The organism is Cupriavidus cauae, from assembly GCF_008632125.1.
GTDB classification, from domain to species: Bacteria; Pseudomonadota; Gammaproteobacteria; order Burkholderiales; family Burkholderiaceae; genus Cupriavidus; species Cupriavidus cauae.
Genome location: NZ_VWRN01000019.1, coordinates 115,343 through 163,605, shown reverse-complemented (window position 1 = coordinate 163,605; position 48,263 = coordinate 115,343). Strand labels below are relative to the sequence as shown.

Sequence of the window (48,263 nt, the reverse complement as noted above, 5' to 3'; positions counted from 1 at the left end):
GACCGCCCCGCGCAGGAGGCGCTGCTGCGCGACGCGCTGCGCTGCCTGGCGCCCGGGGGCCGGTTGCTGATGCGCGTCGGCGACGCCAGCGCGGGCTGGCGGGCCCGCTACAGCCGCGCGGTCGATCGCGTGGTGCAGTGGCTGCGCGCCGGCCGCACCAGCCCGCTGACCTGCCGGCCCGCCGACGAATGGCGCGCGCTGCTGCGCGGCATGGGCATGACGCTGCGCGAGGTGCCACTGCCGCGCGATGCGCATGGCGCCAATGTGCTGATGGTCGGCACGCTCGATGCGGTGGATGCGGTGGATACGGTGGATGCGGTGGATGCAGTCGAGGCGGTCGGTGCCGTCGGTGCGGCCGATGCGCTCGATGCTTCGGGCGCGCCCAAGGGGCAGGCCGGGCGGGCCATGCAGGCCGCGCAGGCCGAGCCCGGCACCGCGTCCCGAGAGGCGGCGGCACGCTCCTCGGGCACGACCTCCGCCGCGGCCTCCACCACCGCCTCCACCGGCGAGCTGGAGCCGCTTTGATACAATCGCGCCGCCCATCGGTGCCCGCCACCGACCGCAACGCCGGCAACCCCGGCCGCCCCCGCAATATCGGCGACGCGCCGCAACGCGCCGCAACGCATCCCGATCGTCCGCTGTCCCCGTCCGTGTCCGCCCTGCAGTTCTCCCATTTCACCGTCACCAGTTGCCTGGGCCATGGCCTGGCCGCGACCTCCGCGGCCTTGCGCGCCCAGCGCAGCGGACTCGCGCCCTGCCGCTTCGGCGACGTGCGGCTGCGCACCCATGTCGGCGAGGTCGCCGGCGTCGACGACGCCCCGCTGCCGGCCGAATTCGCCAGCTTCGACTGCCGCAACAACCGGCTGGCGCGGCTGGCGCTCGAACAGGACGGCTTCGCCGAGCGCGTGCGCGAGGCCATCGCGCGATATGGCGCCCACCGTATCGGCGTGTTTCTCGGCACCAGCACCGGCGGCATCCTCGAGACCGAGCAGGCCTACCGGCGTCGCGATCCCGCGACCGGCGCGCTGCCGCCCGACTTCGACTACGCGCACCGGCACAGCCCGTTCTCGCTGCCGGCCTTCGTGCGCGCGTACCTGGGCCTGACCGGTCCGGCTGCGGCGATCTCGTCGGCCTGCTCGTCGGGCGCCAAGGTGTTCGCCTCGGCGCGCCGGATGATCGGGGCCGGGCTGATCGACGCGGCGCTGGTGGGCGGCGTCGATTCGCTGTGCCACACCACGCTGTACGGCTTTCACTCGCTGGAGCTGGTGTCGGCCGAGCCCTGCCGGCCCTACGATGCGCGGCGCAACGGCATCTCGATCGGCGAAGGCGGCGCGTTCGGGCTGCTGGAACGGTTGCCCGAATCTTTGCCCGAATCTTTGCCCGAATCCCTGCCCGAATCACTGCCCGAATCACTGCCAGGCTCCGGCGCGGCGGCGCTGCCCGACGACGCGGTGCTGCTGTGCGGCGTCGGCGAATCCAGCGATGCGCATCACATGTCGAGCCCGCATCCGGACGGACTGGGCGCACGGCTGGCGATGGAGCAGGCGCTGGCCGACGCCGGACTGACGCCGGCCGACATCGACTACATCAATCTGCATGGCACCGCGACGCCGAGCAACGACGCCGCCGAGGGCAAGGCCGTGCTCGCGCTGTTCGGCACGACGCCCTGCAGCTCGACCAAGGGCGCGACCGGCCATACGCTGGGCGCGGCCGGCGCGATCGAGGCGGTGATCAGCGCGCTGGCGCTGCGCGAGGGCTGGCTGCCGGCCGGCATTGCCGATACCGAGCTCGATCCCGCGCTGCCGGTGGGCTATCTGCTGCGCACCGGGACGGCCGATGCCGGCCATCGCCTCCGCTACGCGCTGAGCAATGCCTTCGGCTTCGGCGGCTCCAATTGCAGCCTGCTGTTTGGCCGCGCCGACGCGCATTTGCAAGGCGCACGGTCATGACGGCGCCGGTGTTCGTCGAAGGGATCGGCCTGCTCGGTCCGGGACTCACGGACTGGCAGCAAGGGGCGGCAGTGCTGCGCGCGGAGACTCCCTATTTGCACGCCGCCACCGCGTTGCCCGCGCCGGAAGGGCTGCCGTCGGCCGAGCGCCGGCGCACCGGCCCCGCGGTCAAGCTCGCGCTCGCAGTGGGCCGGCAGGCGATCGCCGCCAGCGGACGCGATGCCGCCACGCTGGCAACCGTGTTCAGCGCCTCGGGCGCGGACGGCCACAACTATCACGCGATCTGCGAATCGCTGGCCGGCGACGATCCCATGATCTCGCCGACCCGCTTCCACAACTCGGTGCACAACGCACCGGCCGGCTACTGGAGCATCGCGACCGGCGCGATGGCGCCGTCCAACGCGATGTGCGCGCACGACGGCAGCTTTGCCGCGGGCCTGCTCGATGCCTACAGCCAGGTGCTGGCGACCGGCTCGCCCTGCGTGCTGATCGCCTACGACACCGACTATCCCGAGCCGCTGCGCAGTGCGCGGCCGATTCCCGATGCGTTCGGCCTCGCGCTGGTGCTGACGGCCGAGCCGGGTGCGGCGACGCTGGCGAGCCTGCGGCCATCGCTGGTGCTCGAAGGCGAAGCGCCGACACCGACGCCGATGGCCGATGCCGCGCTGGAAGCGCTGCGCGCCGCCATCCCGGCCGCGCGCGCCCTGCCCTTGCTGCAAGCGCTGGCACGCGGCGACGACACCACGGCGGTGCTCGATTATCTGGACCCGCTGCGGCTGCGCGTCGAGGTCGCGCCATGGCGGTGAACGACGCCCACGACCCGAACGACGCCAACGACGCCCGGGACGTCGACGCGTCGTCGGCCGCCATGCCGCCCGGCACGCCGGTCCGGCGCGACTGGATCGCCGCGCATATCCCCCATCGCGGCGCGATGTGCCTGCTCGACGAGGTGATCGACTGGGATGCGCAGCGCATCCGCTGCGAGGCACGCAACCACACGTCGCCCGAGCATCCGTTGCGTGCCGAAGGAAGGCTGGCCGCGCTGTGCGGCATCGAATATGCGGCGCAGGCGATGGCCGTGCATGGCGCGCTGCTGCGCACCGGCGCCGCGGCCGCGCCGAGCCTTGGCTATCTGGCCAGCGTGCGCAAGGTCGCGATCCTCGTCGAGCGGCTCGATACCGTAGCGGGGGCGCTGACGATCGAGGCAGAACGCATCGGCGGCGACGATCGACAGGTGCTCTACGAATTCTCGCTGCGTGGCGGCGGCGCCGTACTGCTGACGGGCCGCGCGGCGGTGGTGCTGGACGCCACGCCGGCCGCTTAGGTCCGGCACGGCACGGTACGTCCGCCTGGGTCCGGCGCGGTACGGTACGGCCGATCGAGCAGGGGTACGGTGCGGCCCGCGCCGGCCCGGTCCCCCGCGCGGCGGTCCGGCCCCGGCTTGGGTGGCGTTGCTTCGGCGGTCCGGGCCGGCTTGCGCGGCGTTGCTGCGCGGCGGTCCGGGCCCGGCTCGCGTGGCGTTGCTGCGCGGCAGTCCGGGCCCGGCTCGCGTGGCGTTGCTGCGCGGCAGTCCGGGCCCGGCTCGCGTGGCGTTGCTGCGCGCGGGCGATCAGCCCTCGATCTTCGGTGCCGGCAGCACCTCGCCGCTGACCTCGCCGAAGCCGATGCGATAGCCATCGCCCTGGCACCAGCCGCGCATCACCACTTCATCGCCGTCCTGCAGGAAGCCGCGCTCCACGCCGCCGGCGAGCTTCAGCGGCTCGTTGCCGTTGCGGGTCAGTTCCAGCAGGCTGCCGTACGAATCCGGCGTGGTGCCGCTGATCGTGCCCGAACCCATCAGATCGCCGACGCGCACATTGCAGCCCGACACCGTGTGGTGGGCCAGCTGCTGCGCCATCGTCCAGTACATCGCACGGAAGTTGGTGCGGCTGATCGGCTCGGCGCGCTCGGCGTCCTGCGGCCGCAGCGCGACCTCGAGTTCGATGTCGTAGGCGTTGCGCGCCGACTGGCGCAGATACGGCAGCGGCTCGGGCGATTGCTCGGGGTTGTCGCGGCGGAACGGCTCCAGCGCTTCCATCGTGACGACCCACGGCGAGATCGAGGTGCCGAAGGTCTTGGCATTGAACGGCCCCAGCGGCACGTATTCCCACTGCTGGATGTCGCGCGCGCTCCAGTCGTTGAGCAGCACCATGCCGAACAGATAATCGTCGGCCTGGTCGACGCGCACCGGCACGCCCAGGGCCGAGTCCTTGCCGACGATGAAGCCCATCTCCAGTTCGTAGTCGAGCTTGCGGCAGGCGCCGAAGATCGGCCGCGCCTCGTTCGGCAGCTTGATCTGGCCGTTCGGGCGGCGGATCGGCGTGCCGCTCACCACCACCGAACTGGCGCGGCCGTTGTAGCCGATCGGGATTTCCAGCCAGTTCGGCAGCAGCGCGTTGTCCGGGTCGCGGAACATGCGGCCGACGTTGGTCGCGTGCTCCTTCGACGAATAGAAATCGGTGTAGCCGGGAATCTCGACCGGCAGATGCAGGCGGGCTCCGGCCATCGGCACCAGCGCGCGCTCGCGCAGCGCGGCGTCGTCGCGCAGCGTCGGCGTGTCGGCCGCCAGCAGCTCGGCGAGGCGCTGGCGCGTCTCGCGCCAGACAGGGCGGCCCAGCGCGATGAAGCGGTTCAGCACCGGCGCGGCGAAGGTGCCGCGGGTCGCGGCCGGCAGCAGGCCGGCTTCGTCCAGCACCGACAGGTCGACGATGCGGTCGCCGATGGCGACGCCGACGCGCGGGGCCTGCGAGCCGTGCGAGAACACGCCGTAGGGCAGGTTCTGCAGCGGGAAATGGGTGGCGGCGTCGTTGGCCGATTCGATCCAGCTGCGGGAGGATTGGGCTTGGGTCATGGATGCAATGCGTTGGACGGGTTCTGTGTTCTGAGGTCGCTGCGTTCGCTGTGTTCGCTGCGTTCGCTGCGTTCGCTGCGTTCGCTGCGTTCGATACCGGCGATACGTGCGATAGGTGGTGCGATGCCGGGCCGCGCGATCGTCAGCGCTGATTCGGGTTGAAATGCTTTTTCAGCCCTTGCCAGCAGTGCTGGTAGTCGGACTGCAGCGCGGCCGATTCGGCGGCGTAGCGCGTGGGCCGGATCACCGTCGGCGTTTCGAACATGAAGGCCATCGTGTCGGAGATGCGGTGCGGCCTGGTGGTGTCCGCCTCGGTGGCGCGCGCGAAGGTCTCCGCATCGGGGCCGTGGCCGCTCATGCAGTTGTGCAGGCTCGCGCCGCCCGGGGCAAACCCTTCGGCCTTGGCGTCGTAGACGCCTTCGATCAGGCCCATGAACTCGCTGGCGATATTGCGGTGGAACCAGGGCGGGCGGAACGAGTGCTCCATCGCCAGCCAACGCGGGCCGAAGATCACGAAGTCGATGTTGTCGACGCCCTCGGTATCGGACGGGCTGTGCAGCACCAGGAAGATCGACGGGTCCGGATGGTCGAAGCTGATCGAGCCGATCGTGTTGAAGCGGCGCAGATCGTATTTGTACGGTGCGTAGTTGCCATGCCAGGCCACCACGTCCAGCGGCGAATGATCGATCTTCGCGCGCCACAGATTGCCCTGGAACTTGGCCACCAGCTCGAAATCGCCCTCGACGTCCTCGTACCAGGCCACCGGGGTCTGGAAGTCGCGCGGATTGGCCAGGCCGTTCGAACCGATCACGCCAAGGTCGGGCAGCTTCAGCAGCGCGCCATAGTTTTCGCAGATATAGCCGCGCGCCTCGCCGTCGAGCAGCTCGACACGGAAGCGCACACCGCGCGGCACCACCACGATCTCCTGCGGCTCGACCTCGAGCACGCCCAGTTCGGTGGCCAGGCGCAGCCGGCCCTGCTGCGGCACGATCAGCATCTCGCCGTCGGCGTTGTAGAAGAACCGGCCCTGCATCGAGCGGTTGGCCAGGTACAGGTGGATGCCGCAGCCGACCATCGCCTCCGGGCCGCCGTTGCCGCCCATCGTGACGATGCCGTCGATGAAGTCAGTGGGCGCATCGGGCATCGGCAGCGGGCTCCAGCGCATCTGGTTCGGCGACGGCGCGACGTCGTCGAAGCGGCTGACGATGCGCGATTGCTCGATCCTGACGAAGGACTCGTGCATCGCCGCCGGGCGGATGCGGTACAGCCACGAGCGGCGGTTGTGCGCGCGCGGCGCGGTGAAGGCGGTGCCCGACAGCTGCTCGGCGTACAGGCCGTACGGCGCGCGCTGCGGCGAATTCTGTCCGACCGGCAGCGCGCCCGGCAGGGCCTCGGTGGCGAACTCGTTGGCGAAGCCGGACTGGTAGCGCAGCGCGCCGGCGTCGGTATCTTGGCGTAGTGCTTGGGTCATGGTGGTCCTGACAGAGGTTCTGAAAAAGTTCTCGGAAAGGTTCTCGGAGAAGGATGGGCTGGGGTGATCGGCTTACGCCGGCACCGGAATCGGCACGGCGGCGTCCGCTTGCGGGTCGGGGACCGCGGGCGGCACGGCGGCGCGCGCGAGCGCCATCGCCTGGCGCAGCACCGCGGTGTCGCCGATGTGGTTGGCCAGCAGCAGGATCAGCTGCGCGTCGGCGGCCTGGCTTTGCGCATCGCTCAGATCGCGATGCATCTCCAGCAGCGACTCGTAGACGTCGTCCGGCTGCGCGAGATTGGGTTCGGTGACGAGTTGCGCGGCCGGCGGCTGCGGCTCGGCCGGCGCCGCACGCCATTGCACGTCGAGCATGCCGAGCGCGCGGCGCAGCGCGGTCAGCAGCGCGTCGTGCTCGGCCTGGCGCCAGCGTGCGCAGACGTGCTGGTCGGGGCGCAGCAGATAGCAGGTGCCGGGCTGGCCGTCGTAACGGCGCGCGGCCAGTCCGTCGATGTCTTCGAGGATTACCGCGCCGCGCGGCAAAGTCGGCGTTGGCGTCGGCGTTGACGTTGGCGTCGGCGTCGGCGTCGGCGTTGACGTCGGCGTGGCCATGAGCGTTGGCGAGGACGTTGGAGAGCACGTTGGCGTGGGCTGCGTCGATGGCGTCGATGGCGTCGGCGGCATCACGCAGACCACCTTGACCGGCACCGGCGCGGCGCTCAGTTGTTCCAGCGCCGCGCACGCCGCCGGCAACAGGCCCCGAGCGTCGGCGAACACCAGCGCGGTGAAGTCGCTGCCGAGATGCGGCAGCAGCCAGCCCTCGCCCCGCGCCTCGTTTCCCTGCCTTGCCGTGCCCTGCCCTTCCTCGCCCATGACGCGCACCGGCGCATCGGCGCAGACCGCACCGGGCACCATCGCGCCGCCGAACGCCGCCGTATCGGGCGTGTTCAGCGGCGACGGCGTCAGCACGGTCGGCGTCGACAGCCGGCCGCTGTTGACCAGCTGGCGCGCGAACGGATGCTGGCGCGCGAGCCGCAGCACCGCATCGCGAAACACGCGGCTGGTGGCGCTCTTGGGCGTGATGAAATCGGTCGAGCGCGTCGAATGCAGGATGTTCTCGTCGGCAGCGTATTCGCGCTCGCTGGCATAGGTGTCGAGCAGCGCGTCCGGCGCCAGCCCGGCCAGCACCAGCCGCAGCTTCCACGCCAGGTTTTCCGCGTCCTGCACGCCGCTGTTGGCGCCGCGCGCGCCGAACGGCGAGACGCGATGCGCCGCGTCGCCGGCGAACAGCACGCGGCCGTGGCGGAAGCGCTCCATGCGCTGGCACGAGAAGGTGTAGACGCTGACCCATTCGAGCTCGAACTGCGCGTCTGGCCCGAGCAGCGCGCGCAGGCGCGGCAGCACGCGTTCGGGCTGGCGTTCCTGTTCGGGATCGGCATCCCAGCCCAGCTGGAAATCGATGCGCCAGATATTGTCGGGCTGCCGGTGCAGCAGCACCGACTGGTTGCGGTTGAACGGCGGATCGAACCAGAACCAGCGTTCGGCCGGGAAGCCGGCGGCCATCCGCACGTCGGCGATCAGGAAACGGTCGCGGAAGGTCCGGCCCTGGCTTTGCAGCCCCATCAGCTGGCGCACGGGACTGCGCGCGCCGTCGGCCACCACCACGTAGCGCGCCGCCATCGTGTAGTCGCCCTCGGGCGTCGATACCGTCAGCACGACCCGATCGGCCTCCTGCCGCAGGCCGCTGACGCGATGGCGCCAGCGCAGTTCGAGACCGGGCAGTTCGCCCGCGCGATCGACCAGGTAGCCCTCGACGTAGTACTGCTGAAGATTGATGAAGGCGGGACGATGGTGGCCGCTCTCGGGCAGCAGATCGAAGCTGTAGACCTGCTCCTGGTCGAAGAACACGCGGCCGACGTGCCAGCGCACGCCCTTGTCGACCAGCCGCTCGCCGCAGCCGAGGCGATCGAAGATCTCCAGCGTGCGCTTGGCGAAGCAGATCGCGCGCGAACCGCTGGCCAGCGTGCAATCGTCATCGAGCAGCACTACCGGCACCTGCTGCTGGGCCAGGTCGATGGCGGTGGCGAGGCCGACGGGACCGGCGCCGATCACGACCACGGGCCGCAGCGGCGCTTGCACATCCGCTTGCACCCCGGGTTGCACGCCGGGTTGCATATCCCCTTGCACGCCCCCTTGCAAGCCCCCTTCCACGTCAGCCTGCACGCCCGCCTGCTGTTCCGCGCAGCGACGGTAAGCAAAGGTGCGGGCCGCGTAGTGGGCCGGATCCGTGCCTCGGTCCTTTGCCGGATCGTTCTCGCTTGCCTGAGCTGGGGTTTCCATGTCGTCTCCATCCCGCCGCCGCGCCCGCTGTCCCGCGAACTGCGGCGGCCAGCATGCCGCCGGCGTTCAGTCCTGCAGCGCGGCCCACATTTCCTTGTCGCGCTCCGCGGTCCAGATGCGCGGATGCTTGATGCCGCTGGCCTCGTCATAGGCGCGCGCCACGTCGAACGGCAGGCAGTGCTCGTAGATGAAGACGTGGCCGAACTTCGGGTCCATCGCCGCGCGCGTATGCGCCATCGCGCCCTTCAGGTCGAGCTTCTGCGCCACCGCCTCGCGGCCGCGCTGCAGCAGCGTGCTGACGAAATCGCGCGTGTAGGCGAGGCCCTTGTCGACCTGCTCCGGCGTGGTCAGCGCGGGACCGCGTCCCGGCACCAGCGCCTGCGGCTGCAGCGCGCGCAGCGCGTCCAGCGTGGCCGGCCACTCCTCGAGCTGCGCGTCGCCGCAATAGCAGGCCGCGTCGTACTCGACCAGGTCGCCGGAGAACAGGATCTTCTGCGACGGAATCCACACCACGGTATCGCCCTTCGTGTGGCCGGGGCCGAGATGCAGGATCTTGACCTCCAGATTGCCGAGGAACAGCGTCAGCTCGCGCTCGAACACCAGGTTCGGCCACGTCAGGCCCGGCACGGTCTCGACGCCGGCGAACAGCCGCGGAAAACGCTCGATCTCGGACTTCATGTCCGCCTCGCCGCGCTCGACGATCATCTCGTAGGTGCCGCGGCTGGCGATCACGTTCTGCGCGCCTTCGCTGAAATAGGCCGACGCGCCCAGCACGCGCACCGCGTGGTAGTGCGACAGCACCACGTGCTTGATCGGCTTGTCGGTCACGGTCCGGATGCGCGCGATCAGATCCTGCGCCATCGCGGGCGTGGCGGTGGTGTCCACGATCAGCACGCTGTCGTCGCCGATCACCACGCCCGAATTCGGATCGCCCTCGGCGGTATAGGCGTAGGCGTTGTCGGACAGCCTGGTGAAGGTGACCTGCTTCGCTTCGAGGTCGGCTTGCGACGCAAAGGCTTTGGACATGGGGCTTGTCTCCGTTCTGCTTGGTGCTGTCTGGGGCTGTGGTTCGGCGCCTGCCGGCGCGCATTTCCCAGCATAGGCCGCATGGCGCGGCATCACGCGCGGCCAGCCGATGAATTACGTATTGTGAAACGAATTTACCGAATCGTAATCAGCGATACGAAAGGTGTCAATCCGGATTCGGCCGAAAAGCCGGCAGCGAAGTAGAGGAAGGCGACGGGAAAAGACGTGAAGGGCCCGCGGCGGCACGGCGATGTGCGCACGGCGGCTTTTGCCGGAGAACCGGAAGCGCGGGAGAAACGGCGGAGAAGGGAACGCGGAAGTGCTACCGGACGAACGCGCCCGGACGAAGGCCCCCGGACGAAGGCGCCTGGACGAACGCGCCCGGTCACGCCGGATGCGGTGGGAGGCCGCGCGGCGCTAAAACCAGCGGCCGGACGAACGCCGGCCGCAAGGGGAAGATGACAGGATCAGACCGGCTTCTGGCCTTCGCCCTGCGGGGTGCCCATGCCACCCGCGCCGGACGTGCCGCCGCCCGAGGAGGCGGATGAAGCCGAGGACGCCGATGCACCGCCCGCCGGACCGGCCATCGAGGCCGCGGTCACGCCGCCGTTGCGGCTGGCGATGAAGGCGTTGACGTCCTGCGCCAGATGCTGGGGGGCAAGCACCACCTCCAGACCGAGCGCCTCGCAGGCGGCCAGGAAGGTAGACATACGCGGATCGGCCTGGCCCGACTCCGCGCGCAGATACGCCTCCCGGGAGATCCCGGCCTTGCGGGCGACGTCCTCCTGCTTGAGCTTGCGCGCTCGGCGCAATGCCCGCAGTTGCCGGAACGGTTCGCTAGCGCCTCGTGGCACGGCTGTACTGTTCATATCGGTCTCCAGTCACCAAAAAAGAAAGTGCGCGGACGTGCATTCGAGTATAGAGCACACGTCGCGTTCCGTATGTAATCAGGGAAACACTTTTACAGAATTCACGGTTTGTGCCGGTTGGCTTTCCTCCAGCCCTGCCGTCGCGATATCGGGCCCTTTGAAGTGCCCGTGCTTCCACAATAGCGAATAGGGCTCGTTAGCGCCAAGTTCGGTTTGACAGACCGACCGGTCGTGCTATTCTTCCGAGCATGCAAAAAGGCCATCTGACGCGCAGCGCGATCATCGCTCAGGCATTCGATACCGCGACCCGGATCGGATTCGAGCAGCTGTCGCTCGCGGAACTGGCCGCCAGCACGGACATGTCCAAGAGCGGCCTGTACGCGCACTTCAAGTCGAAGGAGGCCTTGCAGCAGGCAGTGCTGGAACTGGCGATCGAGCGCTTCACGGCGATGGTGGTGCAGCCCGCGCTGCGCCAGCCGCGCGGCATACCGCGCCTGCGCGCGCTGTTCGAAGGGCAGCTCGAATGGATCGGCAGCACCGACTCCGGCGGCCGCTGCCTGTTCATGGCGCTGGGCCAGGAGTATCGCGACCGGCCCGGCGTGATCCGCGACATGCTGGTCCGCGCGCTGAAGGACTGGAACGGCATCGTGGTCCGCGTCGCGTCGGACGCCATTCAGGACGGCAGCCTGGGCGCGGACGAGGAACCGCGCCAGATTGCCTTCGAGATGGCCGGCATCGTGATGGCCTTCCAGCAATCGCTGAAGATGCTCGGACGCGCGGATGCGCAGGCGATGGCGCGCCGCGCCTTCCATTCGCTGGTCACGAGAGGCAAACGCGCGGCGGCATAGGCCGCACAAGGACCGCACAGGGCCGCACAGGACGCCCGCAAGCCGGACAGGCCGCACGCGCCGAACGTTTGCGCTGGTCCCCCGAGGCAACGTTTTTCCTCGGCAATGTTTTCGCCGATAAATAGCACGACCGGTCGGTCTTATCGAGGCCCGAGAGCAGCACGAGGGGGCCGCGCAGCGAGGTCGACGGGTTGGGGATGGAACCGCAAACGGAGTGAATATCGTGACACAGGCCCTGTCTCCCCTTCGCCCCGGCCAGGCCGCACCGGGCCAGATCGCCGCGCGGCTGGCGCAGGCCGGCCTGGCATGGCGGCGCCTGCGCTGGCAGACCGCGTCGGCGCTGTTTCCCGAGCAGACCGCGCGCGCCTTCGAACGGGCCTGGTTCGGCGTGCCGGACGCGAACGTCGATGCCGCCGGGCAGGCCTTCCTCGCCGGGGCGCGCGCCGATTGGGCGCTGGTCACTGGCGGCGGCGCGACGCGCCGCGTGCGCGTCTACCGCTGGCACGGCGAAGGCCCGGCGGTGCTGCTGGCGCACGGCTGGGGCGGCAATGCCGCGCACTGGCAGGCGCTGGTGCCCGCGCTGCTCGCCGCCGGCCATCGCGTGGTCGCCTTCGACGCGCTGTCGCACGGCGCCTCCGATGCGGGTGCGCTGGGCCCCGGTCAAAGCTCGCTGATCGAGATGTCGCGCGCGCTGCTGGCGGCCGCCTGGCACGCCGGGCCGATCCATGCGGTGGTCGCGCACTCGCTGGGCTCGGCCGCGGCGGCGCTGGCACTGCGCGAAGGGCTGCCCGCCGCTGCCGCGGTGCTGATCGGCGCGCCCGCCGACATGCGCCACGCCTCGGCCACGCTGGCCTGGCAGCTCGGCGTCGCGCCCGCGGTACTGGCGCGCGTGCAGCGCAACAGCGAACAGTGGCTCGGCATGCCATGGGGTGCGTTCAACGTGCCCGATATCGGCCGCTGCCGCCCGGTGCCGCCGACGCTGGTCGTCCACGATCGCCACGACAAGGAGGTGCGCTGGGAAGACGGCGCCGCGATCGCCGGTTCGTGGCCCGGCGCCACGCTGCTGACCACCGAGGGCCTGGGCCATCGGCGCATCCTGCGCGATGCGGGCGTGATCGATCAGGTCGTCGCCTTCCTCGCGCAGCGCCTGTCGTCCCGCGGCGCGCCCGCTGCCGCGATACCGCCGCAGCATGCCGAGCGGACGGTACGCTCGGCGGTGCGAACCGAAGACCTTGGCGTGGCCCGCTGATTCCGACCCTTACGGGCCGCCTCTGCGCCATGCCGTTGCGCGTGCGTCGCAGGACCCGCGCCGCGCCAGCCTCGAACTCGAACTCGAACCTTGGGTCGATGGAGTCCGTCGTGTCGATCCCTCAGCCGGCCCGCGCCAGGATTTGCCCGCCCCCATAGCTCGACTGCTCCGGCGGTGTGCCACCCAGCGTCACCCGGATCGCGCAGTACTTGAACTCCGGGATCTTGCCGAACGGATCGAGCGCCGAATTGGTCAGCTTGTTGATCGCCGCCTCGTAATAGCAGAACGGCACGAACACCGCGCCGCGCGGCGTGCCCTCGTCGGCGCGCGCATACAGCGCAACCTCGCCGCGGCGCGACGCCAGCGTGATGACGTCGCCGGGCTTGCCGCCCCACTGCGCCAGATCGAGCGGATGGACCAGCGCGGTCGGGTCGGGCTCGAGCGCATCGAGCACCCCCGCCCTGCGCGTCATGCTGCCGGTGTGCCAGTGTTCGAGCTGGCGCCCGGTGATCAGCACGAAGGGATAGTCCTGGTCCGGCCGTTCGGCCGCGGGCACGATATCGGCCGGCACGAAGCGCGCGCGGCCCGTCGGCGTGGGGAAGTCGTCGGTGAAGATCACCGGCTCGCCGGCATCGCCTTCGGCGCGGCACGGGTAGGTGACCGCGTGTTCGCGTTGCAGCCGCTCCCAGGTGATGCCTGCGATGCTCGGCATCGCCAGCCGCATTTCGTCGAAAACCTCGGCCACGTCGCCGTAGCGCCAGTCCAGGCCCAACTGCGCGGCCATCTGCTGGATGATCCACAGGTCCTGGCGCGCCTGTCCCGGCGGGTCGATGGCCTGCCGGCCGAGCTGCACGATGCGGTCGGTATTGGTGAAGGTGCCGGTCTTCTCGGGGAAGGCCGAGGCCGGCAGCACCACGTCGGCGAGATAGGCGGTCTCGGTCAGGAAGATGTCCTGCACCACCAGATGATCCAGCGCGGCCAGCGCCTCGCGCGCATGCTGCGCGTCGGGATCCGACATCGCCGGGTTCTCGCCCATGATGTACATGCCGCGCACCTCGCCGCGTTCGATGGCCTGCATCACCTCGACCACCGTCAAACCCGGCTGGCGATCGAGCGGCGTGCCCCATAGCGCCTCGAATCGCGACGCGGCCTCGGCATCGTCGACGCGCCGGTAGTCCGGATACATCATCGGAATAAGCCCGGCGTCCGAGGCGCCCTGCACATTGTTCTGGCCGCGCAGCGGATGCAGGCCGGTGCCGGGCCGGCCGATCTGGCCGGTCATCAGCGCCAGCGCGATCAGGCAGCGCGCATTGTCGGTGCCATGCACGTGCTGCGACACGCCCATGCCCCACAGGATCATCGCGCTGCCCGCTGTCGCGTAGAGCCGCGCGACATGGCGGATCGTCTCGGCGTCGATGCCGCAGATCGGCGCCATCGCCTCGGGGCTGTAGGCGGCCACATTGCGCTCGAGTTCCTCGTAGCCGATCGTGCGGCTCTCGATGAAGTCGCGATCGACCAGCCCTTCGGTGACGATCACATGCATCATCGCGTTGAGCAGCGCGACGTCGGTATCCGGCTGGAATTGCAGGAAGCGATAGGCGAAGCGCGCCAAGTCCGAGCGCCGCGGATCGGCGACGATCAGCTTGGTGCCGTTGCGCACCGCGTTCTTGATCCAGGTGGCCGCGACCGGATGATTGACGGTCGGATTCGCGCCGATCAGGATCACGACCTCGGCCTTGCCGACATCGATCACCGGGTTGGACACCGCGCCCGAGCCGATCCCCTCGAGCAATGCCGCCACCGACGAGGCGTGGCACAGCCGCGTGCAATGGTCGACGTTGTTGCTGCCAAAGCCGGTCCGCACCAGCTTCTGGAACAGATAGGCCTCCTCGTTGCTGCCCTTGGCCGAGCCGAAACCGGCCAGCGCGCGCTTGCCGTGGGTATCGCGAATGCGCGCGAGGCCGCCGCCGGCAAGCGCCAGCGCTTCCTCCCACGTCGCCTCGCGGAACACCTCCATCACGCGCTCGGGGTCCATCACCGCATCGCCGCGCTTGGGCACGCCCTCTCGGCGCACCAGCGGCACCGTCAGCCGGTGCGGGTGCGCGGCGTAGTCGAAGCCGTAGCGGCCCTTGACGCAGAGCCGCGCGTGATTGGCCGGGCCATCGCGCCCTTCCACGTACTGGATGCGGTTGTCCTTGACGTGATAGGTCAGCTGGCAGCCGACACCGCAATATGGGCAGACCGATTGCACCTGCTTGTCAGGCACCGCCAGCGCGGCGGCGCGCGCCGGCATCAGCGCGCCGGTCGGGCAGGCCTGCACGCATTCGCCGCAGGCGACGCAGGTCGACGTGCCCATCGGATCGTCCATGTCGAACACGATCTTCGCGTCGGCGCCGCGCAGCGCGATGCCGATCACGTCGTTGGCCTGCTCGTCGCGGCAGGCGCGCAGGCAGCGCGTGCACTGGATGCAGGCATCGAGATTGACCGCGATGGCCGGATGCGACAGATCGGGCGCCACGGGTGCGCGCGGCGCAAAGCGCGGCTTGCCGATCTCGAGGCGCGCGGACCACTGGTCCAGTTCGCTGTCGCGCGTGTACGCGGTCTCGGGCATGTCGGACTGCAGCAGCTCGAGCACCATGCTCTGCGCCTTGCGCGCGCGCGGCGAATCGGTCTGCACCTTCATGCCGTTCGCCGGCTGGCGGCAGCACGACGGCGCCAGCACGCGCTCGCCATCGATCTCCACCATGCAGGCGCGGCAGTTGCCGGCCGGCTCCAGGCCGTCCTTGTAGCACAGGTGCGGAATCTCGACGCCCTCGCGCCTGGCCACCTGCAGCAGCGTTTCGCCGGGCGCGGCCACCACCTCGCGGCCGTTCAGCTGGAAGGCGACCGAAGCGGGATCGGAGGCCTGGACGAGGGCGCGTTCGGCGCGGGTCAATGCATTCATGGCGGTCTCTTGGATCTGTCGGATCTGTCGTACGGCGGCTTCTTCGGGCTGCTTGCGGCTTGTTGCGGCTGCTCGCGCTCAGGCCAGCTCGTGCGGGAAATAGCGGATCACGCAGTCGATCGGATTGGGCGCGGCCTGCCCCAGCCCGCAGATCGACGCATCGCGCATCACCGCGGACAGGTCGGCCAGCGCCTCCCGGTCCCACTGCGGCTGCGCGATCAGCTGCACGGCCTTGGCCGTGCCGACGCGGCAGGGCGTGCATTGGCCGCAGGACTCGTGTGCGAAGAAATGCATCAGGTTGCGCGCCACGTCGACCGCGCGATCGTGGTCCGACAGCACCACCACTGCCGCCGAGCCGATGAAGCAGCCATGCGGCTGCAGCGTGTCGAAGTCCAGCGGGATATCGCCCATCGACGCGGGCAGGATGCCGCCCGACGCGCCGCCCGGCAGGTAGCCGTAGAAACGGTGGCCATCGAGCATGCCGCCGCAATACTCGTCGATCAGCTCCGTGATGGTGATGCCGGCCGGTGCCAGATGCACGCCCGGCTTGTTGACGCGGCCCGACACCGAGAACGAGCGCAGTCCCTTGCGTCCATGCCGGCCCTGCCCGGCGAACCACTCAGGTCCTCGTTCCAGGATGTCGCGCACCCAGTACAGCGTCTCGAAGTTGTGCTCCAGCGTCGGCCGGCCGAACAGGCCGACCTGCGCCACATAGGGCGGGCGCAGCCGCGGCCAGCCGCGCTTGCCTTCGATCGATTCGATCATCGCGGACTCTTCGCCGCAGATATAGGCGCCGGCGCCCCGCCGCAACTCGATCGGCGGCAGGTCCGCGCATGGCGGGTCCTCGCGCAGCCGCCGCAGTTCCTCGGTCAGCAGCGCGCGGCAGCCGGCGTACTCGTCGCGCAGGTAGATATAGATCGCATCGACCTGCACGACCCGGGCGGCGATCAGCATGCCTTCGAGGAAGCGATGCGGATCGCGCTCCAGATAGAAGCGGTCCTTGAAGGTGCCGGGCTCGCCTTCGTCGATATTGACGGCCATCAGGCGCGGGCCGTCCTCGGCCCGCACGATGCGCCATTTGCGTCCCGCCGGGAAACCGGCACCACCGAGGCCGCGCAGTCCCGCATGCTCCATCGTGGCGATGGCGTCGTCGGCGGACAGCGCGCCGTCGGCCACCGCGCGCAGGGTGCGGTAGCCGCCCTGCTCGCGATACGCCTGGTAGTCGACGTACGGCTCGGGCTCGTGGCGCACCGCGCCCGCGGCCACGCGTTCGACGATCGCCTCCGCGCTGGCCACGTCGACCGGATTCTGTCCGACCAGCGCCGCCGGCGCGCGCTCGCAGCGGCCGATGCAGGGCGCGGCGACCACGCGCACGTCGGTGCCGAGCAGCGCAGGCAGTTTGTCGAGCAGCGATTGCGCGCCGGCCATCTCGCAGGCGATGCCCTCGCAAACGCGCACGGTCAGCGCAGGCGGCGGCGCGATCGCGCCATCGGCATCCTCGCGCACGACGTCGAAGTGGTGATAGAAGGTCGCGACCTCGTAGACCTCCGCCTGCGCCATCTTCATCTCGGCGGCCAATGCCGCCAGATGCGGCGCGGCGAGCTGCCCATAGCGATCGTTGATCGCGTGCAGGTGTTCGATCAGCAGATCGCGCCGGCGCGGCGCCTCGCCGAGCAGCGCGCGCACCTCGGCGAGCGCGGCGGGGTCGACTTGCCGCCCCTTGGGCTGGCGGCGCTTGCGCTGCCGGCCGATGCTGTCGACCGGAATGGGGATCACGACCTGATTCATGGTCATCTCTGTTCGTTGTCCTGGATGCCTGTGGGAAGCGGCGTTGGGGGGCGCCGCCGGGTCGATGATAGCGCCATCGGCCGCGGGCCCTGCCGCCGCTGCTGATTCCCGCGCCCACCGGCATCACGGTGGGCGCGCCCGCCCTTGCTGCAGACCCCGCTACGTCAGATCGTCCGGCACCGGCTGCAAGCCCATCGGGTGAACGGCGCTGGCATGCACATGCTTGCGGATATGGGCCTCGCGCATCGGCTTGAGCACGAACACCGCCAGCAAGGCCGAGAACGCCGCCATGCCGGAGGCCAGCATGAAGACCGCATGCCAGTCGCCGGTGGCCGCCGTGATCACGCTGCTGAACGGCACCAGCAAGGCGGCCGTGCCCTTGGCCGTGTACAGCAGGCCGGCATTGGTGGCGGCGAACTTCGGCCCGAAGGTGTCGCCGCAGGTGGCCGGGAACAGGCTGTAGATCTCGCCCCAGGCGAAGAACACGACGCCGGTCAGCACCACGAAGGCGACCGGATGATGGCCATACTTCGACAGCAGCAGGATGCCGACGGCTTCGACCGCGAAGGCGATGAACATGGTGTTCTCGCGGCCGATATTGTCGGAGACCCAGCCGAAGAACGGACGCGTGAGACCGTTCAGCACGCGGTCGATCGTCAGCGCGAAGGTCAGCGCCGGCAGCGTCAGCCCGAGGATCGACACCGGCGTGTTGTCGAGACCGAAGTCCTTGGCGATCGGGCCCAGCTGCGCGGTTGCCATCAGCCCGCCGGCGGCCATCATCACGAACATCGCATACATGATCCAGAAGATCGGCGAGGCCAGCACCTGGCGCGGCGAGGCGTTGTAGGTGGCCGCCGCCTTCAGCGTGCTCTTGACCTCGTCGAGGATCTTCGCCGACGGCGGATACAGCGCCATGCCGAGGAAGAACACCACCAGGCCCTGCCCCAGGCCGAACCACAGGAACGCCGCCTCGTAGCCGCTGTTCTTGATCACGTAGGCGATCGGCACCACGGTCAGCGCAGAGCCGGCGCCAAACCCCGCCGCGGTAATGCCCGCCGCCAGCCCGCGCCGGTTCGGGAACCACTTCAGCGCGTTGCCTACACAAGTGCCGTAGACCGCGCCGGCGCCGACGCCGCCGACCGCCGCGGCGAAATACAGCATCGGCAGCGACTCGGCCATCGAGTTCAGCACCCAGGCCACGCCGCACAGCAGCCCGCCGCCGACCACCACCGGCCGCGGCCCGTATTTGTCGACCAGATAGCCCTCGATCGGCACCAGCCAGGTCTCGGTGACCACGAAGATCGTGAACGCAACCTGGATCGCGGTGCGTCCCCATTGGTGCTTCTCGTCGATCGGATTGACGAACAGCGTCCATCCGTACTGCATGTTGGCGATCATCGCCATGCAGATGACGCCGAAGGCCAATTGGACCCACGGCGAGGCAAAGGGCGAGCGCTGCGCTTCCTGGGGTTGTTGCATGGTGTCTCCTTGCGGAATGGGGTCTTGATCGACCCTCTGCGATGAAACCGCCCGACTTGCCGACACGTCGGGGGCGCCGTCAGTGCTATACGGTATGTGATATATCAATTAGGTCAAGGCGATTTACCGGGCGGCTCGCCCACGGCATGCGGGGGCCATTGAGAAGTTCATTGCATCAACGCGACACACCGGGACAGGCATTGCTGCATGGCGCGCATCAACACCACGGCTGCGCATATCGGCAAGCCTCGGCATATCAGTGAGTTAGCGCGCCTTCGCGCATCAATGCGGCGCGCGGAAAAGGCAGAGACCTTGCACAACGTCCCGGGCGGGATGGGCGCGCGGTTCTTCATCGCCAGTTCGGCGCTACGGGTAAATCCCTATGCTGGAACGGTGGTCTTGCAGAGGACAGGCGATGGCACGCAGGCCGCGAAAGGCGGACGACCCGGTGTAAAGGAGGAGAAGGAGGGGGAAAGAAAGACAAGAGGAAGGTCGTGAGGAAGCTGGCCGCGGGGGCCGGCGCCCCCCGCCTGCCGAAGGTCACGGCAAGCGGCGGCGCGGCCAGCGAACCGCCTCAGGCATGGGTCAACACGAACTGGCCGGCGGCCTTGTGCGAGTCCTCGCTGGCGCCATCATCGCGCGGGGCGCTACCGAGGCCGGCGAAGCGGCCGTGCGCCTGGGCGCGCAGCAGCGTCGGCGCGGGCAGGCAGGTGGCGAGCAGCACGGTGGCGGACACGCCGAGGGAGAACAGGCCAAGCGACAGCAGGGTCAACAGGGTGGTTTGCATCAGGACACTCCGATAAGACATCAATCAAGGAATGTCCAGTATATGGTGCAACGCACCAGAAGTAAATATTCTGTATGTGATATATCAAACAGCGCCCCTAGTCTGTCGCTCCTGTGCCACAGGCCGCGGTCAGCCGGTCTTCAGCGCCACATCGGGGCCCTCCTGCTCGGTGATGACGCGCCAGATGGCGGCGGCGTTCGGCTTCAGCGACCGCCCCTTGCGGCGCACCAGCACAACCTGCATGGCGGCATGCGGCCGCAGCGGCAGCAGCACCACGCCGGGCGGGACGCCGGCGGCGCGGGCGCGCGATGGGACGACGCCAAGCCCTTGCCGCCGCGCCACCATGCCCAGCACCGCGCAGAAATGGCCCAGGGGCCGATAGACCCGCGGCCGCACGTGATAGGCGGCCATGGCGCGTTCGATGGCGGCCAGCATGCCCGACTGGCGGTCGAGCCCGAACAGCTGCGCATCGTTCAGGTCGCCCCAGCCCAGCGCCTCGCGCGAGGCCAGCGGATGGCCGGTCGGCAGCACAGCATGGAAGGTCTCCTCGTACAGCGGCTCGAACTGCAGTTCGGCGCAAGGCTCCGGGTCGCTGACCACCGCGAAATCGACCTCGCCGCCGCGCACCGCATGCAGCGCCGCCTCGGGGGCGACATCGCGCAGCACGATATCGATGTCGGGCCACGCGCTCTGGCAGGCCTGCAGCCACGCGGGCGCCAGCATGGATGACAGCATCGGCCCTACCGCCAGCTGCACGCGCCCATGCGCCGGCCGCGCGCTGGAGTGCGTTTCGTGCAAGGTCTGTTCGACCTCGTCGATCAGATGGCAGATGCGTTCGGACAGCAGCGTGCCGGCCTCGGTCAGCTCGACCTGGCGCGTGGTGCGGTCGAACAGGCGCAGGTCGATTTCCTCTTCCAGCTCGCGCACGCTGCGGCTGACGGCGGATTGCGTCAGTCCGAGTTCGGCGGCGGCACGGGTGAAACTGCGATGCCGCGCGACGGCGGCGAAGGCCTTCAACTGCGGAAGCGAGACATTCATCGTGGTCTCCTCGTGCACCGCATGCCTCGTGGGCTTGCGGCCGCTGCCGGTGCCGCCGGCGAGGGGCCGGCGGGGCAGCGCTGTGCTTTTTATGTGCCACGGTCGTTCGGCGGGACTGCGGTACGGCAGGCTGCGCGAGCGCCGATGGGTCCTTCGATGCTAGTGCAAACGACTATCCACGACGCCTTAACTTTTTTATTAAGATCATTGACGACCATCTATGGATGGACGGCGCTGCCGGCACCATACCGCGCGCCACAGACACACGCCCATCCCGCGGCGGGCGCACGCCACGCCCACCGCGTGCACCGGTGCAGCGGTGCCGCGATGCCGCGATGCCGCGATGCCGCGATGCACTGCAGCGAAAACAATCCCGATCACGCGCCGCAGCAAGCGCCGCAGCGCGCGCAACGCCGACCGAACGAGGCCGCCATGAAAAACGCCACGCTGCGCCAGCTCAAGGTCTTCGAAACGGTGGCACGCCACCTGAGCTTTTCGCGCGCGGCCGAGGAATTGCACCTGACCCAGCCCGCCGTCTCCACGCAGGTCCGCCAGCTCGAGAACCACGTGGGCCTGCCGCTGTTCGAGCAGCTCGGCAAGAAGATCTACCTGACCCCCGCGGGCACCGAGATGCTGCACTACAGCCGCAGCATCATCCAGCAGTTCCGCGAGGCCGAGGACGCGATGGCGCAACTGAGCGGCATCGCGGGCGGCCGGCTCAATATCGCGGTAATCAGCGCGGGCGATTACTTCTTCCCCCGCGTGATCGCCGAATTCATGCGGCGCCATCCCGGCGTGACGCTGAACCTCGCGGTGCACAACCGCGAGGAGCTGCTGCACCAGCTCGCCGGCAACCTGACCGACCTGGCGGTGATGGTGCGGCCGCCGGCGGGCATGGACACCGTCAACGATTCGTTCGCGCCCCACCCCTATGTCATCGTCGCCGCGCCGGATCATCCGCTGGTCGGCAAGCGCAACGTGCCGCTGTCCGCGCTGGCGGACGAGGCCTTCATCTGCCGCGAGAAGGGCTCGGACACCTGGAACTCGATGCAGGAAGGCTTCGCGGCGCGGCTGCAGAACCTGCGCATCACGATGGAGATCAAGAGTACCGAGACCATCAAGCAGGCCGTGATCGCCAATATGGGCATCGCCTTCCTGTCCGCCCACACGGTCGCGCTGGAACTGCGCACCGGCCATCTCGCGGTACTCGACGTGGAAGGCTTTCCGGTGATGCTGAACTGGTACGTGGTCCATCGCAAGAACAAGCGGCTGCCGCCGGTCGCGCTCGCGTTCAAGCATTTCCTGCTGAGCGAAGGCGCGGCGCAGATCGATCGCATCACCGCCGTCGACGGCCTGATTCGGGGCAAGGGCGCCGTCCGCTCCTGATCCTGCCCCGGGCTCCCGCCAGGCCCGGTCCGGCCCTGCCCTTGCGCTTGCATCGTCCGACCCATAAACGATGGCTTATGGTTTTGCCGATCAACTTCAATTGTTGTTAATCGTTCGCGGCCCCTATGCTGCCTGCATGTCCCACCGCACCGGCAAAGGAGAGCGACCATGGAACAAGCGCAGATCGAACGGCAGAACGAGATTCCCGCCGCGGCCCCGGTACAACAGCAGCACCAGCAGCAGCCGTCGGTGCAGCAGCAGCTAGCCGCCTACAACTCGGCCTTCGTCGAGCTGGGGCTGCGCTTCCGCTGGGATGAGGCGATGTATGGCTGGCTGTGCGGCGTGGTCGAGTGCGAGCGCACCCGTATCGCGCACTACATCGAGACCTACCACGCGCATCTGCTGACGGCGTACGACGCGCCGTTCCTGAGCCAGCTGATCCTGGAGAAGAAGAACGCGTATCTGGAAGCGATGAGCCGGCGCGCGAGCTGAGCGCCGTCACGTCGTCCCCGCGCAGGCGGGAACCCAGCGTCTTCGAAAGCCACTGGGTCCCCGCCTGAACGGGGACGACATGCTTGCTTCTCCCCTACTTCGCCCCCGACGAGCGCGCGCCGCGCACACCTGCCCGCGCGCCGATTGCGATCCCCGCTGCCGCCGCCGCGGCCAGCGCCAATCCCGCCAGCACCACCCACGGACCATGGCCGCCGGACAGCCAGGCGGCCGACATGGCCACGCCCAGGCCGCCGAGACAGCCGGCGTGCAGCGCGAACACGCCGGCGTGGCGGTAGCCGATCAGGCCGGCCAGCATCGACGCACCGGCGAGCAGATAAGCCAGTTCTTCCGGGTCCGTCATGGCAGGCCTCCATCGCGAGCGAGGCCGGCGGCGCGTTGCCGCGCGGGCTAGCCGCCGACCGGATTGATCAGCGCACCGATGCCTTCGATGCGCACTTCGACGACCGCGCCCGCCTTCATCGAGCCCACGCCGACCGAGGTGCCGCAGGCGAGCACGTCGCCCGGCATCAGCGTCATGTCGCGCGACAGCCGGCTGACCACCTGCTCGGGCGTGAAGATCATGTCGTCGAGCGGATAGCGCTGGCGCTCGGCCCCATCGAGCCGCGTGACCACGCTGGCATCGCGCCAGTCGAAACCCGTGACGATGGCCGGGCCCAGGCAGCCGAAGGTGTCGAAGCCCTTGGCACGGCACCACTGCGGGAAATTCGGGTCTTCGGCGATCAGGTCGGCCGCGGTGACGTCGTTGACGACCGTATAGCCGAAGATGTGCGCCGACGCGTCGGCCACCGGCACATCGCGGCAGACACGCCCGATCACGATGCCGAGCTCGCCCTCGAACACGATCTTGCCGCCGTAGCCGGCCGGCCGCGCGATGGTGTCGCCGGGGCCCGCCAGCGAGGTGCCGGGCTTGATCAGGAACAGCGGATGCGCGGGCTCGGGCTTGCCCAGCTTCTGGGCCAGCGCGCGGAAGTTGTTCCACAGCGCGACGATCTTGGACGGCTCGCAGGGCGCAAGCAGCCGCACCTCGTTGCGTGGGAACGAAACGCCGGTCGGGTTCGGCGAGGCGTAGCCCGGGCCGTCGTATTCGAATACCCGCTCGCCATCGAGCCGGCCCATCCGTGGCCGGCCATCGCCGGCGTCGAAGCGAATCCAGGTTTGCATGGGGTCTCCCGTGGCGGCGGTCAGTGTTCAGTGCCGGGCGGTGTCCGGGGGCGCCGGCTCTCTACCGGCGCCCGCCCCCGGCCCCTCCCCCCCGCAGCGCGGGAGAGGGGTCGGAGAGGGCCAGCGGCGCCTCCCAACGCCGCCGCCCTCTCCCTTCTACGCGCTCAGATCTTGCCCGCGCCGCGCGCCCACTTGTACTTCGCGCCGAGCACCGCGACCGGAATCTCGGTCGAGTACGCGTAGGCCGGCACCCCATGCTGGTACAGGTACTCGGCCGCTTCCTCGACCTGCACGTCGCCGGCCAGCGAGGCCACGATCGGCTTCTCGATGCCCTTTGCCGCCATCTCCTCCTTGACCTCGACCACCAGCTTGGCGAACACCATCGGCGGCGTGATGATCGTGTGCCAGTAGCCGAGGATGATCGCGTGGATGCGCGGATCCTCCAGGCCCAGCTTGATCGTGTTCCGATAGGTGGTCGGCGGCTCGCCGCCGGTGATGTCGACCGGATTGCCGGCCGCGCCGAACGGCGGGATGAACTTGCGGAAGGCCGCGTCCAGATCCTCCGGCATCGTCATCAGCGACAGCCCGTTGTCGACGCAGGCATCGGACAGCAGCACGCCCGAGCCGCCCGCGCCGGTGATGATCACCACGTTCTCGCCCTTCGGCGTCGGCAGCTTCGGAATGCCGCGCGCGAACTCGAGCAGGTCGCGCAGCGAGCGGGCGCGAATCACGCCGCATTGCTTGAAGACGTCCTCGTAGATGCGGTCGTCGCCGGCCAGCGCACCGGTATGCGAGCTGGCGGCACGCGCGCCCAGGCTGGTGCGGCCGGCCTTGAGCACCACCACCGGCTTGACCTTCGACACGCGCCGCGCCGCCTCGGCGAACGCGCGCCCGTCCTTCAGGTCCTCGCAATGCTGCGCGATGATCTCGGTCTCGTCGTCCTGCTCGAAGAAGGTCAGCAGATCGTCTTCGTCGATGTCGGACTTGTTGCCCAGGCCAACGATGGCCGATACGCCCATCCTGGCCGAGCGCGAGAAGCCGATGATGGCCATGCCGATGCCGCCCGACTGCGAGGACAGCGCGGCCTTGCCCTTGACGTCATAAGGCGTGCAAAACGTCGCGCACAGATTCTTCGGCGTGTAGTAGAAGCCGTAGATGTTCGGCCCCATCAGCCGGATGTTGTGCTTGCGCGCGATCGCGACGATCTCCTCCTGCCCTTCGACGTTGCCGGTCTCGGCAAACCCCGACGGAATCAGCACGGCGCCAGGAATGCCCTTCCTGCCGACCTCCTCCAGCGCCTGCGCCACCAGCTTTGCGGGGATCGCGAACACCGCCACGTCGATCTCGCCGGGCACGTCGAGCACGCTCTTGTACGCGGTCATGCCCATGATCTCTTCGGCCTTCGGGTGGATCGGATAGATCTTGCCCTGGTAGCCGCCATTGATCAGGTTCTTCATCACCGAGTTGCCGATCTTGCCGTCCTCGGACGAGGCGCCGATCACCGCGACCGTGTCGGGCCGCATGATGCGGTTCATCTGCGCGACGATCTGCTCCTGCGTCGGGCGATAGCGCTGCGGCTGCGGCGCATGGTCCAGCACGATGCGCACGTCGGCCGCGATCGCGCCGTTGGGGCTGGCGAACACCGGGTTCAGGTCCAGCTCGGCGATTTCGGGGAAGTCGGTCACCAGCTGCGACACGCGCTGGATCATGTTGGCCAGCGCCGCGCGATCGACCGGCTCGGCGCCGCGCACGCCCTTGAGCACCTGCGCGGCGGCAATGCCGTCGAGCATGCCGAGCGCATCCTGCTCGCTCGCCGGCGCCATGCGGAAGGTGATGTCCTTGAGCACTTCGACCAGCACGCCGCCGAGGCCGAAGGCCACCAGCTTGCCGAACGACGGATCGGTGACCGCGCCGATGATGACCTCCTGGCCGCCGCCGATCATCTTCTGCACCTGCACGCCGACGATGTCCGCCTTGGCGTTGTAGCGCTTCGCGTTGTCCAGGATGGTCTGGTAGCCCTGCTCGACCTTCCGCGCGTCGTCCAGGCCGACCAGCACGCCGCCGGCCTCGGTCTTGTGCAGGATGTCGGGCGAGACGATCTTCATCACCACCGGAAAGCCGATGCGGCCGGCCAGCTCGACCGCCTCGGCCGCGGACTTCGCCAGCCCTTCGCCCGGCACGGCAATGCCATAGGCATCGCAGACCAGCTTGCCTTCGGGCGCGGTCAGCGCGGTGCGTCCCTGTTCCTTGGCGGTGGCGAGAATATTGCGCACCGCGTCCTTGTCATACGCCATGTCAGACCTCCATCGGGTCATGGTTGCAGCGGAGTTTGCGAACGAAGGGCGGCGCCGGGCCGCCCGGGGCAAGGCGGCGTCAGACCGCGCCGGCCGCGCGCAGCGCCTCGATCTGCGCGGGCGTGCGGCCCAGCCATTCGAGGATCTCGGTGGTGTGCTCGCCCAGCAGCGGCGAGCGATCGACCTGGACCGGCGATTCCGACAGGTTGATCGGGCAGCCGAGCTGCACGTAGCGGCCGCGCTGCGGATGATCGACCTCGACCAGATAGCCGCGCTCGTACAGCGAGCGGTCCTCGATCAGGTCCTTCATCGACAGGATCGGGCCGCACGGCACATCGACCTCGTTGAGCGCTTCCATGACCTCGAACTTGGTGCGCGTGCGCGTCCATTTCTCGATGATCGAGAAGCATTCGGGCAGGCATTTGAGGCGCGCCTCGGGCGTGGCGAATTGCGGATGCGAGATCAGGTCCTCGCGCCCGCACAGCCGCATCAGCGGTTCCCAGCCCTGCGGTTGCACGATCACGTAGACGTAGTCGTTGGCCCCGCCCGGCGCGCAGCGCAGCGCCGCGCCCGGCTGCCCGCCGCCCGAGGCGTTGCCCGCGCGCGGCACGTAGTCGCCGAATTCCTTGTTCGGGTATTCGCGCAGCGCGCCGGCCGCCAGGCGCTGCTGGTCGCGCAGCTTGACGCGGCACAGGTTCAGCACGGCGTCCTGCATCGCCACCTCGACGCGCTGGCCCTTGCCGGTGTGCTCGCGCTGCAGCAGCGCGGCCAGGATGCCGATCACGCAATGCACGCCGGTGCCCGAATCGCCGATCTGCGCCCCGGTCACGGTCGGCGGCCCTTCCTCGAAGCCGGTGGTCGAGGCGGAGCCGCCCATGCACTGCGCGACGTTCTCGTAGGCCTTGCAGTCGGCGTACGGCCCGGGACCGAAGCCCTTGATGGAGGCGTAGATCAGCCGCGGATTGAGCGCGCGCAGCCGATCCCAGTCGAAGCCCGCGCGATCGAGCACGCCCGGGCCGAAGTTCTCGACCAGCACGTCGCAGCGCTCGACCAGGTCCTCCAGCAGCGCCTTGCCTTCCGGCGTCTTCATGTTCAGCGTCAGGCTGCGCTTGTTGGAGTTCAGCATCGTGAAATAGAGGCTGTCCGCGTTGGGCACATCGCGCAGCTGGCTGCGCGTGATGTCGCCCCGGCCGGGCAGTTCGACCTTGATCACGTCCGCTCCCAGCCACGCCATCAGCTGCGTGGCCGACGGCCCCGCCTGCACGTGCGTCATGTCCAGGATGCGTACTCCTTCCAATGCCTTGCTCATGGCGTCGTCTCCTCGCCTCTATGGTGTGATCGTGGGTTGCACGGGAGCCGGCCGGCGCGGTCGGTGCACGGGGGCGTGCCACGGCGTGCTGGCGCGCGCGAGGGCGTGCACCGCCCGCCGGATGCGCGGACCTTGCAGGGCCTGCGCATCCGGTGCCGCGCGCCGCGAGCGCGCCGCCGGTCGGCCGGCAGCCGGCTACTTGTACATGGTCTGGTTCTTGGTGCCCGGGGCGTATTCGCGCGGATCGACCCAGATATTGATCACCGCGGACTTGCCGGTGCGCGCGATCGATTCCCGCCCGCGCTGCAGCGCGCCGGCGATCTGCGCGGGGTCGCGCACCTCCTCGCCGTAGCCGCCCAGCATCTGCGCGAACTGGCTGAACGGCACGTCGGACAGCAGGTTGCCGACGTTGCCGCGCGACTCGCCGTACTTGGCCAGCTGCCCGTAGCGGATCTGGTTCATCGCCGAGTTGTTGCCGATCACCGCCAGATACGGCACGCCGAAGCGGTTGGCGCTCTCCATGTCGAAGGCCGTCATGCCGAAGGAGCCGTCGCCGTAGTAGCACAGCACCTCCTTGCCCGGATTGGCCAGGCCCGCCGCGATGGCAAAGCCGGTGCCGACGCCGAGCGAGCCGAGCGCGCCCGGGTCCATCCACTGGCCCGGATTGCGCGGCCGCACCGCCTGCGCGGAGATCGTCACCACGTCGCCGCCGTCGCCGATATAGATGGTGTCCTCGCCGAGGAAGGCGTTCAGCTCATGGGCGACGCGATACGGATGGATCGGCGTGCTGTCGGACAGGAACAGCGGCATCAGCTTCTGCGTGGCCACGCCTTCGGCCTCGGTCAGGTCCGCCATCCACTTGCGGCGCGCCTGGCGCTTGTCCTGCTTGATGCGGCCGCTGGCGGCCTGCAGCACCGCGCCGAGGATCGCGCCGGGATCGCCGACCAGCCCCAGGTCGATCTCGCGATTCTTGCCGACGGTGCGGTAGTCCATGTCGATCTGCACCAGCGTCAGCTCCTTGCTGATGCGCTTGCCGTAGCCCATGCGGAAGTCGAACGGCGTGCCGACGATCACCAGCACGTCGGCGTTGGCGAAGGCCTGCGAGCGGGTACGGTCGAAGTGATGCGGATCGCCCGGCGGCAGCAGCCCGCGGCTCGCGCCATTGAAATAGCCCGGGATATCGAGCCCGCGCAGCAGCGCGATCGCTTCCTCGTGGCCGCGCGCGGTCCAGACCTGCTGGCCATACAGGATGGCGGGACGTTCGGCATTGACCAGGATGTCGGCGAGCTTCTCGATGTCGCGCGGATCGCCGATCGACCTGGTCGAGGCGCGATAGTGGCCGGGGCGCGGCACCACCGCGCGGGCGACGTCGACCTCGCGGTCCAGCACGTCGCGCGGAATCTCCAGATAGGCGGGTCCGGGCGCGCCGTTGAAGCATTCGCGCGCGGCCATCGAGATCATGTCTGCGACGCGCTCGGTGCTCGGCACGGTGGCGGCGAACTTGGTGATCGGCGCCATCATGTCGACGTGCGGCAGGTCCTGCAGCGAGCCCATCTTGTGCTGGGTCAGCGCGCCCTGCCCGCCGATATGCAGCACCGGGCTTTCGGAGCGGAAGGCGGTGGCGATGCCGGTGACGGCGTTGGTGCAGCCCGGACCGGCGGTGGTCACCACGCAGCCGAGCTTGCCGGTCTGGCGCGCATAGCCGTCCGCCGCATGCGCGGCGACCTGTTCGTGACGCACGTCGATGATGCGGATCCCCTCGTCGACGCAGCCATCGTAGATGTCGATGATATGGCCGCCGCAGAGCGTGAAGATGGTATCGACCCCTTCGTTCTTCAGCGCCCGCGCGACCAGATGGCCGCCCGACACGATGCCGGCATCCCGGCTCTTCTGCTTCAGGGTGTCATCGGCCGTCGTCGATTCCGGCCGCAGCGATACGACTGCAGACATGTGTTGGTCTCCTCGTTGGACTCCGGGCGGGCCGTTTGCATGGGCACGCACCGCTTCACCTTCTTCTTTCGGCAGGGCTGCCGGCTTGCGACGCGAATCGATCGTTTCGGGCGATCTTGATGACATACCGTATGTGATATATCAACGGTCGGCAAGGAGAAAATGTGGGAGAGGCGCCGAATTTCGACGACGCATCGCAGCAAAACAGTCGTTTTCATGCCGATAAATTCGGCCAACTCCTATAAACGCTTGCGCTTAGTGGCGGCGCGCATCAATTCCGACGCGATCGTGATCGTGTACCGCTGCCGGCCAATAATTCGCCTTGTTGCGCATTGATATATTACATACCATATCCACGCAGGCTTCCGGCGCAATGCCGCCCCCTCCTGTCAGCCACCACAACGACGTATCCAAACCAGTGAGGAGACAGTGAACATTCACGAATATCAGGCCAAGGAGCTGCTGCGGCGCTACGACGTCGCCGTGCCGCGGGGCGCGGTTGCGTTCACGCCGGACGAGGCAGCCAACGCGGCGCGCACGCTCGGGGGCCCGCTCTGGGTCGTCAAATCGCAGATCCATGCCGGCGGCCGCGGCGCCGGACGCTTCCAGAACGATCCCGGCGGCAAGGGCGGGGTGCGCGTGGCGCGTTCGCTCGAGGCGGTGCGCGAGGAAGCCGGCAAGATGCTCGGCGCGGTGCTGGTCACGAAGCAGACCGGCGCGGCCGGCCGCGAGGTGCGGCGCCTCTATGTCGAGGAAGGCTGCGACATCGCGCGCGAGCTCTATTTCGGCATGCTGATCGACCGCGCAACCTCGCGCATCACGCTGATGGCATCGACCGAAGGCGGCATGGACATCGAGGAGGTGGCCGCGCACACGCCGGAGAAGATCCTGAAGCTGGCGATCGATCCGGCCACCGGCATCCAGCCCTTCCACGCGCGGCGCCTGGCCTTCGGGCTCGGCCTGCGCGGCAAGCAGATCGGCGAGGCCACGCGGCTGTTCCTGGCGGCCTATCGCGCCTTCACCGAGCTGGACGCCTCGATCGTCGAGATCAATCCGCTGGTGGTCACGCACAGCGGCCACGTGATGGCGCTGGACGCCAAGTGCAACTTCGACGACAACGCGCTGTTCCGCCATCCCGATATCGAGGCGATGCGCGACGAGGCCGAGGAAGACCCGGCCGAGACCGAGGCCGCGCGCCATGCGCTGAACTACGTCAAGCTCGACGGCAATATCGGCTGCATGGTCAATGGCGCCGGCCTGGCGATGGCGACGATGGACATCATCCAGCTGCATGGCGGCAAGCCGGCCAACTTCCTCGACGTCGGCGGCGGCGCGACGCGCGAGCGCGTGGCGACGGCGTTCCGTCTGATCCTGGCCGACCGCAATGTCGAAGGGATTCTCGTCAATATCTTCGGCGGCATCATGCGCTGCGACGTGATCGCCGAGGGCGTGGTCGCGGCCGCGCGCGAGGTCGACCTGACCGTGCCGCTGGTGGTGCGGCTCGAAGGCACCAACGTCGAACTGGGCAAGGCCATCCTGCGGGATTCGGGATTGCCGATCGTCTCGGCGGACGACCTCGCCGACGCCGCGACCAAGGTCGTCGCGGCCACGAGGAACACCAAGCGGGGAGGACATTGAGATGGCCGTGCTGATCGACAACAACACCAGGGTGCTGTGCCAGGGCCTGACCGGCGCGCAGGGCAGCTTCCATACCGAACAGGCGCTGGCCTACGGCACCAGGATGGTCGGCGGCGTGACGCCCGGCAAAGGCGGCGAGACCCACCTCGGCCTGCCGGTGTTCGACACCGTGGCCGAGGCGGCCGAGCGCACCGGCGCGCAGGCCTCCGTGATCTACGTGCCGCCGCCCTTCGCGGCCGACGCGATCCTCGAAGCGGTCGACGCCGGCCTCGAGCTGGTGGTCTGCATCACCGAGGGCATCCCGGTGCTGGACATGGTGCGCGTCAAGCGCGCGCTGGCTGGCTCGCGCACGCGCCTGGTCGGTCCGAACTGTCCGGGCGTGATCACGCCGGGGCAATGCAAGATCGGCATCATGCCCGGCCATATCCATCGGCCCGGCAGGATCGGCGTGGTGTCGCGCTCCGGCACGCTGACCTATGAAGCGGTGGCGCAGACCAGCGCGGCCGGTCTGGGGCAGTCGACCTGCATCGGCATCGGCGGCGATCCGGTCAACGGCACCAACTTCATCGATTGCCTGCGGCTGTTCCTCGAGGACGACGACACCGAGGGCATCATCATGATCGGCGAGATCGGCGGTTCGGCGGAGGAGGAAGCCGCGCAGTTCCTGCGCGACAGCGGCAGCGACAAGCCGGTGGTCGGCTTTATCGCCGGCACCACCGCGCCGCCGGGCCGGCGCATGGGCCATGCCGGCGCCATCATCTCGGGCGGCAGCGGTACCGCCGATGCCAAGATCGAGGCGATGCGCGCGGCCGGCATCCACGTATCGCGCTCGCCGGCCGAACTGGGGCAGACGATGGCGAAAGCGCTGGGGGTGTAGCACCGTAGCCTGTCGCGCCGCCGCCGTTGCGCGATGCCGCGGCGGCGGCGGCCGTGCTACAGGCCCACCACGCTGCTGGCGATGATGCCCAGCTGCACCTCGGCCGCACCGCCGAAGATCGTGAAGGCGCGGCTGTTCAGGTATTCCGGCAGCAAGGTGCCGACAATCCTGTCGGCTTCCCCGCCATCGGCCGGGTCTGCCCCATCGTCGCGCCAGCGCTGCCCTTCCAGACCCAGCATTTCCACGCCCAGCTCGCCGATCTGCTGCTTGAGCCGGCTCGCGCGCAGCTTCAGCATCGACGACACCGGGCCGGGACTCTGCCCCGGCAGCAACTGGCCCAGGGTCTTCAGCTCCAGCATCTCGAAGGCATCCAGATCGGCGCAGACCTCGCCGAAGCGCGCATGCAGCAGTTCGCGCTGCGCGCTGTCGTGGCGCAGGCCGGCTGCCTGCAGGACCGCCATCGCATCGCCGACCCGCATCAATTGCGAGCGCAGCCGCGGGCTGAAGATGCCGGCGCCACGCTCGAACTCGAGCAGGTAGCGCGCGCAGGCCCAGCCGGCATTCTCCTCGCCGATGCGATTGGCCTGGGGCACGCGCACCTCGTCGAAGAACACCTCGTTGACGTCGTGATCGCCGCCGATCGTCGCGATCGGCCGCACGGTAATGCCGGGCGAATCCATATCGATCAGCAGGAAGCTGATGCCGTCCTGCCGCCGCCCCTCGTTGCTGGTACGGACCAGCGCGAACATGCGGTTGGCGTGATGCGCGTGCGTGGTCCACAGCTTGGCACCACTGACCACGTAGTCGTCGCCATCGCGCACCGCGCGCGTGCGCAGCGCCGCGAGGTCGGAGCCGGCACCGGGCTCGGAGAAGCCCTGGCACCAGTAGTCGTCGCCCGACAGGATGCGCGGCAGGTAGCGCTGCTTCTGCGCCTCGGTGCCGAAACGCAGGATCACCGGCCCAAGCAGCCGCACGCCCATCGGATGGACCAGCGGCGCGCCGGCCAGCGCGCACTCGGTCTCGAAGAGGAAGCGCTGTACCGGGCTCCAGCCGGTGCCGCCCCATTCCTTCGGCCACAGCGGCACCAGCCAGCCGCGCTCGCGCAGCATCGCCTGCCAGGGGCCGGAGATTTCGGGCTCGGGATACATCGCGGTGGTCAGCCGCTGGCCGCGGCGCAGCGCGGGCGTCAGCCTGTCGCTCAGGAAAGCCCGCACCTCGTCGCGAAACGCCGCGAGTTCGGGGGTCAGTTGGAGATCCATGAAGCGGGAGCCTCGGCAGAAGTTCGATCGGAGGACGGCAGGGTCCGGCTGTCGCGCCATGCGCCCGAGGCCAGCATCGCGCGGCCATATTGCGCGGCATGCCAGGATGGACTGCCGCCCTGCTGCTGGAAACGCGTCAGCTTGCGGAACAGCCCGGCGATCGGCAGTTCCTCGGAGACGCCCATGCCGCCATGCAGCTGCACGGACTGCTGCGAGACGTAGCGGGCCGCGCGTCCGACCTTGGACTTCGCCATCGCGGCCAGCGCGATCGCCGCGCCCGCGTGCGCGAGGCCGGCGTCGACGCGCAGCGCCGCCAGCTCGCAGGCGGCGACGGCCTCTTCGCAGCAGACCGCCATTTCGGCCAGCCTGTGCTGCACGGCCTGGAAGCTCGCGATCGGACGGCCGAATTGCTCCCGCTGGCGGGTATAGGCGACCGTGCGCGCGAGGGCGGCCTGCATCGCGCCGCAGGCTTCCCAGCACAGCGCGATCGACGCCTCTGCCAGCAGGCGGTGCAGCACCGGGGTCGCATCGCTTTCGTGCGCGGTACCCAGCATCGCGTCGGCATCGACATGGACGCCGTCGAGCCACACGTCCGCGGCGGCGGCGCCGTCGACGGTATGGCAGCGGTGCAGGCGCAAACCTTGCGCCTGCGTATCGCGCATCGGCAGCAGGAACACGGCATGCGTGGCGCCGCACGTGTCCGGCTTCGGGTCGGCGTTCCGGTCGGTGTTCGGGTCCGGCTTCGGGTCCGGCTTCGGGTCGGGCTTCGGGTCGCCGTTCGAAAGCGGCATCGCCCCCCTCCCCTCGCCGTCGATCCGCGCACTGACCAGCAGCGCGTCCGCGCCGCCGCCATCCGGCACCATCAGCTTGGCGCCATGCAGCCGCCAACCCGTCCCATCGCGCCGCGCCACCGTGGCACGCGGTGCCCACGGGTCATGGCACTGCGCTTCGTCGTGGGCCAGCGCCAGCCGGCGGCTGCCGTCGACGACGCCCGGCAGCCAGCGATCGCGCTGCGCCGGCGTGCCTAGCGCCGCGAGCAGGCGCGCCGCCAGCAGGATGCCGCCGTGGTACGGCACGTTGATGCCATGCCGGCCGAAGGCGCGCATCAGCAGCCCCGTTTCGAGCGCGCCACCATCGAAGCCGCCGGCTTCGGCGGGCAGCGGCAGTGCCAGCCAGCCCATCTCGGCGAAGGCCCGCCACATCGGCGTCCATCGCGAGTCGGGCCTGGCGTCGTACCACGGTCCCGCGGCATCGGGCTGCCGCGACAGGAAGTTCAGCGCGCTCTCCTCGATCAGCCGCTGTTGTTCGTTCAGCGTCAACTGCATCGGCTCAGTCCGCCTGCGCGCCGGAGGCCTTGGCGACCTTGGCCCACTTCTGCGCGTCCTGCTTGATGAACGTCGCGAACTCCTCCGGCGTATTGCCGATGATGTCCAGGCCCAGCGCGCGGAACTGCTCGCGCAGCGCCGGATCTTTCAGCGCCTGCTGCGTGGCGGCGTGGACCCGCTTGACGACTTCGGGCGGCGCACCGGCCGGGGCCAGCAGGCCCAGCCACGGCATCGCCTCGTAGCCTGGCAGGCCCGACTCCGCTACCGTCGGCAGATCCGGCAGGGTCGCCGAGCGCTTCGCCGTGGTCACCGCCAGCGCGCGCACGCTGCCGCTCTTGATATGCGGGGCGGACGACGCGTACGCGTCGAACATCACCTGCACGTTGCCGCCGACCAGGTCGTTCAGCGCCGGCGCGCTGCCCTTGTAGGGAATGTGCGCCATCTGGACGCCCGCCATCGTCTTGAACAGCTCGGCCTCCAGATGAGTCGACGTGCCGGAACCCGCGGAGCTGTAGCTGACCGACTTGCCGCTGGTTTTCAGATAGTCGATCAGCTCCTTGACGTTGGTTACCGGCAGCCTGGCATTGACCTCGAGCACGTGCACCACCGAGGCCACCAGCGTGATCGGCGTGAAGTCCTTGACCGGGTCGTAGCCGACCGTCTTGAACACCGCCGGGGCGATGCCCAGCGAGGAGGCGGCCATCAGCAGCGTATAGCCGTCGGGGGCCTGCCTGGCGACGTAGTCCGATGCGATCACCGTGCCGGCACCGGGCTTGTTCTCGATCACCACGGGCTGGCCGAGATGCGGGCGCAGCCGTTCGCCGAGCGCGCGCGTCATGATGTCGGCCGCGCCGCCGGGCGTGAACGGCACGATGATGCGCACCGGCTTGGTGGGGTAGGCGCCGGCGTCGGCGGCACGGGCGCCGGGCGCTACCGCAAGGGTCAGCGGCAGGGCGAGTGCCAGCGCGGCGATCCAGGGTCGGGTCATGGTCAGTCTCCTCTCGATTGTTGTTGTATTGCGCTTCGTGGTTTCGGCGCGTTATCCGCGCGGCCCGCGGTGTCTCAGCGGCCCACGTGGTGCCCACGTGGTGCCCGCGTGGTGCCCGCGTGATGCCTGGGGTGCGTGCGTGGTGCCGCGCGCTACCCGCGGTGCGTGGCCCTGCCTTACTCGCGCTTCGGCACGATCAGGGCATCGAGCATCGCCACGCCCTGCCCGCGCTCGCGCACCAGCAGCGGATTGATCTCGACCTCGTCGGCCGCCTCGCCCAGCGCCAGCACCGCGTCCGAGAACGCGGCGATCGCCGCGCAGGCCGCCGGCACGTCGCACAGCGGCCGCCCGCGGAAGCCGTCGAGCAGCGGAAAGGCCCGCAGCTCGCGCAGCATCTGCTCGGCGGTGCGCCGATCGACCGGCAGCAGCCGATGGCTGACGTCCCGATACAGCTCGGTCAGCACGCCACCGAAGCCAACCGTCAGCGTCGGGCCGAACACCGGGTCGCGCACCGCGCCGACGATCAGCTCGACGCCACCGCTCAACATCGGCTGCACCAGCACGCCGTCGATGCGGGCCTGCGGGGCGTGCTGTCGGACGCCGGCCAGCATTTCGTCGCAGGCCCTGCGCACCGCGTCGGCATCGCCAAGGTTCAATCGCACGCCGCCAACCTCGGTCTTGTGCGGCAGGTCGGCGCTGAGCACCTTCAGCACCACCGGAAATCCCAGCGCTACCGCCGCGGCGGCCGCCTCGTCGGCGTGCCGCACCACCTGGCCGGCGATATCGCCGACGCCGTGCGCGGCCAGATAGCGGCGCGCCGCAAGTTCATCGCAGGGCAAGGCGGGCGGCGCCACCGGCGGCGTGCCCCCTTCCCGTACCGCCCGCCCTTGCCGATGCCGCAGCGCGCGCCACGGCCGCTGCTTGCGGCGCTCGTGCCATTGCAGCAGCGGCGGCAGCGTCTGCATCGCCATGCCGATATCGGTCATCACCGGCACGCCTTGCGCGCGCAGATCGTCGCGGCGCGTCGCGCGGCCGGTGTCGATCGCCAGCAGCAGGCGTGGATGGGCGGCGGCCGTGTCGATCAGATCGTCGGCCATGCGGTCGAGCAGATAGCCGGGCGCATAGACGATCACGGCATCGATCGCGTCGCTGGTCGCCAGCGCGGCCAGCGCGGTGCGGACGAAGCCGGGATCGTTGACGACGTTGCCGGTCACATCGACCGGATTCGACACCATGCCATAGTCCGGAATGCCGGCACGCAACGTCTGCTGCAGCGCCTCGGGCAAGGTCGGCACCTCCAGCCCCGCGCCGATGCACTTGTCGGCCAGGATCGCGCCGACCGCGCCGGAGATGCTGACGATCGCGACGCGGCGGCCGGCGCTGCGGCCCCGGTAGCGCGCCAGTTCCGCCAGATGCGCCATCTGCGCGAAGTCCTGGCACTCGATCACGTTCAGCTGCGCGAAGGCGGCGCGATAGATCTGCTGGTTGCCGGCCAGCGCCGACGTATGCGAACGCACCGCCTCGCGCCCCTTGTCGGTCTCGCCGGCCTTGAACACGATCACCGGCTTGTCGGCCTCCGCGCAGGCGATCGCCGCGTCGATGAAGCGTGCGCCGTCGCGCAGTTCCTCGATATAGCCGAGCACCACGTCGGTATCCGGGTCCTGCGCGAGGAACTGCAGATATTCGGCGAAATCGAGGCAGGCCTCGTTGCCGGTATTGATGAACTGGCTGAACGGCACGCCGAGCTCGCGCGCAATCGCAAACACGGCGGCGCAGACATTGCCGCTCTGCGTCAGCAGGCTGACCGTGCCCCGTTCGTGCTGCGGCGGTGCCGTGCGGAAGACCGAGGCAAACGCGGTATAGGCGTGCGTATTCAGATTGGCGAAACCCATGCAGTTGGGGCCGGCGACCACCATGCCGGTGGTTCGCACGAAGGCCTCCATCTCGCCCTGCAGCGCGGCGCCGCTCTCGCCGGCCTCGGCAAAGCCGGCCGCATAGACGATGGCGGCGCGGATGCCGCGCGCGTGGCAGCGCGCGAGCATCGGCGTGACCTGCTCCGCGCCGATCGCCAGCACCGCCAGGTCGATGCCGTCGGGCAGTGCCTCGATCGACGGATGGCAACGCAGCCCGAACACCCTCTCGTACTTCGGATTGACCGGATGAATGTCGCCCCGGTAACCGAAGCGGGTCAGCAGATCGATCGGCATGCCACCGATGCGGCCGGCGTCGTCGCTGGCGCCGATGATGGCGATCGATTGCGGATCGAGCAGCGGATCGAGCCTATGCGCCATGGTTGCCGCTCCGCGCTTCGCGGGCCGGGCCCGACTGGATCGCCTTGGCCAACCCGGCGTCGCGCGCCCGCAGAAAGCCTTCGCTCAGGTGCGACAGCTGGTGCGTATCGAAGTGGGCCGACAGCGCGGAGCGCAGCCCCTGCGCATCCAGCGTCCGGTTCAGCGACCGCTTGATCAGCCGCAGGCCGAACGGCGGCGCCTGCGCAATGCGCCCGGCCAGCGCCATCGCCTCGTCGTCCAGCGCGGCGTCCGGCACCACGCGATTGACCATGCCGATGCGCAGCGCCTCCGCGGCATCGATGCGGCCGCCCGCATACAGCATCTCCTTGGCCTTGCGCAGGCCCATCACCCATGGATGGATCAGCACCTCGGTGGCCGCGGCACCCAGCGTATGGCCCACCGGATCGGAAAAATAGGCCGACTCGCCCGCCACGATCAGGTCGCACATATTGGCGATCATGAAGCCGCCGGAGACGCAGGCGCCCTGCACCTGCGCGACGGTCGGCTTGGGGAAATCCCAGATGCGCAGGCAGTAGTCGAAATAGCGCCGGCTCTCGTAGGCCCAGCGTTCCTCCACCGTGAAGTCGGCGCGCTTTGCCTGCGCTTCCTTCAGGTCGTGGCCGGCCGAGAAATGGGCGCCGCGGCCGCCGATCACTACCACGCGCACGCTGTCGTCGTGCTCGGCCGCCTGCAGCGCGGCGTCCAGTTCGTCCAGCATTTGCTGGCTTTGGGCATTGCGCGCGCTCTCGCGCGACAACCACAGGCGCCGTACCGCGCCTGTCTGCTCGATCTCGATGGTGGCATCGCCCATCCCGGTCTCCTCGTCTTGTGTGGTTTGGTCTTGTCGTCAGGCGAGGGCCAGTGTAGAAAGCAGGGTTTCTACAATACAAACTTATCCGCACCAAATGACCACTATATGGACAATGCGATGAGCAAGGCAATCAAGGGGGTGAGGCAGACCGAGGAGACCAGGGAACCAGGCGCCAGGACCGCCGGCGCGCAGACGCTGCGGCGCGGCCTGCAGCTGCTGCGGCTGATGGCGGATCGTCAGGAGGAAGGACTAACGCTGGCCGAACTGGTGGAGGCGACGGGACTGGAGCGGCCGACCGCCTACCGCCTGCTGTGCTGCCTGGAGGAGGAACGCTTCGCCGAACGCCATCCGGCCAGCAAGCGCTATCGGCTCGGCCTAGACGCGCTGCAATTGGGCGCCGCCGTCCACGACAAGGCGCCGGTGGTCGATCTGGTTTTGCCGGCGATGAAGCGGCTGGCGCGGCTGTCCGGCGATACCGTGTTCCTGGTGGTGCAGCAGGGCGACTTCACCGTCTGCCTGCATCGCGAGGAAGGGCCCTTTCCGGTGCGCATCTTCACCACGGTGCCGCAGCAGCGGCGGCTGCTCGGCATCGGCGCCGGCGGCCTGGCCTTGATGGCGAAGATGCGCGACGACGCAATCCGCGAGGTGTTCAAGCGGCGCGCCGCGCTCTACGCCGAACACGGCATGACGCTGGCCAAGTTGAACAGCGCGGTCGAGCGTGCGAGGAAGAAGGGCTTTGCCGAGATCGTCGACAGCATCACGGTCGGCGTGTCGGGCGTGGGCTGCGCCTTCTCGCTGCCCTATGGCGCCGAGGCGGCAATCAGCCTGGGCGCGATCAGCAGCCGCATGCATCCCGGGCGGAGGGTGGAACTGGGCCGGCTGCTGCGCGAAGAACTCGGGCAGGCGTTCGGCAACGAGCCGGCCTGAGCGGCCGGCGCCGGCATCGCCGTCGCTAGCCGATGCGGCCGAGCACCGTCGGCAAACCCGATGCCAGCATCATCACGCCCGACACCGTCAGCAGCGTCAGCACGATCGCGCGGAAACGCGCCTCGTCGATGCGGTGATAGACCTTTGCGCCGATCAGCGTGGGAATCAGCATCGCGGGCGCGACCACCGCGAACCGGGGCAGCATCTCGACGGTGACGTTGCCCGCGATCAGGTAGACCGCCATCGTCACGGCCAGGATGGTCAGGTTGAAGTTCTGGATGATGGCGCGCTGCCGGTCCTTCTGATAGCCGCGCAAGGTGCACCACAGCGTCGGCACGGTGCCGCTGAACCCGCCGATCGCGCTCATCACGCCGCCGATCAGGCCGGCGCCGGCATCGCCGCTGCGGCCGCCCCAGCGCAGCGGCGGCAGCCGCCGCGCCATCAGCATGGCCGGGCACCATAGCACCAGGAAGGCGCCGATCGCGGTCTTGAACGAGGCCATGTCGAGATACGGCAGCAGCAGCATGCCGAGCGGAATGCCGGCCAGCCCGCCGGCAATGAAAGGCGCCAGCGCCGCGACATCGAAACCGCGCCGCACGCGCACCGCGGCGATCAATTGCCCGGTCAGCGAGCCGAACACCGTCAGCACCGCGGCCATGCGCGGTTCCAGCGTCCATGCCCACAGCGACATCGCGACCATGCCGAAGGCAAAGCCCGACAGCCCCTGCACGAATCCCGCCAGGGCGGCGCCAAGGGCGATGATCAGATATTCCATCGGGCGGTCGGGAAGGCAGTCGGGAGGGCGGCGGGCAAGGCGGCGGGCAAGGCGATCAAGGACAGGATGACGGGCAAGCCCGAAGCCCCGCGATATTACCGGGGAATGCCGCCGCCCGGGCCCGTCAGACCCTCGCCAACGCGCGCGCGAGGCGCCGTACGCCCTCTTCGATTTCGGCCACCGACGGCGTCGCGAACGACAGCCGCAGCGCCGGTGATGGCTGCCCGGTTGCCACGTGGAAGGCCTTGCCGGGGACGAACAGCACGTTTTCCTCGATCGCCTCGCGCAGCAGTGCGGTGGAATCGACGCCCTCGGGCAGCGAGGCCCAGACGAACATGCCACCGCCAGGCCGCGCATAGTCGACGCGGCCGCCGAGCTCGCGATCGAGCGCCGACACCATGGCGTCGCGCTTGTCGCGGTAGACCGCGACGATGCGCGCGATCTGTCCGCGCAGATGGCCGGCGTCCAGATAGGCGGCCATCGCGCGCTGGATCCACGGCGGCGTGCACAGGTCCGAGGCCTGCTTGGCCAGCACCGCGCGCCGCACCACGTCGGGATGCGCGGCCATCCAGCCGATCCGCAGGCCGGGGGCCACGGTCTTCGACAGGCTGCCCAGGTAGATGATGCGGTCGCGCAGTGCGGGCTCGCCGTTTGCCATCGACAGCAGCGTCGCGGGCGGCGCGCCGTCGAAGGCGAGGCAGCCGTACGGATCGTCCTCGATCACCAGCAGCTCGTATTGCGCGGCGAGCCGCAGCACCTCCTGACGCCGCCGAAGCGACAACGTCGCGCCGGTCGGATTGGCGAAGGTCGGCACCAGATAGATCAGGCGCGGGCGCTCGGCCGGCGCGCAGTCGCGCAGGCATTGGTCCAGCGCGACGGTATCGATCCCTTCGGCATCGGCCCGCACCGGCACCAGCCGGGCACCGGCCAGGCGCAGCGCCTGGATCGCGGCCGGATAGGTCGGCGCCTCGACGATCACCGGCACGCCGGGCTCGACGAAGGCGCGCACCAGGAAGTCGAAGCCCTGTTGCGAGCCCGAGGTCACCAGGATCCGTTCGGCGGGCGTCGGCGCGCCGGCCTGCCCCATCTGCCGGCTCAGCGCCTCGCGCAGCGCCGGCACGCCTTCGGTGGCGCCGTATTGCAGGCATTCGGCCGGATGGCTGGCCAGCGCCTCGGCCATGCACTGGCCGATCGCCGCGGTATCGAAGGTCGAGGCGGCCGGGTAGCCGCCGGCGAACGAGATCATGCCCGGGCGGGACAGGTAGGGGAACAGCTCGCGGATCGGCGAGCCGACCGGCTGCTGGAAGGCCGAGGCAAAGGGGAACATGGTGGCGTCCGTGCTTGTCATTGGTCCGGTCTGGTCATTCGTCCGGGCCCGTCATTCGCCCTTGCCGAGCCACAGGCGGCTCAGCGTGCGGCGCGGATCGAGCCGCGACTGCATCGCGCCGACATGGCCGAGCACGGCGTCCGCGGTGAAATCGCGATAGAAGCGTTCGTTGTACGGGCCGATGCCGTGTTCCGCGCTGAAGCTGCCGTCGAAACGCTCGACCGTCAGCCGGTACAGCTCGGCACGGACCTCGCTCGCCACCGCCTCGTCGTAGGCCGGCGCGTCCTGCAGCGGCCAGACCATGTTCAGGTGAACGCCGCCGTCGCCGAGATGGCCGAAGTCGTAGATGCGCAGCCACGGATAGCGCGCGGCGATCAGCGCGCGCGCCTCTGCGCGGAACGCCGGGAAGCGCGAGCGCGGCACCGACAGGTCCAGCGCGATGATCTTGCCTTCGTTGCGGATCGACTCGGTGATCGAATGGCGCAGGCGCCAGAGCGCCTCGGGCTTGCCGACCACCGCGTTGCCGATCAGCGTGCCGTAGTGGCGCTCCAGGAAGTCCATCAGCAGCGCCTCGAGATCGAGCCCGCCGGCGCGGCTCGGCATCGTCGACGACAGCTCGACCAGCATCGCGTAGTCGGCCCCTTCCATCTCGGCGAAGGGGTCCTCGACATCGTCCAGGTGGCGCACCACGGCCTGCGCCGCTTCGCGCGAGATGCCCTCGCACGACGACAGGAAATCGCCCAGCTCCGCGTTCAGCGCCAGCAGCAGCGCCTCGAGCTCGGCCACGCCGGTGGGCACCAGCAGCGCGGTGGCGGTCTGCGCCGGCAGCGGATAGACCCGCAGCGTCGCCGCGGTGACCACGCCGAAGGCACCGCCGGTGCCGACGAACAGCTGCTTGAAATCAAAGCCGACATTGTTCTTGCGCAGCGCCCGGTTCAGGTCCAGCAGTTCGCCGGCCGGCTCGGCCAGCACCGCCTCGACCCCCAGCAGGTTCTGCCGGACGTCGCCGTACTTGAGCAGCCGCGCGCCGCCGGTATTGGCGGCGATCATGCCGCCGATGGTCGGGTCGGCGCCCAGGTCCACCGGGAAGAACAGGCCGTCCTGCGCGAGCCGGGTATTGAGCTCGCTGAGCAGCACGCCGGCACCGACGGTCACCGACTGGTTCAGCGGGTCGACCGCGATGGCGCCCTTCAGGCGCGCGGTGCTCAGCACGATCTGCTCGCCGCCCGCATCGGGCGTCGACGCACCGACCAGGCCGGTGTTCGCGCCCTGCACGACCAGCCGCACGCCGAAGCGCTGCGCGGCGGCCACCACGGCCTGCACCTGCTCGCGCGCGGCCGGCCGCACCACCGCCGCGGCGGTGCCGACGCCGTAGCGCGCGCCGGTCTCGTAGCCGGCGCGGTCGGTCGCATCGGTCAGCACGTCGAGGTCCGGATGGGCCTGCGACAGAAACCCGATCAGCTCCTTGCTGGACGACATCTGCGCGGCCTCAGACCGTGGCCGCGGTCATCTTGAAGATGCCCTGCGCGTTGGAGGCATCGAAGCCCAGGTCCAGCTTGTTCTGGCTGCCGCCATCGGCATAGCGGTCGCGCGTGATGAACTCGTAGAACGAACCCGGCACCTCGCGCATCACGATCTCGCCGGCGGCGCCGACGAACTCGCGCATCACCGGATCGGCGCGGAACGCGGTCTGCTTGACGCGGCCGCTGCCCGACACCTCGACCTTTTCCTTGATCGGCCGGCCGAGCGCGCGCTGCTGGTCGCTCAGCGCGAACACGTCCTCGACGCGGTCGGTCGCGTGGTTGAAGGCATTGCCCTCGGTGGCGATCCACGCCATCTCGGCCGATTCCTGCAGGATGCGCTGGTAGTCCTCCAGCCGCGGCGTGTCGTGATGGCGCTCGAAGCAGGCGGTGAGGTTGCAGATCACGTGGATGGCCTCGTCCTGCGGCAGCGTGCGGTCGCGGTCGAGCTTCCACAGCAGCGCCACCGTGTCCGGACGCAGCGGATCGACCGAGGTCGACACCACGCGGGTCACCGCGGCCTGCAGCTCGGCGCTGAAGCGCTCGGGGTGGAATTCGCTGACGAAGAACTGCGCGATGCCGTCCGGCGCGTCTTCATGCGCATAGGAGCGGCCGGTCATGCCGATGCGGTCGAGCGGATAGGTGCCGTTCAGGCGATAGCCCAGCGGCCGCAGGAAGCGCGTGAAGGCCGCCTCGCCAGGAGGCAGCTGGCCATTGGCCTGCCACGCCACCGTGCGCAGCGCGCCATGGTCGAAGTTGACCTTGCCGCCGGCGGCGGCGACATCCTCGGTGTACTCGCGGCCGGTCGGCACGCGCGTCAGGATGCCGTCGAACAGCACCACGTTCAGCGCGTGCGCGATTTCGGCACGGCTGGGCTGGCCGGCGGCACCGGCGGGCAGGCTTGCGGGCGTTTCGATCAGCGACAGCAGCTTGGCGGCCTTGGTCGCGCCCACGCAGGCGGACACCAGAGAGAGGATGTGGTCGGACATGGAGACTCTGAAGACAATGAAGACGATGGCTTGGGAAAACGGATCGCGGGCGCGGCGGCGCCGGCCTGCGAAAAGAACGGCGGCCCGCCATGCAGGCCGCCGCCGACGGAAATCAATCGATGGTCGCGCCGGACTGCCTGACGACCTCGCCCCACTTCTCGCGGTCGCGCTTGACCAGTTCGGCGAACTGGGTGGGCGTGTTGAAGGCCGGTTCGGCGCCGATATTGCGCATGCGGCCGAGGATCTTCGCGTCATTCAGCGCGACCGCCAGGTCCTTGCTGATCTTCTCGGCCACCGCCGGCGACACCCCCTTCGGCGCGAACAGGCCGAACCACGGCGTCGCGTCGAAGCCCGGCACCGGACCGGCTGCGGCCACCGTCGGCACATCCTGCAGCGCCGGCGAGCGCTGCGCCGAGGTCACCGCCAGCGGCTTGAGCTTGCCGGCGCGAATGAATTCGAGCGAGGCGGGCAGGTTGTCGAACATCACGTCGACATTGCCGGCCATCATGTCCGAGATCGCCGGGCTGCTGCCCTTGTAGGGCACGTGGCTCATCTCGGTGTGGGTCATGCGCTGGAACAGCTCGCCGGCCAGATGGGTCGAGGTACCGTTGCCGGCCGAGGCCATGTTGACCTTCTTCGGATTGGCCTTCACATAGGCGACGAAATCGGGCAGCGACATCACCCTGGAGCGCTCGGCGAACGCGGGCGACATCACCAGCACGTTCGGCACGCGGGCGACCAGCGACACCGGCGCGAAATCGGCGACGTCGTAGGCCAGCTTGCGGTACAGCGTCGGATTGATGGCGAACTCGCCGACCGAGCCCATCAGCAGCGTATAGCCGTCGGACGGCGCCTTCGCCGCCAGGCTGGTGCCGACGATGCCGCCGGCACCGGGACGGTTGTCCACGATGACCGGCTGGCCCCAGACCTTCGACAATTGATCGCCGATCAGCCGGGTTACCATATCGGTCGTCCCGCCCGGCGGGTACGGCACGACGATGCGGACCGCCTTGTTCGGAAAATCCTGCGTCTGCGCTACGGCTGAGGTCATCGGCACGGCCAGCGCGACGGCCGCGATGGCGGCAGCGATGGCAGCAGGAATGCGGGACGGGTTCATCTTTGTCATGCGGTCTCCTCCGGGGGCTCTTGCTGTGTTGGTATTGGTGTTGGTATTGGCTTTGGTATTTGCTACGGCGCCGATTCTTTCTCATCCCCGAACGGTGCTCAAGCGAGAAATTTGCCGGGGTTGATGAGAAAAACGCATCAACTTTGCGGGCCACGTCGCACCTACGCCCCGCCCACGTCCTGCCCACTTCGCAACCACGTTCCACCCCATCGCGCCAATGGCTTTTCGCGTCCCCAGCCTGTCCAGTCTTCGCGCCTTCGAGGCCGCCGCCTCGCATCTGAACCTGCGCCGCGCGGCGGCCGATCTCTACGTCACCGAGAGCGCGGTGTCGCGGCAGATCGCCACGCTGGAAAGCCAGCTCGGCGTGCAGCTGTTCCATCGCGTCAACCAGCGGCTGACGCTGACGCCGGCCGGCACGCTGTACAGCCGGCAGGTCCGCGAAACGCTGCGCAAGCTGCAGCGCGATACGCTGGACATCATGGCGCACGAGGGCAGCGGCGGCATCGTCGAGCTCGCCTGCCTGCCGACGCTGGCGGTCGAATGGCTGATTCCGCGGCTGCCCGACTTCTACGCGCGCCATCCGCAGGTGGTGCTGAACCTGACCGCGCGCTCGGACGTGTTCCTGTTCGACGGAACGGATTTCGACGCCGCCATCCACTTCGGCGAGCCACACTACCCCGGCGCTCGCGCCGATCCGCTGTTTCCCGAGGAGTCGGTGCCGGTCTGCCATCCCGACTACTTCGGCGGCCGCAAGCGCATCCGCCCGGCCGATATCGCCGGGGCGGAGCTTTTGCATCTGTCGACGCGCCAGTTCGAGTGGGAACAATGGATGCGCCTCGCGGGCGTCGAGGACGTCAATGCGATGCGCGGCACGCGCTACGACCACCACAGCATGGTGATCGCCGCCGCGCGCGCGAAGCTGGGCATCGGGCTGGTGCCGCGCTTCCTGGTCGAGCGCTATCTGGAGGAAGGCGAGCTGGTGATGCCGGTGCCGCTGGCGATGCCGTCATCGGGCGGGTACTACCTCGTCTATCCCGAAATGCAGCCGGTCAGCGACGCGATGTCGCGGTTGCGGGAATGGCTGCTGGAGTCGGCCTCGGAATTCGTGCGGGAGACGCAGGCGCGGGCGTGATGCTGGTGCGGCCATGATGCGGCGGGGCCATGATGCGGCGGGGCCAGCATGCCGCGGAGACATGATTCGGGCGGGGACATGAAAAAAGGCCGGCGAACCGGCCTTCGATGCTTGCGGCGCGTGCCGCGGGACTGTCGTCAGTCGAGAAAATCGCAGTTCTTCTCGACGTAGTCGGCCAGGTCCAGCGAGTGCTGGCGCACCAGCCGTTCGGCCAGTTCGGTATCGCGTTTTTCCAGCGCCTCGATGATGCGCAGATGGTCGACGATCGAGCGCGCGGCGCGGTCGCTCTGCGAGATCGTCATCTTCCGGATCGCACGGACGTGGATGAAGATGTTCTTGATCGTGTCCATGATGATCTGCGACTTCGACAGCTGCACGATCGCCTGATGGAACGCGATATTGGCGTCCGAGTATTCCTCGATATGCTCGGCCGGCGTGGTATCGCGGAAGTTGTCGAACATATGCCGCAGCCGCGAGATCTCCTCGTCGGTGGCATGCAGCGTCGCCAGGCGCGCGGCCATGCTCTCCAGCGCGGCCCACATCTGGATCATTTCTACGATTTCGCGCTTGGTCTTGCGCATGATGTAGATGCCGCGGCGCGGCACCGTGCGCAGGAAGCCTTCCTGCTCCAGCAGCGTCATCGCCTCGCGGATCGGCGTGCGGCTGACGCCCAGCGCTTCGCTCAGGACGCGCTCGTCGAGCCGGATCTCCTCGCGCGACTGGTAGATGTCGGCATCGGCGATCGCCTGCCGCAGCATCGCGTAGGCCTGGTCGCGCAGGCTGGCGCCGGCGTTGATCGGCTGCAGGGACAGCGCCAGGCCCGGGGGAGGCGCATCTGAGGCAGTGGCGGAAGACATCTCGGCTTGACGTTGCGCGGGTTGCACGGACATGGGATCGCTCTTTCGATTTTTGTATATGGTATATCAGAACGCGTGCACCGCCACTTCGATCTGGCGGCATCGTCCAGGCGTGGCGGCGGCGCAACCGACCCGCTGCGCCGCCCAGGCCATGGTCACCGTCATGGCGGTCACCACGGCCAGCGCCATGGTGGCCGCCATGGCGGGCCCGGCCGCGCTCACGCCGCCTGCGCCATCCGCTCGCGCTGCTTGATCAGCGACAGCACCGCGTCGATCATCGGCGTCGGCTGGCCGACCAGCCGGCCCATCTCCTGCACCACCGTCAGCAGCGGGTCGATTTCCATCGCCCTGCCCGCCTCCAGATCCTGCAGCATCGAGGTCTTGTGCGCCCCCACGGCCCCCGCGCCGTCGATCCGCCGCTCGACATCGACGCGGAAATGCACGCCGAAGCGTTCGGCGATCGACTTGGCCTCGAGCATCATCTGCCTCGACAGCGCGCGCGTGCCCGGGTCAGACGTGATGACGTCCAGCGTGGCGTGGGTCAGCGCGCTGATCGGGTTGAAGCACAGATTGCCCCACAGCTTGAGCCAGATCTCGTTGCGGATGTCCTCGCGCACCGGCGCCTCCAGGTCGGCGGCGATCATCGCCTCGCTGAGGCGCAGCACCCGTTCCGAGCGCGTGCCGTCAGGTTCGCCGAGCGGGAATTTCTTGCCGTAGACGTGCCGGATGACGCCCGGCGCGGCGATTTCCGCCGCGGGATAGAGCACGCAGCCGATCGCGCGCTCGGGACCGAAGCCGCTCCATTGCCGGCCGCCCGGATCGACGCTCTGCAGCGTGGTGCCGGCCAGCTCGCCGCCGTGCCGATAGAAATACCAGTAGGGGATGCCGTTGACGCCGGTGACGATCGCGGTATCCGGGCCCAGCAGCGGCTGCATCAGGTCGACCACGCCTGGCACCGAATGCGCCTTCAGCGTGATGAACACATAGTCCTGTTCGCCGAGTTCGCGGGGGTCCGAGGTGCAGCGGACCTTTTGCACCCGCTCCTCGCCGTCGATCAGCAGCTTGACGCCGTTCGCCTGCATCGCCGCCAGGTGCGGCCCACGTGCGACGAAGCTGACGTCGACGCCCGCCCC

The 48,263-nt window shown here is 69.1% G+C and carries 40 protein-coding genes and 1 pseudogene (1 of these 41 cut by a window edge); 13 read left to right on the top strand and 28 right to left on the bottom strand.

Features of this window, described 5'->3' with window-relative positions; translation table 11 throughout:
* The 4 genes and pseudogenes from F1599_RS06160 to F1599_RS06145 form a co-directional block, all read left to right on the top strand.
* Positions 1-525 (top strand): annotated as a pseudogene (locus F1599_RS06160) (hypothetical protein); the annotation flags it as partial.
* 125 nt (positions 526-650) lie between these two features.
* Positions 651-1,949, top strand: coding sequence for a beta-ketoacyl-[acyl-carrier-protein] synthase family protein (locus tag F1599_RS06155; protein WP_150082548.1), 1,299 nt, complete (start codon positions 651-653; stop codon positions 1,947-1,949).
* Complete coding sequence (locus tag F1599_RS06150; protein ID WP_150082531.1) at positions 1,946-2,755, top strand: beta-ketoacyl synthase chain length factor; 810 nt, start codon at positions 1,946-1,948, stop codon at positions 2,753-2,755. The genes F1599_RS06155 and F1599_RS06150 overlap by 4 nt, the downstream gene beginning before the upstream one ends.
* Before the next feature lie 62 nt (positions 2,756-2,817).
* Positions 2,818-3,273 (top strand): hotdog family protein, encoded by a 456-nt coding sequence (locus tag F1599_RS06145; protein WP_150082547.1) that lies wholly within the window; start codon positions 2,818-2,820, stop codon positions 3,271-3,273.
* Positions 3,274-3,558: 285 nt separating this feature from the next.
* Here F1599_RS06145 and fahA read toward each other — a convergent pair whose 3' ends face one another.
* From fahA to F1599_RS06120, 5 genes are all read right to left on the bottom strand, one after another.
* Complete coding sequence (fahA, locus tag F1599_RS06140; RefSeq protein ID WP_150082530.1) at positions 3,559-4,839, bottom strand: fumarylacetoacetase; 1,281 nt, start codon at positions 4,837-4,839, stop codon at positions 3,559-3,561.
* 142 nt (positions 4,840-4,981) lie between these two features.
* Complete coding sequence (hmgA, locus tag F1599_RS06135) at positions 4,982-6,310, bottom strand: homogentisate 1,2-dioxygenase (RefSeq protein WP_149316221.1); 1,329 nt, start codon at positions 6,308-6,310, stop codon at positions 4,982-4,984.
* Between the two features lie 72 nt (positions 6,311-6,382).
* Positions 6,383-8,647, bottom strand: a complete 2,265-nt coding sequence (locus tag F1599_RS06130) for an FAD-dependent monooxygenase (protein ID WP_150082529.1) — start codon at positions 8,645-8,647, stop codon at positions 6,383-6,385.
* Between the two features lie 66 nt (positions 8,648-8,713).
* Complete coding sequence (locus F1599_RS06125; RefSeq protein ID WP_149316223.1) at positions 8,714-9,673, bottom strand: MBL fold metallo-hydrolase; 960 nt, start codon at positions 9,671-9,673, stop codon at positions 8,714-8,716.
* A 467-nt stretch (positions 9,674-10,140) separates the two neighbouring features.
* Complete coding sequence (locus tag F1599_RS06120; protein WP_149316224.1) at positions 10,141-10,542, bottom strand: helix-turn-helix domain-containing protein; 402 nt, start codon at positions 10,540-10,542, stop codon at positions 10,141-10,143.
* A 248-nt stretch (positions 10,543-10,790) separates the two neighbouring features.
* Here F1599_RS06120 and F1599_RS06115 point away from each other — a divergent pair, with 248 nt between their 5' ends.
* Positions 10,791-11,390 (top strand): TetR/AcrR family transcriptional regulator, encoded by a 600-nt coding sequence (locus tag F1599_RS06115; RefSeq protein ID WP_150082528.1) that lies wholly within the window; start codon positions 10,791-10,793, stop codon positions 11,388-11,390.
* 223 nt (positions 11,391-11,613) lie between these two features.
* Complete coding sequence (locus F1599_RS06110; protein WP_223819505.1) at positions 11,614-12,639, top strand: alpha/beta fold hydrolase; 1,026 nt, start codon at positions 11,614-11,616, stop codon at positions 12,637-12,639.
* Between the two features lie 121 nt (positions 12,640-12,760).
* Here F1599_RS06110 and fdhF read toward each other — a convergent pair whose 3' ends face one another.
* The 3 genes from fdhF to oxlT all read right to left on the bottom strand — a co-directional run bounded on the left by fdhF (position 12,761) and on the right by oxlT (position 18,850).
* Complete coding sequence (gene fdhF / locus F1599_RS06105; RefSeq protein WP_150082527.1) at positions 12,761-15,583, bottom strand: formate dehydrogenase subunit alpha; 2,823 nt, start codon at positions 15,581-15,583, stop codon at positions 12,761-12,763.
* 78 nt (positions 15,584-15,661) lie between these two features.
* Positions 15,662-17,371, bottom strand: a complete 1,710-nt coding sequence (locus F1599_RS06100) for an NADH-ubiquinone oxidoreductase-F iron-sulfur binding region domain-containing protein (RefSeq protein WP_150082545.1) — start codon at positions 17,369-17,371, stop codon at positions 15,662-15,664.
* 159 nt (positions 17,372-17,530) lie between these two features.
* A complete protein-coding gene (gene oxlT / locus F1599_RS06095) occupies positions 17,531-18,850 on the bottom strand; it encodes an oxalate/formate MFS antiporter (RefSeq protein ID WP_149316227.1) in 1,320 nt (439 codons plus the stop codon).
* A 207-nt stretch (positions 18,851-19,057) separates the two neighbouring features.
* On the opposite strand from oxlT, the gene F1599_RS06090 reads away from it, so the two are divergent.
* Positions 19,058-19,348, top strand: a complete 291-nt coding sequence (locus tag F1599_RS06090; protein ID WP_150082526.1) for a hypothetical protein — start codon at positions 19,058-19,060, stop codon at positions 19,346-19,348.
* 76 nt (positions 19,349-19,424) lie between these two features.
* Here F1599_RS06090 and F1599_RS06085 read toward each other — a convergent pair whose 3' ends face one another.
* Positions 19,425-19,637 (bottom strand): hypothetical protein, encoded by a 213-nt coding sequence (locus tag F1599_RS06085; protein ID WP_149316229.1) that lies wholly within the window; start codon positions 19,635-19,637, stop codon positions 19,425-19,427.
* Positions 19,638-19,766: 129 nt separating this feature from the next.
* On the bottom strand, positions 19,767-20,675 hold the full coding sequence (locus F1599_RS06080; protein WP_150082525.1) for a LysR family transcriptional regulator: 909 nt from the start codon (positions 20,673-20,675) through the stop codon (positions 19,767-19,769).
* 432 nt (positions 20,676-21,107) lie between these two features.
* On the opposite strand from F1599_RS06080, the gene F1599_RS06075 reads away from it, so the two are divergent.
* Positions 21,108-22,061, top strand: a complete 954-nt coding sequence (locus F1599_RS06075) for a LysR family transcriptional regulator (RefSeq protein WP_149316231.1) — start codon at positions 21,108-21,110, stop codon at positions 22,059-22,061.
* Between the two features lie 168 nt (positions 22,062-22,229).
* A complete protein-coding gene (locus tag F1599_RS06070; RefSeq protein ID WP_187829068.1) occupies positions 22,230-22,553 on the top strand; it encodes a LysR family transcriptional regulator in 324 nt (107 codons plus the stop codon).
* A gap of 94 nt (positions 22,554-22,647) precedes the next feature.
* Here F1599_RS06070 and F1599_RS06065 read toward each other — a convergent pair whose 3' ends face one another.
* The 5 genes from F1599_RS06065 to F1599_RS06045 form a co-directional block, all read right to left on the bottom strand.
* Positions 22,648-22,914, bottom strand: a complete 267-nt coding sequence (locus F1599_RS06065) for a hypothetical protein (protein ID WP_149316232.1) — start codon at positions 22,912-22,914, stop codon at positions 22,648-22,650.
* A gap of 47 nt (positions 22,915-22,961) precedes the next feature.
* Positions 22,962-23,735, bottom strand: coding sequence for a fumarylacetoacetate hydrolase family protein (locus tag F1599_RS06060; RefSeq protein WP_150082524.1), 774 nt, complete (start codon positions 23,733-23,735; stop codon positions 22,962-22,964).
* 164 nt (positions 23,736-23,899) lie between these two features.
* Positions 23,900-26,029 (bottom strand): acetate--CoA ligase family protein, encoded by a 2,130-nt coding sequence (locus F1599_RS06055; protein ID WP_150082523.1) that lies wholly within the window; start codon positions 26,027-26,029, stop codon positions 23,900-23,902.
* Positions 26,030-26,108: 79 nt separating this feature from the next.
* Positions 26,109-27,338, bottom strand: a complete 1,230-nt coding sequence (frc, locus tag F1599_RS06050) for a formyl-CoA transferase (RefSeq protein WP_149316235.1) — start codon at positions 27,336-27,338, stop codon at positions 26,109-26,111.
* 195 nt (positions 27,339-27,533) lie between these two features.
* Positions 27,534-29,288, bottom strand: coding sequence for a thiamine pyrophosphate-binding protein (locus F1599_RS06045; protein ID WP_150082522.1), 1,755 nt, complete (start codon positions 29,286-29,288; stop codon positions 27,534-27,536).
* Positions 29,289-29,717: 429 nt separating this feature from the next.
* Between F1599_RS06045 and sucC the strand changes: the two genes are divergently transcribed.
* Both sucC and sucD read left to right on the top strand, forming a co-directional pair.
* Positions 29,718-30,926 (top strand): ADP-forming succinate--CoA ligase subunit beta, encoded by a 1,209-nt coding sequence (gene sucC, locus F1599_RS06040; RefSeq protein WP_150082521.1) that lies wholly within the window; start codon positions 29,718-29,720, stop codon positions 30,924-30,926.
* A gap of 1 nt (position 30,927) precedes the next feature.
* A complete protein-coding gene (gene sucD, locus F1599_RS06035) occupies positions 30,928-31,803 on the top strand; it encodes a succinate--CoA ligase subunit alpha (protein ID WP_149316238.1) in 876 nt (291 codons plus the stop codon).
* A gap of 56 nt (positions 31,804-31,859) precedes the next feature.
* On the opposite strand, the gene F1599_RS06030 is transcribed toward sucD, so the two are convergent.
* The 5 genes from F1599_RS06030 to F1599_RS06010 all read right to left on the bottom strand — a co-directional run bounded on the left by F1599_RS06030 (position 31,860) and on the right by F1599_RS06010 (position 38,477).
* Complete coding sequence (locus tag F1599_RS06030; protein ID WP_150082520.1) at positions 31,860-33,062, bottom strand: acyl-CoA dehydrogenase family protein; 1,203 nt, start codon at positions 33,060-33,062, stop codon at positions 31,860-31,862.
* Positions 33,047-34,387: an acyl-CoA dehydrogenase family protein gene (locus F1599_RS06025; RefSeq protein ID WP_150082519.1), complete on the bottom strand. Its 1,341-nt coding sequence runs from the start codon at positions 34,385-34,387 to the stop codon at positions 33,047-33,049. Before F1599_RS06025 ends, F1599_RS06030 begins: the two co-directional genes overlap by 16 nt.
* Positions 34,388-34,391: 4 nt before the next feature.
* Complete coding sequence (locus tag F1599_RS06020) at positions 34,392-35,375, bottom strand: tripartite tricarboxylate transporter substrate binding protein (protein WP_150082518.1); 984 nt, start codon at positions 35,373-35,375, stop codon at positions 34,392-34,394.
* A 176-nt stretch (positions 35,376-35,551) separates the two neighbouring features.
* Positions 35,552-37,666, bottom strand: a complete 2,115-nt coding sequence (locus F1599_RS06015; RefSeq protein WP_150082517.1) for an acetate--CoA ligase family protein — start codon at positions 37,664-37,666, stop codon at positions 35,552-35,554.
* Positions 37,656-38,477 carry an enoyl-CoA hydratase gene (locus F1599_RS06010; RefSeq protein ID WP_150082516.1) on the bottom strand — a complete coding sequence of 274 codons (822 nt, stop codon included), beginning with the start codon at positions 38,475-38,477 and terminating at the stop codon, positions 37,656-37,658. Before F1599_RS06010 ends, F1599_RS06015 begins: the two co-directional genes overlap by 11 nt.
* 117 nt (positions 38,478-38,594) lie before the next feature.
* Here F1599_RS06010 and F1599_RS06005 point away from each other — a divergent pair, with 117 nt between their 5' ends.
* Positions 38,595-39,404: an IclR family transcriptional regulator gene (locus tag F1599_RS06005; protein ID WP_150082515.1), complete on the top strand. Its 810-nt coding sequence runs from the start codon at positions 38,595-38,597 to the stop codon at positions 39,402-39,404.
* A gap of 25 nt (positions 39,405-39,429) precedes the next feature.
* Here F1599_RS06005 and F1599_RS06000 read toward each other — a convergent pair whose 3' ends face one another.
* The 5 genes from F1599_RS06000 to F1599_RS05980 form a co-directional block, all read right to left on the bottom strand.
* Positions 39,430-40,179 carry a sulfite exporter TauE/SafE family protein gene (locus F1599_RS06000; protein ID WP_150082514.1) on the bottom strand — a complete coding sequence of 250 codons (750 nt, stop codon included), beginning with the start codon at positions 40,177-40,179 and terminating at the stop codon, positions 39,430-39,432.
* A gap of 124 nt (positions 40,180-40,303) precedes the next feature.
* Positions 40,304-41,527, bottom strand: coding sequence for an aminotransferase-like domain-containing protein (locus tag F1599_RS05995; protein ID WP_150082513.1), 1,224 nt, complete (start codon positions 41,525-41,527; stop codon positions 40,304-40,306).
* 30 nt (positions 41,528-41,557) lie between these two features.
* A complete protein-coding gene (locus F1599_RS05990; protein WP_150082512.1) occupies positions 41,558-42,985 on the bottom strand; it encodes an FAD-binding oxidoreductase in 1,428 nt (475 codons plus the stop codon).
* Positions 42,986-42,995: 10 nt separating this feature from the next.
* Positions 42,996-44,015: a DUF1338 domain-containing protein gene (locus tag F1599_RS05985; protein WP_150082511.1), complete on the bottom strand. Its 1,020-nt coding sequence runs from the start codon at positions 44,013-44,015 to the stop codon at positions 42,996-42,998.
* A 112-nt stretch (positions 44,016-44,127) separates the two neighbouring features.
* Complete coding sequence (locus F1599_RS05980; protein ID WP_150082510.1) at positions 44,128-45,141, bottom strand: Bug family tripartite tricarboxylate transporter substrate binding protein; 1,014 nt, start codon at positions 45,139-45,141, stop codon at positions 44,128-44,130.
* 217 nt (positions 45,142-45,358) lie between these two features.
* On the opposite strand from F1599_RS05980, the gene F1599_RS05975 reads away from it, so the two are divergent.
* Positions 45,359-46,273 (top strand): LysR substrate-binding domain-containing protein, encoded by a 915-nt coding sequence (locus tag F1599_RS05975; RefSeq protein ID WP_150082509.1) that lies wholly within the window; start codon positions 45,359-45,361, stop codon positions 46,271-46,273.
* Between the two features lie 137 nt (positions 46,274-46,410).
* On the opposite strand, the gene F1599_RS05970 is transcribed toward F1599_RS05975, so the two are convergent.
* The 3 genes from F1599_RS05970 to F1599_RS05965 all read right to left on the bottom strand — a co-directional run.
* Positions 46,411-47,130, bottom strand: coding sequence for a GntR family transcriptional regulator (locus F1599_RS05970; RefSeq protein WP_023263628.1), 720 nt, complete (start codon positions 47,128-47,130; stop codon positions 46,411-46,413).
* 66 nt (positions 47,131-47,196) lie between these two features.
* Positions 47,197-47,331 (bottom strand): hypothetical protein, encoded by a 135-nt coding sequence (locus F1599_RS26420; RefSeq protein WP_262484791.1) that lies wholly within the window; start codon positions 47,329-47,331, stop codon positions 47,197-47,199.
* A 17-nt stretch (positions 47,332-47,348) separates the two neighbouring features.
* Positions 47,349-48,263, bottom strand: the 3' portion of a protein-coding gene (locus tag F1599_RS05965; RefSeq protein ID WP_150082508.1) for a 2-dehydropantoate 2-reductase. Its footprint extends 60 nt past the window's final position; 915 of the gene's 975 nt are visible here — the last part of the coding sequence; the start codon falls outside the window, past its right edge — the gene reads right to left on this strand; its stop codon occupies positions 47,349-47,351.

Excerpts from the sequence above, each read along its gene's own strand:
- F1599_RS05985 (WP_150082511.1), bottom strand. The coding sequence starts at position 44,015 with ATGTCCGACCACATCCTCTCTCTGGTGTCCGCCTGCGTGGGCGCGACC.
- F1599_RS05990 (WP_150082512.1), bottom strand. The coding sequence starts at position 42,985 with ATGTCGTCCAGCAAGGAGCTGATCGGGTTTCTGTCGCAGGCCCATCCG.
- F1599_RS06010 (WP_150082516.1), bottom strand. The coding sequence starts at position 38,477 with ATGGGCGATGCCACCATCGAGATCGAGCAGACAGGCGCGGTACGGCGC.
- F1599_RS06020 (WP_150082518.1), bottom strand. The coding sequence starts at position 35,375 with ATGACCCGACCCTGGATCGCCGCGCTGGCACTCGCCCTGCCGCTGACC.
- F1599_RS06055 (WP_150082523.1), bottom strand. The coding sequence starts at position 26,029 with ATGGCGTATGACAAGGACGCGGTGCGCAATATTCTCGCCACCGCCAAG.
- F1599_RS06125 (WP_149316223.1), bottom strand. The coding sequence starts at position 9,673 with ATGTCCAAAGCCTTTGCGTCGCAAGCCGACCTCGAAGCGAAGCAGGTC.
- fdhF (WP_150082527.1), bottom strand. The coding sequence starts at position 15,583 with ATGAATGCATTGACCCGCGCCGAACGCGCCCTCGTCCAGGCCTCCGAT.
- F1599_RS06045 (WP_150082522.1), bottom strand. The coding sequence starts at position 29,288 with ATGTCTGCAGTCGTATCGCTGCGGCCGGAATCGACGACGGCCGATGAC.
- F1599_RS06090 (WP_150082526.1), top strand. The coding sequence starts at position 19,058 with ATGGCGCGCATCAACACCACGGCTGCGCATATCGGCAAGCCTCGGCAT.
- F1599_RS06025 (WP_150082519.1), bottom strand. The coding sequence starts at position 34,387 with ATGCAGTTGACGCTGAACGAACAACAGCGGCTGATCGAGGAGAGCGCG.
- F1599_RS06130 (WP_150082529.1), bottom strand. The coding sequence starts at position 8,647 with ATGGAAACCCCAGCTCAGGCAAGCGAGAACGATCCGGCAAAGGACCGA.
- F1599_RS06000 (WP_150082514.1), bottom strand. The coding sequence starts at position 40,179 with ATGGAATATCTGATCATCGCCCTTGGCGCCGCCCTGGCGGGATTCGTG.
- frc (WP_149316235.1), bottom strand. The coding sequence starts at position 27,338 with ATGAGCAAGGCATTGGAAGGAGTACGCATCCTGGACATGACGCACGTG.
- F1599_RS05995 (WP_150082513.1), bottom strand. The coding sequence starts at position 41,527 with ATGACAAGCACGGACGCCACCATGTTCCCCTTTGCCTCGGCCTTCCAG.
- F1599_RS06030 (WP_150082520.1), bottom strand. The coding sequence starts at position 33,062 with ATGGATCTCCAACTGACCCCCGAACTCGCGGCGTTTCGCGACGAGGTG.
- F1599_RS06005 (WP_150082515.1), top strand. The coding sequence starts at position 38,595 with ATGAGCAAGGCAATCAAGGGGGTGAGGCAGACCGAGGAGACCAGGGAA.
- F1599_RS06015 (WP_150082517.1), bottom strand. The coding sequence starts at position 37,666 with ATGGCGCATAGGCTCGATCCGCTGCTCGATCCGCAATCGATCGCCATC.
- F1599_RS06070 (WP_187829068.1), top strand. The coding sequence starts at position 22,230 with ATGGAACAAGCGCAGATCGAACGGCAGAACGAGATTCCCGCCGCGGCC.
- F1599_RS06145 (WP_150082547.1), top strand. The coding sequence starts at position 2,818 with ATGCCGCCCGGCACGCCGGTCCGGCGCGACTGGATCGCCGCGCATATC.
- sucD (WP_149316238.1), top strand. The coding sequence starts at position 30,928 with ATGGCCGTGCTGATCGACAACAACACCAGGGTGCTGTGCCAGGGCCTG.
- F1599_RS06085 (WP_149316229.1), bottom strand. The coding sequence starts at position 19,637 with ATGCAAACCACCCTGTTGACCCTGCTGTCGCTTGGCCTGTTCTCCCTC.
- F1599_RS06065 (WP_149316232.1), bottom strand. The coding sequence starts at position 22,914 with ATGACGGACCCGGAAGAACTGGCTTATCTGCTCGCCGGTGCGTCGATG.
- oxlT (WP_149316227.1), bottom strand. The coding sequence starts at position 18,850 with ATGCAACAACCCCAGGAAGCGCAGCGCTCGCCCTTTGCCTCGCCGTGG.
- F1599_RS06100 (WP_150082545.1), bottom strand. The coding sequence starts at position 17,371 with ATGAATCAGGTCGTGATCCCCATTCCGGTCGACAGCATCGGCCGGCAG.
- F1599_RS05975 (WP_150082509.1), top strand. The coding sequence starts at position 45,359 with ATGGCTTTTCGCGTCCCCAGCCTGTCCAGTCTTCGCGCCTTCGAGGCC.
- F1599_RS06120 (WP_149316224.1), bottom strand. The coding sequence starts at position 10,542 with ATGAACAGTACAGCCGTGCCACGAGGCGCTAGCGAACCGTTCCGGCAA.
- F1599_RS06060 (WP_150082524.1), bottom strand. The coding sequence starts at position 23,735 with ATGCAAACCTGGATTCGCTTCGACGCCGGCGATGGCCGGCCACGGATG.
- F1599_RS26420 (WP_262484791.1), bottom strand. The coding sequence starts at position 47,331 with ATGGCGGCCACCATGGCGCTGGCCGTGGTGACCGCCATGACGGTGACC.
- F1599_RS06115 (WP_150082528.1), top strand. The coding sequence starts at position 10,791 with ATGCAAAAAGGCCATCTGACGCGCAGCGCGATCATCGCTCAGGCATTC.
- F1599_RS06150 (WP_150082531.1), top strand. The coding sequence starts at position 1,946 with ATGACGGCGCCGGTGTTCGTCGAAGGGATCGGCCTGCTCGGTCCGGGA.
- F1599_RS06080 (WP_150082525.1), bottom strand. The coding sequence starts at position 20,675 with ATGAATGTCTCGCTTCCGCAGTTGAAGGCCTTCGCCGCCGTCGCGCGG.
- hmgA (WP_149316221.1), bottom strand. The coding sequence starts at position 6,310 with ATGACCCAAGCACTACGCCAAGATACCGACGCCGGCGCGCTGCGCTAC.
- F1599_RS05980 (WP_150082510.1), bottom strand. The coding sequence starts at position 45,141 with ATGACAAAGATGAACCCGTCCCGCATTCCTGCTGCCATCGCTGCCGCC.
- F1599_RS06075 (WP_149316231.1), top strand. The coding sequence starts at position 21,108 with ATGAAAAACGCCACGCTGCGCCAGCTCAAGGTCTTCGAAACGGTGGCA.
- F1599_RS05970 (WP_023263628.1), bottom strand. The coding sequence starts at position 47,130 with ATGTCTTCCGCCACTGCCTCAGATGCGCCTCCCCCGGGCCTGGCGCTG.
- fahA (WP_150082530.1), bottom strand. The coding sequence starts at position 4,839 with ATGACCCAAGCCCAATCCTCCCGCAGCTGGATCGAATCGGCCAACGAC.